General features: G+C 71.8%; 52 protein-coding genes and 4 pseudogenes (2 of these 56 cut by a window edge). 27 read left to right on the plus strand and 29 right to left on the minus strand.

The features are described 5' to 3' along the window. A protein-coding gene (locus BKD26_RS22115; RefSeq protein WP_084900896.1) for an NHL domain-containing thioredoxin family protein crosses the window boundary here: on the plus strand, positions 1-782 show its 3' portion. 1,069 nt of this gene lie to the left of the window's left edge; 782 of the gene's 1,851 nt are visible here — the last part of the coding sequence; its start codon lies beyond the left edge, outside the window; the stop codon is at positions 780-782. On the opposite strand, the gene BKD26_RS22120 is transcribed toward BKD26_RS22115, so the two are convergent. From BKD26_RS22120 to BKD26_RS22130, 3 genes are all read right to left on the minus strand, one after another. Beyond that, positions 779-1,150 carry a hypothetical protein gene (locus BKD26_RS22120; RefSeq protein ID WP_084900899.1) on the minus strand — a complete coding sequence of 124 codons (372 nt, stop codon included), beginning with the start codon at positions 1,148-1,150 and terminating at the stop codon, positions 779-781. The genes BKD26_RS22115 and BKD26_RS22120 overlap by 4 nt on opposite strands. Positions 1,151-1,210: 60 nt before the next feature. Further along, positions 1,211-1,435 carry a DUF6458 family protein gene (locus tag BKD26_RS22125; protein ID WP_073756639.1) on the minus strand — a complete coding sequence of 75 codons (225 nt, stop codon included), beginning with the start codon at positions 1,433-1,435 and terminating at the stop codon, positions 1,211-1,213. A gap of 67 nt (positions 1,436-1,502) precedes the next feature. After that, positions 1,503-2,795 carry a M18 family aminopeptidase gene (locus BKD26_RS22130; protein ID WP_084900902.1) on the minus strand — a complete coding sequence of 431 codons (1,293 nt, stop codon included), beginning with the start codon at positions 2,793-2,795 and terminating at the stop codon, positions 1,503-1,505. 142 nt (positions 2,796-2,937) lie between these two features. Between BKD26_RS22130 and BKD26_RS22135 the strand changes: the two genes are divergently transcribed. Further along, positions 2,938-3,375, plus strand: coding sequence for a DUF6083 domain-containing protein (locus tag BKD26_RS22135; RefSeq protein ID WP_241518785.1), 438 nt, complete (start codon positions 2,938-2,940; stop codon positions 3,373-3,375). Between the two features lie 161 nt (positions 3,376-3,536). Here the strand turns inward: BKD26_RS22135 and BKD26_RS22140 are convergent, their stop codons facing one another. The 3 genes from BKD26_RS22140 to BKD26_RS22150 form a co-directional block, all read right to left on the minus strand. Continuing rightward, positions 3,537-5,363, minus strand: a complete 1,827-nt coding sequence (locus tag BKD26_RS22140) for an acyl-CoA dehydrogenase (RefSeq protein ID WP_084900907.1) — start codon at positions 5,361-5,363, stop codon at positions 3,537-3,539. A gap of 228 nt (positions 5,364-5,591) precedes the next feature. Further along, positions 5,592-5,897 (minus strand): ATP-binding protein, encoded by a 306-nt coding sequence (locus BKD26_RS22145; RefSeq protein ID WP_347105223.1) that lies wholly within the window; start codon positions 5,895-5,897, stop codon positions 5,592-5,594. Beyond that, positions 5,894-6,097 carry a hypothetical protein gene (locus tag BKD26_RS22150; protein WP_084900909.1) on the minus strand — a complete coding sequence of 68 codons (204 nt, stop codon included), beginning with the start codon at positions 6,095-6,097 and terminating at the stop codon, positions 5,894-5,896. Before BKD26_RS22150 ends, BKD26_RS22145 begins: the two co-directional genes overlap by 4 nt. Positions 6,098-6,211: 114 nt before the next feature. On the opposite strand from BKD26_RS22150, the gene BKD26_RS22155 reads away from it, so the two are divergent. Together BKD26_RS22155 and BKD26_RS22160 are read left to right on the plus strand one after the other, a co-directional pair. Beyond that, complete coding sequence (locus tag BKD26_RS22155) at positions 6,212-7,063, plus strand: helix-turn-helix transcriptional regulator (protein ID WP_084900912.1); 852 nt, start codon at positions 6,212-6,214, stop codon at positions 7,061-7,063. Further along, positions 7,044-7,259, plus strand: coding sequence for a DUF397 domain-containing protein (locus BKD26_RS22160; RefSeq protein ID WP_084900915.1), 216 nt, complete (start codon positions 7,044-7,046; stop codon positions 7,257-7,259). The genes BKD26_RS22155 and BKD26_RS22160 overlap by 20 nt, the downstream gene beginning before the upstream one ends. A gap of 5 nt (positions 7,260-7,264) precedes the next feature. Here BKD26_RS22160 and BKD26_RS22165 read toward each other — a convergent pair whose 3' ends face one another. Next, positions 7,265-7,615 carry a helix-turn-helix domain-containing protein gene (locus BKD26_RS22165; RefSeq protein ID WP_084900918.1) on the minus strand — a complete coding sequence of 117 codons (351 nt, stop codon included), beginning with the start codon at positions 7,613-7,615 and terminating at the stop codon, positions 7,265-7,267. Positions 7,616-7,729: 114 nt separating this feature from the next. On the opposite strand from BKD26_RS22165, the gene BKD26_RS22170 reads away from it, so the two are divergent. The 5 genes from BKD26_RS22170 to BKD26_RS22190 all read left to right on the plus strand — a co-directional run bounded on the left by BKD26_RS22170 (position 7,730) and on the right by BKD26_RS22190 (position 12,569). Beyond that, positions 7,730-8,338, plus strand: a complete 609-nt coding sequence (locus BKD26_RS22170) for an NAD(P)-binding domain-containing protein (RefSeq protein ID WP_084900921.1) — start codon at positions 7,730-7,732, stop codon at positions 8,336-8,338. Between the two features lie 1,788 nt (positions 8,339-10,126). Beyond that, positions 10,127-10,570, plus strand: a complete 444-nt coding sequence (locus BKD26_RS22175) for an SseB family protein (protein ID WP_073756645.1) — start codon at positions 10,127-10,129, stop codon at positions 10,568-10,570. A 121-nt stretch (positions 10,571-10,691) separates the two neighbouring features. After that, complete coding sequence (locus BKD26_RS22180; RefSeq protein WP_084900924.1) at positions 10,692-11,282, plus strand: hypothetical protein; 591 nt, start codon at positions 10,692-10,694, stop codon at positions 11,280-11,282. Positions 11,283-11,391: 109 nt separating this feature from the next. After that, positions 11,392-11,796, plus strand: coding sequence for a hypothetical protein (locus BKD26_RS22185; protein WP_143662695.1), 405 nt, complete (start codon positions 11,392-11,394; stop codon positions 11,794-11,796). 50 nt (positions 11,797-11,846) lie between these two features. Next, positions 11,847-12,569 carry a response regulator transcription factor gene (locus BKD26_RS22190; RefSeq protein ID WP_084900929.1) on the plus strand — a complete coding sequence of 241 codons (723 nt, stop codon included), beginning with the start codon at positions 11,847-11,849 and terminating at the stop codon, positions 12,567-12,569. A 22-nt stretch (positions 12,570-12,591) separates the two neighbouring features. Here the strand turns inward: BKD26_RS22190 and BKD26_RS42275 are convergent. Further along, positions 12,592-13,509 (minus strand): annotated as a pseudogene (locus BKD26_RS42275) (histidine kinase); the annotation flags it as partial. A 408-nt stretch (positions 13,510-13,917) separates the two neighbouring features. Between BKD26_RS42275 and BKD26_RS22200 the strand changes: the two are divergent. From BKD26_RS22200 to BKD26_RS22210, 3 genes are all read left to right on the plus strand, one after another. Continuing rightward, positions 13,918-14,910, plus strand: coding sequence for a pirin family protein (locus BKD26_RS22200; RefSeq protein ID WP_084900934.1), 993 nt, complete (start codon positions 13,918-13,920; stop codon positions 14,908-14,910). 266 nt (positions 14,911-15,176) lie between these two features. Then, the gene (locus tag BKD26_RS22205) at positions 15,177-16,214 is read left to right on the plus strand and encodes an AI-2E family transporter (RefSeq protein WP_084900936.1); all 1,038 of its coding nucleotides are present in this window, start codon (positions 15,177-15,179) and stop codon (positions 16,212-16,214) included. 81 nt (positions 16,215-16,295) lie between these two features. Then, on the plus strand, positions 16,296-17,108 hold the full coding sequence (locus tag BKD26_RS22210) for a class I SAM-dependent methyltransferase (protein ID WP_084900939.1): 813 nt from the start codon (positions 16,296-16,298) through the stop codon (positions 17,106-17,108). Here the strand turns inward: BKD26_RS22210 and BKD26_RS22215 are convergent. Next, positions 17,105-19,185 (minus strand): annotated as a pseudogene (locus tag BKD26_RS22215) (SpoIIE family protein phosphatase). The gene BKD26_RS22210 and the pseudogene BKD26_RS22215 overlap by 4 nt on opposite strands. Positions 19,186-19,307: 122 nt before the next feature. Between BKD26_RS22215 and aspS the strand changes: the two are divergent. Further along, complete coding sequence (gene aspS, locus BKD26_RS22220) at positions 19,308-21,074, plus strand: aspartate--tRNA ligase (RefSeq protein WP_084900942.1); 1,767 nt, start codon at positions 19,308-19,310, stop codon at positions 21,072-21,074. A gap of 61 nt (positions 21,075-21,135) precedes the next feature. Here the strand turns inward: aspS and BKD26_RS41440 are convergent. Beyond that, positions 21,136-21,360 (minus strand): annotated as a pseudogene (locus tag BKD26_RS41440) (helix-turn-helix domain-containing protein); the annotation flags it as partial. A gap of 10 nt (positions 21,361-21,370) precedes the next feature. On the opposite strand from BKD26_RS41440, the gene BKD26_RS22230 reads away from it, so the two are divergent. Beyond that, a complete protein-coding gene (locus BKD26_RS22230) occupies positions 21,371-21,514 on the plus strand; it encodes an amino acid--tRNA ligase-related protein (RefSeq protein WP_084900944.1) in 144 nt (47 codons plus the stop codon). Positions 21,515-21,675: 161 nt separating this feature from the next. Here BKD26_RS22230 and BKD26_RS22235 read toward each other — a convergent pair whose 3' ends face one another. The 6 genes from BKD26_RS22235 to metG form a co-directional block, all read right to left on the minus strand. Continuing rightward, on the minus strand, positions 21,676-22,083 hold the full coding sequence (locus tag BKD26_RS22235) for an Imm50 family immunity protein (RefSeq protein WP_084900947.1): 408 nt from the start codon (positions 22,081-22,083) through the stop codon (positions 21,676-21,678). Further along, a complete protein-coding gene (locus tag BKD26_RS22240; RefSeq protein WP_084900950.1) occupies positions 22,070-22,573 on the minus strand; it encodes an Imm50 family immunity protein in 504 nt (167 codons plus the stop codon). The genes BKD26_RS22235 and BKD26_RS22240 overlap by 14 nt, the downstream gene beginning before the upstream one ends. Beyond that, on the minus strand, positions 22,563-27,134 hold the full coding sequence (locus BKD26_RS22245) for a putative T7SS-secreted protein (RefSeq protein ID WP_084900953.1): 4,572 nt from the start codon (positions 27,132-27,134) through the stop codon (positions 22,563-22,565). Before BKD26_RS22245 ends, BKD26_RS22240 begins: the two co-directional genes overlap by 11 nt. After that, entirely contained in the window at positions 27,135-27,779 is a 645-nt protein-coding gene (locus tag BKD26_RS22250; protein WP_084900956.1) for a hypothetical protein, read from the minus strand. It lies immediately after the preceding gene. Continuing rightward, the gene (locus tag BKD26_RS22255; RefSeq protein ID WP_241518786.1) at positions 27,776-28,264 is read right to left on the minus strand and encodes an SseB family protein; all 489 of its coding nucleotides are present in this window, start codon (positions 28,262-28,264) and stop codon (positions 27,776-27,778) included. Before BKD26_RS22255 ends, BKD26_RS22250 begins: the two co-directional genes overlap by 4 nt. Before the next feature lie 150 nt (positions 28,265-28,414). Beyond that, positions 28,415-30,022 carry a methionine--tRNA ligase gene (metG, locus tag BKD26_RS22260; protein ID WP_084900963.1) on the minus strand — a complete coding sequence of 536 codons (1,608 nt, stop codon included), beginning with the start codon at positions 30,020-30,022 and terminating at the stop codon, positions 28,415-28,417. Positions 30,023-30,125: 103 nt separating this feature from the next. Between metG and BKD26_RS22265 the strand changes: the two genes are divergently transcribed. Further along, entirely contained in the window at positions 30,126-30,782 is a 657-nt protein-coding gene (locus BKD26_RS22265; RefSeq protein WP_107417946.1) for a response regulator transcription factor, read from the plus strand. After that, a complete protein-coding gene (locus BKD26_RS22270; protein ID WP_084900968.1) occupies positions 30,779-31,858 on the plus strand; it encodes an ATP-binding protein in 1,080 nt (359 codons plus the stop codon). The genes BKD26_RS22265 and BKD26_RS22270 overlap by 4 nt, the downstream gene beginning before the upstream one ends. On the opposite strand, the gene BKD26_RS22275 is transcribed toward BKD26_RS22270, so the two are convergent. Then, positions 31,855-33,408: a VWA domain-containing protein gene (locus BKD26_RS22275; protein ID WP_179166643.1), complete on the minus strand. Its 1,554-nt coding sequence runs from the start codon at positions 33,406-33,408 to the stop codon at positions 31,855-31,857. The genes BKD26_RS22270 and BKD26_RS22275 overlap by 4 nt on opposite strands. A 260-nt stretch (positions 33,409-33,668) precedes the next feature. Between BKD26_RS22275 and BKD26_RS22280 the strand changes: the two genes are divergently transcribed. Then, a complete protein-coding gene (locus tag BKD26_RS22280) occupies positions 33,669-35,714 on the plus strand; it encodes a PhoX family phosphatase (protein WP_084900973.1) in 2,046 nt (681 codons plus the stop codon). Positions 35,715-35,720: 6 nt separating this feature from the next. On the opposite strand, the gene BKD26_RS22285 is transcribed toward BKD26_RS22280, so the two are convergent. The 5 genes from BKD26_RS22285 to BKD26_RS22305 all read right to left on the minus strand — a co-directional run bounded on the left by BKD26_RS22285 (position 35,721) and on the right by BKD26_RS22305 (position 41,705). Then, complete coding sequence (locus tag BKD26_RS22285) at positions 35,721-36,701, minus strand: hypothetical protein (RefSeq protein ID WP_084900976.1); 981 nt, start codon at positions 36,699-36,701, stop codon at positions 35,721-35,723. A 48-nt stretch (positions 36,702-36,749) separates the two neighbouring features. Beyond that, complete coding sequence (locus BKD26_RS22290) at positions 36,750-38,228, minus strand: APC family permease (protein ID WP_084900978.1); 1,479 nt, start codon at positions 38,226-38,228, stop codon at positions 36,750-36,752. Between the two features lie 223 nt (positions 38,229-38,451). Beyond that, positions 38,452-40,446, minus strand: coding sequence for an FUSC family protein (locus BKD26_RS22295; RefSeq protein ID WP_084900980.1), 1,995 nt, complete (start codon positions 40,444-40,446; stop codon positions 38,452-38,454). 38 nt (positions 40,447-40,484) lie between these two features. Further along, a complete protein-coding gene (locus BKD26_RS22300) occupies positions 40,485-40,721 on the minus strand; it encodes a DUF2630 family protein (RefSeq protein ID WP_084900982.1) in 237 nt (78 codons plus the stop codon). An 18-nt stretch (positions 40,722-40,739) separates the two neighbouring features. Beyond that, entirely contained in the window at positions 40,740-41,705 is a 966-nt protein-coding gene (locus tag BKD26_RS22305) for an endonuclease/exonuclease/phosphatase family protein (RefSeq protein WP_084900985.1), read from the minus strand. Between the two features lie 111 nt (positions 41,706-41,816). Here BKD26_RS22305 and BKD26_RS22310 point away from each other — a divergent pair, with 111 nt between their 5' ends. The 5 genes from BKD26_RS22310 to cobM all read left to right on the plus strand — a co-directional run bounded on the left by BKD26_RS22310 (position 41,817) and on the right by cobM (position 46,242). After that, the gene (locus tag BKD26_RS22310; RefSeq protein WP_084900988.1) at positions 41,817-42,227 is read left to right on the plus strand and encodes a hypothetical protein; all 411 of its coding nucleotides are present in this window, start codon (positions 41,817-41,819) and stop codon (positions 42,225-42,227) included. 110 nt (positions 42,228-42,337) lie between these two features. Further along, positions 42,338-43,324, plus strand: coding sequence for an ATP-binding cassette domain-containing protein (locus BKD26_RS22315; protein WP_084900990.1), 987 nt, complete (start codon positions 42,338-42,340; stop codon positions 43,322-43,324). Then, positions 43,321-44,163, plus strand: coding sequence for an ABC transporter permease (locus BKD26_RS22320; protein ID WP_084900993.1), 843 nt, complete (start codon positions 43,321-43,323; stop codon positions 44,161-44,163). The genes BKD26_RS22315 and BKD26_RS22320 overlap by 4 nt, the downstream gene beginning before the upstream one ends. A gap of 82 nt (positions 44,164-44,245) precedes the next feature. After that, positions 44,246-45,496, plus strand: coding sequence for a precorrin-6y C5,15-methyltransferase (decarboxylating) subunit CbiE (gene cbiE / locus BKD26_RS22325; protein ID WP_241518773.1), 1,251 nt, complete (start codon positions 44,246-44,248; stop codon positions 45,494-45,496). Continuing rightward, positions 45,493-46,242, plus strand: coding sequence for a precorrin-4 C(11)-methyltransferase (gene cobM, locus BKD26_RS22330; RefSeq protein ID WP_073756666.1), 750 nt, complete (start codon positions 45,493-45,495; stop codon positions 46,240-46,242). The genes cbiE and cobM overlap by 4 nt, the downstream gene beginning before the upstream one ends. On the opposite strand, the gene BKD26_RS22335 is transcribed toward cobM, so the two are convergent. Further along, on the minus strand, positions 46,230-47,357 hold the full coding sequence (locus BKD26_RS22335) for a cobalt-precorrin-5B (C(1))-methyltransferase (RefSeq protein WP_084900998.1): 1,128 nt from the start codon (positions 47,355-47,357) through the stop codon (positions 46,230-46,232). The genes cobM and BKD26_RS22335 overlap by 13 nt on opposite strands. 12 nt (positions 47,358-47,369) lie before the next feature. Here BKD26_RS22335 and BKD26_RS22340 point away from each other — a divergent pair, with 12 nt between their 5' ends. Further along, the gene (locus tag BKD26_RS22340) at positions 47,370-48,098 is read left to right on the plus strand and encodes a cobalt-precorrin-6A reductase (RefSeq protein WP_084901001.1); all 729 of its coding nucleotides are present in this window, start codon (positions 47,370-47,372) and stop codon (positions 48,096-48,098) included. Position 48,099: 1 nt separating this feature from the next. Here BKD26_RS22340 and BKD26_RS42070 read toward each other — a convergent pair whose 3' ends face one another. From BKD26_RS42070 to BKD26_RS40435, 3 genes and pseudogenes are all read right to left on the minus strand, one after another. After that, the gene (locus tag BKD26_RS42070) at positions 48,100-50,160 is read right to left on the minus strand and encodes a PA14 domain-containing protein (protein WP_084901004.1); all 2,061 of its coding nucleotides are present in this window, start codon (positions 50,158-50,160) and stop codon (positions 48,100-48,102) included. A 218-nt stretch (positions 50,161-50,378) separates the two neighbouring features. After that, positions 50,379-51,012 (minus strand): annotated as a pseudogene (locus tag BKD26_RS22350) (GNAT family N-acetyltransferase). Between the two features lie 88 nt (positions 51,013-51,100). Further along, positions 51,101-51,367, minus strand: coding sequence for a hypothetical protein (locus tag BKD26_RS40435; protein ID WP_179166635.1), 267 nt, complete (start codon positions 51,365-51,367; stop codon positions 51,101-51,103). Positions 51,368-51,420: 53 nt separating this feature from the next. Between BKD26_RS40435 and BKD26_RS22355 the strand changes: the two genes are divergently transcribed. Beyond that, positions 51,421-51,639, plus strand: a complete 219-nt coding sequence (locus BKD26_RS22355; RefSeq protein ID WP_084901008.1) for a hypothetical protein — start codon at positions 51,421-51,423, stop codon at positions 51,637-51,639. 90 nt (positions 51,640-51,729) lie between these two features. Further along, positions 51,730-52,077 (plus strand): VOC family protein, encoded by a 348-nt coding sequence (locus BKD26_RS22360; protein ID WP_084901011.1) that lies wholly within the window; start codon positions 51,730-51,732, stop codon positions 52,075-52,077. Positions 52,078-52,153: 76 nt separating this feature from the next. On the opposite strand, the gene BKD26_RS22365 is transcribed toward BKD26_RS22360, so the two are convergent. From BKD26_RS22365 to BKD26_RS22380, 3 genes are read right to left on the minus strand one after another with little or no spacing between them, the layout of a single operon-like run. Then, positions 52,154-52,459: a transcriptional regulator gene (locus BKD26_RS22365; protein ID WP_084901014.1), complete on the minus strand. Its 306-nt coding sequence runs from the start codon at positions 52,457-52,459 to the stop codon at positions 52,154-52,156. Beyond that, positions 52,456-52,749: a hypothetical protein gene (locus BKD26_RS22370; protein ID WP_179166644.1), complete on the minus strand. Its 294-nt coding sequence runs from the start codon at positions 52,747-52,749 to the stop codon at positions 52,456-52,458. The genes BKD26_RS22365 and BKD26_RS22370 overlap by 4 nt, the downstream gene beginning before the upstream one ends. Next, positions 52,746-53,621: a bifunctional DNA primase/polymerase gene (locus BKD26_RS22380; RefSeq protein ID WP_084901019.1), complete on the minus strand. Its 876-nt coding sequence runs from the start codon at positions 53,619-53,621 to the stop codon at positions 52,746-52,748. Before BKD26_RS22380 ends, BKD26_RS22370 begins: the two co-directional genes overlap by 4 nt. A gap of 332 nt (positions 53,622-53,953) precedes the next feature. Here BKD26_RS22380 and BKD26_RS22385 point away from each other — a divergent pair, with 332 nt between their 5' ends. Further along, positions 53,954-54,259, plus strand: coding sequence for a hypothetical protein (locus BKD26_RS22385; RefSeq protein ID WP_084901021.1), 306 nt, complete (start codon positions 53,954-53,956; stop codon positions 54,257-54,259). A gap of 133 nt (positions 54,260-54,392) precedes the next feature. After that, positions 54,393-55,197, plus strand: partial view of a bifunctional MaoC family dehydratase N-terminal/OB-fold nucleic acid binding domain-containing protein gene (locus BKD26_RS22390; RefSeq protein WP_084901024.1) — the 5' portion only. It continues 92 nt past the right edge of the window; only the first 805 of its 897 coding nucleotides appear in the window; its start codon is at positions 54,393-54,395; the stop codon falls past the right edge of the window.

The raw sequence follows: 55,197 nt of genomic DNA on the forward strand, positions 1-55,197 counted from the left end.
AGCCGTCCGGGCTCGCCGCCACCGACGAACGCCTCTGGGTCGCCGACTCCGAGACCAGCGCCCTGCGCTGGGTCGACCCCGAGGGCGCCGTCCACACCGCCGTCGGCACCGGCCTGTTCGACTTCGGCCACCGCGACGGCGAGGCCGGCCAGGCGCTGCTCCAGCACCCGCTGGGCGTCACCGCCCTGCCCGACGGGTCGGTCGCCGTCTCGGACACGTACAACCACGCCCTGCGCCGCTACGACCCGGTCACCAGTGAGGTCACCACCCTCGCCACCGACCTGCGCGAGCCGAGCGACGCGGTGCTCGTCGGCGACGACATCGTGGTCGTCGAGTCGGCCCGCCACCGGCTGACCCGGCTGCGGCTGCCCGAGGAGGCCGTCCAGGTGGACGCCGTGGCGCACCGTACCCAGCGCGAGGCGACCGAGATCGCGCCCGGCACGCTGAAGCTGGACGTCGTCTTCCGCGCACCGGCCGGCCAGAAGCTGGACGAGAGGTACGGGCCCTCAACCCGGCTCCTGGTGTCGTCCACGCCGCCCGAGCTCCTCGCGTCCGGCGAGGGCGCCGGGACCGACCTGTCCCGGGAGCTGGCCCTGAACCCGGCCGTCACGGAGGGCGTCCTGCACGTCTCCGCCATGGCCGCGTCCTGCGACGACGACCCGGCCAACGAGTACCCCGCCTGCCACGTCCACCAGCAGGACTGGGGCGTCCCGGTGAAGGTCACCGATGCGGGCGTGACCCGGCTCCCGCTGATCCTCGCGGGGCTGGACGAACCGGCCTAGTACGCCAGGCCCTGGTGCCGGGGTGGCCTTCCCGCCGCCCCGTCCAGGCAACCGGCCACCCACACCGCAGGGTTGTGGGTGGCCTTCCGGCCGCCCAGCCCCTCGGCCTCCATACGGGCGCAGCCGCCCTCCAGCAGGTCCCGCACCCGCTCGCCGGTCACGTCGTAGTGGCGGGTGCGGTTGCCCTGGAGGAAACCCGCCTCATAGGCGATGTCCGTACCCCACGGGGGCCGTTCGCCGTAAGCGCCGATCGTGTGGCCGCCGACGGTCACCACCAGTGCCACGGCGGCCCCGACGGCGCTCCAGAACACCCACCGCTTCGGCCCCCGATGACGTACGAGAGCCGTCTGTTGTCCCAGCAGAACCATGCCGACACGGTGTCAGGCACGGCCTTTCGCGGATGTTTCGATGTTTCGATCAAAAACGGCTCAGTAGCGCCGTTCGTCCGTCGGGTCGACCACCGTCGGTGCCACCGGCGGCACGACCGCCCTACGGCGCCTGGCGATACTCGTGAACGTCGCGACACCGATGATGCCGACCGCCATGAGGATCAGCCCCACCAGGTCCAGATTGACGCCCTGTGCTTCCCAGTCGGTCGCGAAGGTGAGGATCGCCCCGACCGCTATGAGAATGATGCAGCCACCCAGGCCCATGATTCCCGCCTCCTCGTCTGCGTAGGTGTTGCGGGTACCCCGCCCCGCAACACCTACGCGGGGCGGGCTACTTCAGGAACGCGACGAGGGCGTTGGCCAGCAGGTACGGGTCGTCGGCGCCGCACAGTTCACGGGCGCTGTGCATGGACAGGATCGCCACGCCGATGTCCACGGTCCGGATGCCGTGGCGGGCGGCGGTGATCGGGCCGATCGTCGTGCCGCACGGCATGTCGTTGTTCGACACGAACGTCTGCCACGGCACGCCCGCCTTCTCGCACGCCGCCGCGAAGACGGCCCGGCCGCTGCCGTCCGTCGCGTACCGCTGGTTGACGTTCACCTTCAGGATGGGTCCGCCGTTGGCGCGCGGGCGGTGCGTCGGGTCGTGGCGCTCGGCGTAGTTGGGGTGCACGGCGTGACCGGTGTCCGACGACAGGCACACCGTTCCCGCGAAGGCGCGCGCCCGGTCCTCGTAACCGCCGCCGCGCGCGAAGACGGACCGCTCCAGCACACCGCCGAGGAGCGGCCCCTGGGCGCCGGTGTCGGACTCGGAGCCGTTCTCCTCGTGGTCGAAGGCGGCCAGTACGGGGATGAACTCCAGGTCCCCGGCGGCCGATACGGCGGCGAGGGCGGCCACGCCGGCGTGCACCGACAGCAGGTTGTCCATGCGCGGACCGGCCAGCAGGTCCCGGTCCCGGCCCAGGTAGGCGGGCGCCTCGATGGCGTGGACCATCAGGTCCCAGCCCGCCACGTCCCCGGCGGCCACCTCCGCCTCCTCGGCCACGAACCGGACCAGGTCGCCCTCGTGGACGTCGTCGCCCAGGCCCCAGATCGGCTGCATGTGCCGCTGGCGGTCCAGCTTGAGGCCCTCGTTGACCTGCCGGTCCAGGTGGATCGCCAGCTGCGGTACGCGCAGCAGCGGCCGGTCGACGTTCACCAGCCGGTGGCTGCCGTCGCGCAACGTCAGCCGGCCGGACAGGCCCAGGTCGCGGTCCAGCCAGGTGTTGAGCAGGGTCCCGCCGTACGTCTCGACGGCGACCTGCCGCCAGCCGTGCGCGCCCATGTCGGGCTGAGGCTTGACCCGGAGGTTCGGCGAGTCGGTGTGGGCGCCGACGATCCGGAACGGGGTGTGCGGGGCGGCGCCCTCCGGCACGTACCAGGCGATGATCGCGCCGCCGCGGACGACGAACTTGCCGCCGCTCGTACCGTCCCACGCGGCGGTCTCGTCGAGCTGCCGGAAACCGGCCTTCTCCAGCCGTTCCCCGGCGTTCACCACGGCGTGGTACGGCGTCGGGGACTCCGCCAGGAAGGTCATGAGGTCGTCGGTGTGGCCGCGGTCGAAGCCGGGGGGTGAGCTGCTCATGCCCTCACTTTACGGGCGGGTCAGTTGAGCGGAACCGTTGTGAAAGACCCATTGTCAGTGGCGGCTGCGACTATCGGAGGACGTAGCGGGACAGCACTCCGCTGACTCGCCGGTCGCGACCGGAGGTGCACTGGTGACCACGATGACCACGCCCGTCTCGCCCGCCTCGCCCGTCTGTGCCGCATGCGAAACACCCGGGGCCGCGTGGAGCGCCCCCCTCGGGATGCCGCTCTGCGCGGCGTGCACCACTGCCGCGACGGGCACCCCGGACCGGGACCCCGTGCGCCTCGGGGACATCCTGCCCGTGACCACCGCGACGCTGCGCGCCTCGATACCCGCGCCGCGCCCGCCGCGAACCGGCTCGCTCATGACCTGCCGCCTGTGCGGCGCCGAGGCCCGGTGGCACCGCACGGTGCACGGCCGCTGGGTCGCCATCGAACCGGGCGAGCGCCCCACCGCGGGCGTCCCGCGCGGCGAACGGTGGTACGTGGCGGGCGACGGCACGGCGGTCCACCTGCGCGGGGCGGCGCCGTCGGACACCTGCCGGGTGAGCCACTTCTCGGTGTGCGCGGGGCGCTGAGCGACGGCGGGGCGGCGGGGCGGCCGGCACCGGCGGCGGCCGGTGACCACCCCGGTGACCGCGGCGACGGCCGGGTGAACGGCGACGGCCGGGTGAACGGCGACGGCCCGCCTCCCGGGAACCTCGGAGGCGGGCCGCCATGGACCGGTCGCGAACTGGGACTAGAACGCGGCCTCGTCCAGCTCCATGAGGGAGTTGTCCACGCCCTCGGCGATGGCGCGCTCGGTGGAGACGCCCGGCAGGACGTTCGCGGCGAAGAACTTCGCGGCCGCGATCTTGCCCTGGTAGAACGCCCGGTCCTTCGCCGAGGCCGTCTCCAGCTTCTCGGCCGCGACAGCGGCACCGCGCAGCAGCAGGTAGCCGACGACCACGTCACCGGAGGCCATGAGGAGGCGGGTGGTGTTCAGACCGACCTTGTAGATGTTCTTGACGTCCTCGCCGGTCGCCGTGAGGTCCGTCAGCATCGTGCCGACGATGCCCTCCAGGTCCACGGCCGCCTTGGCGAGCGCGTCGCGCGCCGGGGCCAGTTCCTCGCCGCCGGTGCCGACCGCCAGGAACTTCTTGATCTCCTCGGAGAGGGCGTTCAGCGCGGCGCCCTGGTCGCGGACGATCTTCCGGAAGAAGAAGTCCTGGCCCTGGATCGCGGTCGTGCCCTCGTACAGGGTGTCGATCTTGGCGTCACGGATGTACTGCTCGATCGGGTACTCCTGCAGGTACCCGGAACCACCGAAGGTCTGGAGCGACTGTGCGAGCTGCTCGTAGGACCGCTCGGAGCCGTAGCCCTTGACGATCGGGAGGAGCAGGTCGTTCAGGCCGATCAGCGCCTTGGCGTCCTCGCCGGCCGCTTCCTTGACCTGGATCTCGTCCTGGATCGCGGCGGTGTACATGACCAGGGCGCGCATGCCTTCGGCGTACGCCTTCTGCGTCATCAGCGAGCGGCGCACGTCCGGGTGGTGCGTGATGGTGACCTTCGGCGCGGTCTTGTCCATGAAGTTCGCCAGGTCGGGGCCCTGCACGCGCTCCTTGGCGTACTCCAGCGCGTTCAGGTAGCCCGTGGAGAGGGTGGCGATGGCCTTCGTACCGACCATCATGCGAGCGAACTCGATGATGCGGAACATCTGGCGGATGCCGTCGTGCTTGTCGCCGATCAGCCAGCCCTTGGCGGGGTGCTTGTCGCCGAAGGTCATCTCGCACGTGTTGGAGGCCTTCAGGCCCATCTTGTGCTCGACGTTCGTCGCGTACACGCCGTTGCGCTCGCCCAGCTCGCCGGTCTCCCAGTCGAAGTGGAACTTCGGCACGAGGAAGAGCGACAGGCCCTTGGTGCCAGGGCCGTGGCCCTCGGGGCGGGCCAGCACGTAGTGGAGGATGTTCTCCGACATGTCGTGCTCACCGGACGTGATGAAACGCTTCACGCCCTCGATGTGCCACGAGCCGTCCTCCTGCTGCACGGCCTTGGTGCGTCCGGCACCGACGTCCGAGCCCGCGTCGGGCTCGGTCAGCACCATCGTCGAGCCCCACTGCTTCTCGACGGCGATCTCGGCGATCTTCTTCTGCGCCTCGTTGCCCTCCTCGAAGAGGATGCCGGCGAAGGCCGGGCCGGAGGAGTACATCCAGACCGCCGGGTTCGAGCCCAGGATCAGCTCCGCGTACGCCCAGATCAGCGAGCGCGGCGAGGTGGTGCCGCCGATCTCCTCGGGCAGGCCGAGGCGCCAGTACTCGGAGTCCATGAAGGCCTGGTAGGACTTCTTGAACGTCTCCGGTATCGGCGCGGTGTTCGTCTCCGGGTCGAAGACCGGCGGGTTGCGGTCGGCGTCCGCGAACGACTCGGCGAAGTCGTTCTCGGCGAGACGGCACAGCTCGTCGAGGACGCTCTTCGCGGTCTCGACGTCCATCTCCTCGAACGGACCGGTGCCGTAGACCTTGTCGCGTCCGAGGACCTCGAAGAGGTTGAACTCGATGTCGCGGAGATTCGACTTGTAGTGCCCCATGGCGACGGCTCCGTAAGGCTCGGGGAGGCGGAATCCTCGTACACGTACCAGCAAGTAGCTACGATGATGCTACCCGCCGGTAATAAGAGCAACCCTTTCGGCCGATCTGTGACGCGTTACGCCTCCGGCAACTCGCACCACACCGTCTTGCCGCCGCCGGCTGCCCGCGCGACACCCCACCGCAGCGCCACGGCCTCCAGCAGCGCCGGCCCCCGCCCCGACTCGTCCTCACCGCCCGCCCGCCCGCCTCGGTACGGGACGGCCACCATGATCCGGATCGGTCACCTCCACCCGCGTCCGCCCCTGGACCGTTCCGCCCACCCGGACGGTGACGGGCGTCCCCTCGCCGACATGGGCGATCACATTCCCGACCAGCTCGCTCACGCAGAGCTGCAGGTCGGCGCACGGCGCCCCCACGTGCTCCCGGAGGACGCGGCGGAGGACGGACACCTCCCTCGGCAGGGCGAGCAGCGTGACGGTGAGCGGCGCTTGTTTCGGGGGCCGCGTGGGCTGCGGGGGCTGCGGGGGCTTCACCGGTCGGCCGCCTCGCGGAGGGCGGCGGTGAGGGCGCGGGCGGTGGCGATGTTGCAGTTACCGAGGATGACCAGGGGTGGGGTGCCGAAGTCGCGGCCGAGGGAGGGGAGCGTGATCCCGTGCGCGGCGAGGGCGGTGCGGAGGTCCTGGAGGGTGGCCTGGGCTTCGAGGTCGTGGGGGTCGGGGTTGAGGTTGGGCATGGTCGCTCCTGTGTGTGCGGGCGGTGACGAACTGGTCACACAGTGGCGTTACTCCGCGTACCGTGGAAGGGGTTTGGGTTGCGCACAGTGACTGGCAAATGGCGGTGGTGAGTTGTGCCCCCTCGCAAGGATCCCGACGCGTCGGCGAACGTCCCCTCCTTCTACGGCGCCGAGCTGCGCTACAAACGCGAGGCGGCCGGCCTCACCCTCGAACAGCTCGCCGAGGGCAGCTTCCGTGGCGTGCCGTTCCTGAGCCAGATCGAGCGGGGCGAACGCCGCATGCCACTGGACCTGGCCCGGCACGTGGACGAACGGCTCCAGACGGATGGCTTTTTCGAACGCCGCTGTGAAGATGCGCGGAAGGCACGGCAGTCCGGGCACGCGGAGTATTTCGCGGACGTGGCGGAGACGGAGCAGTACGCGGAGTCGATCGAGGAGTGGGCACCGATGCTGGTGCCTGGGCTGTTGCAGACCCCGGACTATGCGCGTGCGATCGTCCGCGCAGCGATGCCCCGGGCCAAGGACGACGCGGTCGAGAAGAAGGTCTCCGCGAGGGTGGGGCGGGCGGCACTCTTCGAGGCGGATAACCCTCCGGCGTTCTGGGCGATCCTGGACGAGTCCGTGATCCGCCGCCCAGTCCTGCCGCCCGCCGGGATGGCCGAGCTGCTGGAGCACATCACGCGGGTCGTCACGGCGACCCGCTCCATTTTGCAGATCGTTCCGCAAACCACGGCCGCGCACCCACTCATGATGGGCATGGCCAGGGTCATGACCTTCGACGATGCGCCGCCCGTGGTCTACACGGAGAGCCTCCACAGCGGCCAACTCATCGACTTCCCGGCGCTCGTGAAGCAGTACCGAGAGTCGTACGATCTGCTCAGGGCCGCCGCACTGCCGCCTGAGGCGTCCCTGGCCCTGATCGCGGCTGCGGCAGAGGACTACCGAAATGGCAAGCAGCGACCTTGATCTGAGCTCGGCGTACTGGCGCAAGAGCAGCTACAGCAACGGCACCGGCGGCGAGTGTGTCGAAGTCGCCGACAACCTCCCCGGCGTCGTCCCCGTCCGCGACTCCAAGGTCCCGCAGGGGCCCGCCCTCGTCGTGCGCGCTCGCGCGTGGGCGCCGTTCGTGGAGGCCGTGAAGGCGGGGCGGCTCGCGGGCTGAACGTTTCAGTCCGGGTCGGCCCAGCCCTGCGCGGCGGCGTAGGCGTCGCCGTGCTCGGCGGACCAGCGGCCGAGTGCCGTGATGGGTTCCAGCAGGGTGACGCCCAGGTCGGTGAGGGCGTACTCGACGCGCGGGGGCGACTCGGCGTGCACGTGCCGGGTGACCAGGGCGTGGCCCTCCAGGCGGCGGAGCGTCTCGGTGAGCACCTTCGCGCTGATGCCACCGATCACGGCGCGCAGCTCGCGCGGGCGGCGCGGGCCGTCGGCGAGGGCGTAGATGACGACGGCGTTCCAGGTGTTGGCCAGCAGGTCGAAGCCGAGACGGGCCCGGCAGTCCGCGAGGAGTCGGTCTTCCATGAAACGCCCTCCCTATCAGGGCCGTTGGGCACCATTCGGTACGCAACCAGCCGCTTAGCGTCGTCGACGAAGACATCCACGTCGTCGTCAGCGTCAGCGTACGAAGGAGCGGCCATGCGCATCGGAATCCTCGGGAACGGCAACATGGCGGAGGCCCTCGGCACCCACTGGGTGCGCGCGGGGCACCGCGTACGGATCGGTGGCCGCACGCCCGGGAAGGCGACGGAGCTGGCCGGCCGGATCGGCGCCGAAGGCGGGGGTACGGTCGCGGACGTCGCGGGTTTCGGCGACGCCACGCTGCTCGCCGTGCCGTACGACAGCGCGCTCGCCGTGCTGGACGGGACGGGGGGCGCCGTCGTGGGGCGCGTGCTCATCGACTGTACGAACCCCATCGGGCCGGGCTTCACGCTCACGACCGGGGGCGGCCCCTCCGCCGCCGAGCGGATCGCCGAGGCGTCCGGCGCTCGCGTGGTGAAGGCGTTCAACCACTGCGCGGACGCGGTATGGCGTACCGCCCCGCCCACGGTGCCGCTGTGCGGCGACGACGAGGCGGCCCTGGAGACGGTACGCACGCTGGTACGGGACGTCGGCGGCGAACCGCTCGTCGTGGGCGACCTCGGGCGCGCCCGGCTGCTGGAGGCGACGACCGCGTTCCTCATCGGCCTGTGGCTGACCGGCCACGACCCGCGCACGCTGCTTCCGCCGCTGGACGCGATGCGCTGATCACCGTCTTGGGGTGAGCCTTCTGTCCATGGTTGCCGTTCCGGGCCGCCCTCCCTTCCGAGAGTCGCGGGCTCCGGCACCCTGTCAAGGGCGCTTCGCGTCGGCTTCGCCGATGGGCTTCGCCCACCCTTGACAGGCCGCCTCCGCCCGCGCGTTTTCTCTCGGAGGGCGGCCCCGGGGAGCGGGCATCCGGGGGGCGCACTGCTTTGCCGGCGTTCGTGGCCGAGGCGGCCCGGCCGGGGCAGGCGCGGCAGTGGAATGGGGCGGTGGCTGGTGGGCTTGGCGGCTGTCGGCTGTCTCTGGGTTGCGGTACAGGACCTCGCTTCGGTGGGTGGTGGGTGGTGGGTGCGCGGGAGTGCGATGGGGCTTCCGGGCTCGGTCCGGCGACTGCGGGTGGGTGAGGGGTGGGGGTTCAGGCAGGTGGCTGGGGTGGGTGGGGTGTTGGGCCGGGGCGGAGCCCCACCCGGTCAGGGCACGGCAGGCACCCGGCCGCCGGGACGGCAAGGCCGGGGCGCGGCCTCCCGGACAGTCGGGCGCGGCCGGGTCGGTCCGGCCGCCGGGGCACCCCCGCAGCTCCCCTGCGCGGGGGAAGTCCGGGAAGGGGCGGCCCCTCCAGTCACGCCCGTATCGGACCACCGGAGTTGTGTGCGGTGTCGGACACCCAGAGCCGGACATCCACGGCGGCAAGGTGTCCTACTCCGCCCACAACTCTCCGGCCCTGGTGCCGGTGTGACGATAGGGGCCCGTGAGGCGTCCTGGTGAGGCAGGCGGGGCCAGGGGGACTTGGAGTCCCGCACGCCGCGCCTGCATGACGCCAGACGCCGGCCGTCGTGCCCCGTCACAGGACCAGGTCGGCCCGGTGCCCGGGGCAAGGCCGAGCCCCTCGCCTTGAGGAGTCCGGCGGGGGACACCGGTGCGCCGCAGGGTGCTGCTTCCTGTCCGGCACAGGCACGGGGTGCGGCCTCCCCGGGCAGTCCCCGGGGGTGCCGGGCACGTCATCGGACCCACAGGGCGGGCCCCTCCGGCCCCTCCAGTCCCAGCCGTATCGCCCTGCCAGAGTTGTGGGCGGGATGGGACACCCACAGCCCGCACACCACGACGGGAAGGTGTCCCACACCGCACACAACACCCCCGAACCCGGTGCTGGCGTGACCAAGGCGACGGGTGAGACCTCCCTGCGTGACAGGCGGGGCCCAACCGGGCCCGTGAGACAGCAGGCACGGGCATCCTGCGGCCAGCCACTGCCGCACCCACGCCTTCGCCCCGCCCACCGGTGGCCGGGCTCTGCCAGGGCGACACCCAGGCCCAGCCACCACCCCACCTTAGCCACCCGCCTGAACCCCACCCCGCACCCACCCGCAGCCGCCGGACCGAGCCCGGAAGCCCCACACCACTGCCGCGCACCCACCACCGGCAGGAGCGAGGTCCTGTACCGCAACCAAAGGACGGCGGCCCGCCGCTTAGCCAAGCCGCACCGCCCCATTCCACTGCCGCGTCCCCTCCGGCGCCCGCCTCCCGGCCACGAACGGCACCGGCCACGTGCGCCCCCCGAGGACCCATCCCCCCGGGCCGCCCTCCGAGTGGGAAAAGGCGGGCGGAGGCGGCCGGTCAAGGGTGGGCGAAGCCCGTCGGCGAAGCCGACGCGAAGCACCCTTGACGGGGCGCCGCAGCCCGCCACTCTCGGAGAGAGGGCGGCCCACACGGTCACCATGAACGAGCGCCCCGTACCGGGAGCCCGTCCGGCTGCGGGGACCCGGGGTGGGGGTGGGGCTCGGTAGGCTTACGGGCATGTACGGGTACGAGCAGAATCAGGGCGCCTACGCCCCGCCCCAGCAGGGGTACGCGCAGCAGCCGCCGCTGTACCCCGAGCCGTCGCCGCCCTCGCTCGCGGATGCCGTGCGGGCGTTCACCACCGGGTCGCTGTCGGCCGAGGACTTCCAGCAGATCTTCGCGACCTCGAAGGTCTACTGCCCGCGCGGTGACAACCCCGGCTTCCTCGCGCTGCACAACACCCAGCAGCCGGTCATCCCGATGTTCACGTCGCTCAAGGAGCTGCGCCGGTACGCGGGCAAGGAGTCCAAGTACTTCGTGATCACCGGCGCCGAGGTGATCGACCTGCTGCCCACCGGGTACGGCTTCGTCCTGGACATGGAGGGCGACCACCGGATGGTGTTCGACGCCAAGGCCGTGGAGCAGATGGTCGACTTCGCCATGCGGCGGATGTACGGCTGAGCCGAGCCGAGCTGAGCCGCGCCGAGCCGGGCCGGGCCGCTCGAACCCTGCCGAGTGTCGGGGTGGTGATCCGACTTCAGGCGTACGAACGGGCGTGCCGCCGCTGCCTACTGTTCCTCGTATGCAGCAGCTGAGCGAGTTCCTGATGACGCAGAAGATCACCGCGCTCGTGAACCGGTACGTGATCACCGAGCCGGGCGGTGGTGGCGTCGTCGCCTTCGCCGAGCAGAAGCGGTTCAAGCTCAAGGAGGAGATCACGCTCTGGACCGGCGAGGACCGTTCCGAGGTGCTCGGCGGCTTCAAGGCGCGGCAGGTCGTCGACCTGGGGGCCACGTACGACGTGACGGGGCCGGACGGCGCCTCCATAGGGACGTTCCGCAAGGACGCCAAGGCCTCCCTGCTCCGGTCCACCTGGCATCTGACCCAGGGCTCCGAGGGCGAGGAGCCGGCGGTGAAGGGCACCGAGCGGAGCCTGGGGATCGCGCTGGCCCGCCGGGGCTGGGAGGTCGTCGACGCGGTGCTGCCGTTCCCGCTCCCGGTGCCGTTCGTCTACCACTTCGACTTCGTACGGGACGGGGGGCAGCCCGTCATGTCGGTGGAGCGGAAGATCGGCTTCCGCGACCAGTACGCGATACGGATCCAGCACCCGGCCCTCGACCGCCGGCTCGCCCTCTGCATGGCCGTCGCCCTGGACGCCCTCCAGTCCCGGTGACGGCCCGCTGACGGCCCCCTGACCGGCCGGGCCGACGCCCGAGTGGGGGGATGGGGAACGGAAGGTCGGCGGGTACCGCCGTCTCCGGGCGTCGGTGATCCTTGTGTGCATGGTGCTCTTGCTCGAATTCGCCCTGCACTCGCTGATGGACCTGGCTCTGCGGCTGTTCGGCAGGACCTTCGACGCGTCGGTCTCCGCCCGCCGGATCGCGTCCTTCCGGCGCGGCAAGGGAGCGGTGCTGCGCTGCCGTTACCGGGTGCGCGCCGAGGGCCCGGCCGCCGCCATGCGCCGGGGGAAGCTCACGCTGACGCGGGCGGGTGCCGTGCTGGACCGTACCGGGGGCGCGAAGAGGCTCCGGCTGACCTCCCCGGGACGGGTCGCGACCGGCGGTGGCAGGGGCGGCACCGTCATCGTCTGCGAGGCGGCGGGCGCGGGGGCGGTCGAGCTGCTCGTACAGACGTGGGACCCGGCGCTGGTGAAGCTGGTCACCGACACCATGGCGGCACGCGTCTGAATCAACTCCTCCGGTTCGATTGATATGTTGATCGCTCGCAAGGGGGCGTGATGATCCGCGTATTGGTGGTCGACGACGAGGTTCTGCTGCGCTCGTGCATGCAGCGCATCCTGGAGAGCGAGCCCGACATCGAGGTTCCCGCCACCTGTGACGGGCGGGGCGCCGTCGAGGCCGTGGAGAGGCACCGGCCCGACGTGGTGCTGCTGGACCTTCGCATGCCGGACGTCGACGGGCTGTCCGTACTGGCCGCGCTCCAAGCCCGTTCCGTGCGTCCCGCGGTCGCCGTCCTGACGACCTTCTCGGCCGACGAGGACATCGCGGCCGCGCTGGGCGCCGGGGCGTCGGGCTTCCTGCTCAAGGACGCCACTCCGCGGGAACTGGCCGACGCGGTACGGGTTTTGGCGTCCGGCGGCACCGTGCTGTCGTCGGCGGCGGCCCGGGTCGTGGTCGACGGATACCTCAGCGGTGGTCGTACGCGGCCGGTGCCGAGGGACCCGCGCCTGGACAGTCTCACCGAGCGGGAGCGCCAGGTGCTGGAGCTGCTGGCCGAGGGGCTCACCAACGCGGACATCGGGCGCAGGCTGCTGATGAGCGCGTCCACGACCAAGGAACACGTCAGCGCGATCCTGTCCAAGCTGGGCCTGGCCAATCGAGTTCAGGCGGCGGTGCTGGCGCACAGCATCGCGGGCGGGGAGCCCGCATCTTCGCGTACCGCATCTTCCCGTACCAGCTCGTCCCGCCCGCCGCTCGCGCCGGCGGTGGCGGCTCACTGAGAGAGGGCGGCGAGAGCGGCAGCACCGCGCGTACCAGGAAGCCGCCGTCGTCCGTGGGCCCGGCGTCCAGCCGGCCTCCGGCGAGGGCGGTGCGCTCCTTCAGGCCCCGCAGCCCGAACCCGCCGGCGGGGACGTCGGCCGGCGGGGCGGTGGCGGGACCGTTGCGTATCTCGACGACGAGGGTGTCGCGCCGGTCGGGTGACGGCCCCACCGATACGGTGACCGGGGCGCCGGGGGCGTGCTTGCGTACGTTGGTGAGGGCTTCCTGCACGGTGCGGTAGGCGGCCCGCTCGACGGCGGCCGCGCAGACGTGGCCCTCGTCTTCCGGCAGGGTCAGGTGGAGCGTGGCGTCGAGCCGGCTCTCCTCGACCAGGGCGGGCAGGTTGTCCAGGCGGGCGTGGCCCGCGTCGTCCTCGTCGGGGCCGCGCAGCACGCCGACGACGTCGCGCAGTTCCCGCATCGCGTCGGCGCCGTGCCGGCGGATCGTCTCGGCGTCCTCCCGGACGGTGTCGTCGGGGGCGGTGGCCCACAGGGCTCCGGCCTGGGCGGCGATGATGCCCAGGTGATACGAGACGGTGTCGTGCATCTCCCGTGCCATGCGCGCGCGCTCCCGCGCCACGGCCTGCTCGGCCTCCAGCCGGCGCCCGCGTGCCTGGCTCTCGGTGAGCTCGGCCAGGCGGGAGCGCAGCTCGGAGCGGGTGCGGGCGAGCAGGCCCAGGCCGGTGGGCCCGATGCTGAACATCAGGGCGATCTGGACGGTGATCAGGTGGTCGGACCAGGTCGGGCCGGGCTCCGCGACCAGTCCCCACCGCATGGACGACGCGAACACCGCCGCCGCGCAGCCGATGACGGCGGGGCGGCGGGCCGGGCGGCGGGGCAGCTCGGCCGCCACGGTGAACATGGCGATCATGGGCGCCAGCCACAGGTGGCCGGTGGCCATGGACGGCAGGGTGGCGAGCAGGACCGGCACGGGGAACCGGCGGCGCAGGACGAGCCCGAGCAGGGCCGGCGGGCAGACGGCGGCGGACTCCAGGTCGAGGGCGCCGACCAGCGTGAACAGTTCCAGGGAGGCGGCCGCCGTGATCGCCCAGTCGGTTCCCCGGACGGCGGGGCGCGGGCGGCGCGGTCGTTCGGACACGGGCTTCCTCACTGGCACTCACTGGCACTCACTGATCGCTACGGATCGCTGCGACGTCGCTTGCAGTATCACCGAGCCCGTCGGGGGTACCGCGTGCGGGTGCCGGGCGGGAATGCGTGGCGGGTTGGCCGTGTTCCTGTGGCAGGAAGTTCAGTGTTCAACTAATCTGGGGGTACGCCGCCCGAAGGGGCGGCCCCGAGGAGGACCGCCATGCCTGCCGTAACCGTCGAGAACCCGCTCACCCTGCCGCGCGTCGGCACGCCCGCGGGTACCGTGCAGCGCCCGGTGCTGGCCGTGACCACCGCACCGAGCGGCTTCGAGGGGGAGGGCTTCCCGGTGCGCCGCGCGTTCGCCGGGATCAACTACCGCTACCTCGACCCGTTCATCATGATGGACCAGATGGGCGAGGTGGAGTACGGCGTCGGGGAGGCGAAGGGAACGCCGTGGCACCCGCACCGCGGCTTCGAGACCGTCACGTACCTCATCGACGGCACCTTCGTGCACCAGGACAGCAACGGGGGCGGCGGCACCATCCGCAACGGCGACACCCAGTGGATGACCGCCGGGTCCGGACTGCTGCACATCGAGGCCCCGCCGGAGAACCTCGTCATGTCCGGCGGCCTCTTCCACGGGCTCCAGCTGTGGGTCAACCTGCCCGCCAAGGACAAGTGGATGGACCCCCGCTACCAGGACATCCGCGGCGGCCAGGTCCAGCTCCTCACCTCCCCCGACGGCGGCGCCCTGCTGCGCGTCATCGCCGGCGAGCTCGACGGGCACGAGGGCCCCGGCATCACGCACACCCCGATCACCATGATCCACGCGACCCTGCGCCCCGGCGCGGAGGTCACCCTCCCGTGGCGGCAGGACTTCAACGGCCTCGCGTACGTCCTCGCCGGGCGCGGCTCCGTCGGCGGCGAGCGGCGGCCCGTCCACATGGGCCAGACGGCCGTCTTCGGCGACGGCGGCTCGCTGACCGTCCGCGCCGACGAAAAGCAGGACGGCCACACCCCGGACCTGGAGATCATCCTCCTGGGCGGGCAGCCCATCCGGGAGCCGATGGCGCACTACGGCCCGTTCGTCATGAACACCCAGGCCGAGCTGCGGCAGGCCTTCGAGGACTTCCAGGCCGGCCGCCTCGGCCGCATCCCCGCCGTCCACGGCATGCAGGACGGCACGGGCCCGGAAATCACCCCGGGCGCCTGAACGGGCCGGTGGCCGCGACGGGCCGGTCGCCCCGACTGGCCGGGTGCCTGAACGGGGCCGGTGGCCCCGGCCCGGTGCCGCTGCCCGCCGGGGACCTGAACGGGTCCGATAGCCCCTGCCCGGCCCGTACCCCTGCCCGGCCCGTACTCCTGCCCGGCCGGTGGCCGTAACGCGGCCCCCGCCCCCGCCCCGGAGGCCTGACTGGGTGTCACCCGACCGGGCCCGGTGCGCGGGCGGGGGCCGGGCGGGCGTGGTGGCGTGGAGGGGTGCACACGCTGCCCGAGCCCGTCCGCCGCATCGCCGCCTGGTGCGTGGTCATCCTGCTCGTCACCGGCGTGGCGGCCGTCGGCGTATGGCTGTGCGTGACGTTCCAGACCGCCGTCACGCCCGTGCTGCTCGCCCTGCTCGGGACCGCGCTGCTCGGACCGCTGTACCGGCGGCTCGTCGCCATGAAGGTCCAGCGGTCCCTGGCCGCCGGGCTGACCTGCGCGGCCGTGGTCGCCGTCGTCGGCGGCGCCACGTACATCGTGGTCGCCGCGCTCATCGACACCGGCGACCAGATCCTCACCTCGCTGCGCCGCGCCGCCACCGACCTCGCCGAGCACTTCGGCGCCGCCGGCACCTCCCTCGACGACCTCGCCGCCAACGCCAGGAACCTCCTCGGGAGGTTCGGCAGCACGGCGGCGACCGGGGTGATCAGCGGGCTCAGCGTCGTCGGCGAGGTGATCGCCATGGCCGTCCTCGCCCTGCTCCTGGTCTTCTTCTTCCTCCGTGACTCGGGCCGCGCCATGCGCGCCCTGCGCGGCCTCGTCCCCCGTGGCAGCGCCGACCACGTCGAGGCCATGGCCCGCCGCGCCTTCGGGGCCGTGGAGGGTTTCATGCGGGGTACGACGTTCATCGCCCTCATCGACGCGCTCCTCATCACGGCCGGGCTGCTCATCCTGCGTGTCCCGGGCGCGGTCGGACTCGGCGCGCTCGTCTTCGTCGGCGCGTACATCCCGTACCTCGGCGCGTTCATCTCCGGGGCCGTGGCGATCCTCGTGGCACTCGCGGACCGGGGCGTCGTCATCGCGCTGTGGGCGGTCGGCGTCGTCCTCGCCGTACAGCTCATCGAAGGGCACGTCCTCCAGCCGGTGATCCAGAGCCGTACGGTCCAGATGCACCCGGCCGTCGTCATGCTCGCCATCACCGCGGGCGCGTCCGTCGCCGGGATCCTCGGCATGCTGCTCGCCGTGCCGCTGACGGCCGCCGCGTTCGGGGTGATCGGCGAGCTGCGCAGGCTCTACGCGGCGGGGGGTACGTAGGCCGTGTCCCGGACGGCCGCCGGCCCGGCGCCCGGTTAGCATCCGCGACAGGGGGCAGCCCGGGCACGTACGGAGGCCGTCATGCAGGAGCAGAAGCACCAGACACCACGCGACCCACGCCTGCTGAGGAACCGGTCCCGGATCGGCCACAAGATGCGGTACGCGGTGACGCACCCGCAGCGGGTGGTGCCCCACCTGCGCCGGGCGGCCCGCAACGCCCGGCTCCGGCTGAAGCACGGCGGCGACCACATCGCGTACTACCGGGCCGTCATGGCGTCCGACACCGCCCGCAGCCCGGAGGCCGCGGTGGGCGGCCGGCCGTCGCACGCGCGCTGGCTGGCCATCGGGCAGATGCAGTACGACTACCTCGTCGAGCACGGGCTGCGGCCCGAGGACCGGATGCTGGAGATCGGCTGCGGCAACCTCCGCGCCGGGTGGCGGTTCATCGAGCACCTGGAGCCCGGCCACTACTACGGGATCGACATCTCGCCCGACATCCTCATCGAGGCCAAGAAGACCCTCGTACGGTACGGACTCCAGCGGAAGATGCCGTACTTGACGCCCGTCGACAACCTGAAGCTCGACTTCCTGCCCGACTCCTGGTTCACGGTGGTCCACGCGCACAGCGTGTTCTCGCACTCGCCTCTGGAGGTCATCGACGAGTGCCTGGCGCACGTCGGCCGGGTCCTCGCCCCCGGCGGCTTCTTCGACTTCACGTACGACCGCACCGAGGGCCGTGAGCACCAGGTGCTGGGCGAGGACTTCTACTACCGTACGGAGACGTTGGTGCGGCTGGCCGAGAAGCACGGTCTGGCCGCCCACTTCATGGACGACTGGGAGCGGCTGCCGCACGGCCAGTCCAAGCTCCGCCTCACGCACCCGGCCGCTGTTTAAAGGACCTCCCCGTCCCGGTCCTCGTGCAGCTCGAACCAGATCGACTTGCCCTCGCCCCGCGGGTCCACGCCCCACTCGTGCGCCAGCATCTCCATCAGGATCAGCCCGCGCCCCGACGACGCCATCTCGCCCGGCCGCCGCCGGTGCGGCAGCTCGTCGCTGGCGTCCGCGACCTCGACGCGCAGCCGCCGCTTGCCGTGGTCGCCCCTCGCCTCCGCCACCAGCAGCGCGTCGCCGTCGGTGTGGACGAGCACGTTCGTGACCATCTCGGAGACCATCAGGACCGCCGAGTCGACCTGCTCCGCGTCCGCCCAGTCGTGCAGCAGCTCCCGCAGGTGCGCCCGGGCGGCCGCGATCCGCTCCGGCTCGGCCTGCGCGACCGTCATGGCGGTACGCCGGGCCGCGGCCGTCCGCAGCGGCGCGCCCGTCCGGGACAGCAGCAGGACCGCGATGTCGTCCTCGCGGCGGTCGGCGAGCGGACCGGTGGTGTGGTGGGAGCCGGGCCCGTGCACGGCCTGGACCAGGCTGTCGGCCAGCACCTCCAGCGACTCGCCCTCGGTGTCGTGCCGCTCCAGCAGCGTGCGGATGCGGGACCAGCCGGTCTCCAGGTCGTGGCCGCCCGTCTCCAGGAGGCCGTCCGTGCAGATCATCAGCGTCTCGCCCGGCTCCAGGGTGAGCCGGGTCGTCGGGTAGTCCGTGTCGGGGACGATGCCCAGCGGCAGGCCGCCCGCCGTCGGCCGCAGCATCACCGTCCCGTCGGCCATCCGGATCGCCGGGTCCGGGTGGCCGGCCCGCGCGATGTCGAGCGTCCCGGCCGCCGGGTCGACCTCCAGGTACAGGCAGGTCGCGAACCGGGCCGCCCCGTGGTCGCCCTCCGCCCCGTCCGTGATCCCGTACAGGAAGCGGGACGCCCGGGACAGGACGGCGTCCGGGCGGTGGCCCTCCGAGGCGTACGCGCGCAGGGCGATCCGCAGCTGGCCCATCAGCCCGGCCGCCCGCACGTCATGCCCCTGGACGTCGCCGATGACGAGGGCGATACGGCCGCCGGGCAGCTGGATCATGTCGTACCAGTCGCCGCCCACCTGGAGCCCGCCGCCGGTCGGGACGTACCGCGCGGCCACCTCCATGCCGGGGATCGCCGGCCCCAGGACATCGTGCGCTGGAGGCCCAGCGACAGCTCCCGCTCCGACTCGGCGACCCCGGCGCGGGCCAGCGCCTGCGCCAGCATCCGGGCCACCGTCGTCAGGACGGACCGCTCGTCGGGCGTGAACGACACCGGATACTTGAAGGCCGCCATCCAGGCGCCCATCGTGCGCCCCGCGACGATCAGCGGCAGGAACGCCCACGACTCCCTGCCGAAACGTTGCGCCAGGGGCCAGGTCGCCGGGAAGCGGGCCCGGTACTCCTCCGGCGACGGCAGATAGATCGCCCGCCCGGTCCGTACCACCTCCGCCGCCGGATAGTCGGTGTCCAGCGGCATGTCCGAGAACGGGCCGTCGTCGCCGGCGTTGTGCCCGTGGTGGCCGATGATCGTCAGCCGGTCGCCCAAGACGCCGAAGACCGCGAGCCCGTCCGGCGAGAACCCGGGCATCGACAGCGACGCCGCCACCCGCAGCACCTCCGCCGTCGACCGCGCCTCCGCCAGCGCCCGCCCCGCGTCCAGCAGGAACGCCTCACGCGAGCGGCGCCAGTCACCGGTGACCGGCGTTCGGGCCGCGGTGCCGGGCTGCGGCTCGGCGACCTCCTGCAACGTCCCGACCAGCTGGTAGTCGGTGCCCTCGACCAACGGCTTCGACCGGCTGCGTACGGTACGGATCACCCGCCCGCTCTCGTCCATGATCCGCAGCCGCGCCTCGGCGAGGGTGCCCTCCGCCACGGCGAGGTTCACGATCCCGTCGATCTCGTTCCAGTCGACCGGGTGGAAGCGGGAGCGCACGGCGGCCTCGGTCAGCTCGGCCGGCTCGGCGGGCAGCCCGAGCAGCCGGGCGGCCTCCGCGTCGAGCGTGACGATCCCGGATGCGTTGTCCCAGCGCCACAGGCCCGTCGCGATGGCGGCCAGGACGTCCTCGGTGCGCATTGCCCCACTCTAAGAAGATGAACGGATCAACCGCCACCGAGCTGCGCCCCGGCGATCCCGGCAGGCCCGGTAACCTTGACGGGTCGAGCCAAACCCTCTCCCCCAAGACTGGATGAACGACGATGCATCGGTACAGGTCCCACACCTGCGGCGAGCTCCGCGCCTCTGACGTCGGCACCGACGTCCGGCTGAGCGGCTGGCTGCACAATCGGCGCGACCTGGGCGGCATCCTCTTCATCGATCTGCGCGACCACTACGGCATCACGCAGCTCGTCGCCCGTCCCGGCACCGCCGCGTACGAGGCGCTCGACAAGCAGACCAAGGAGTCGGTCGTCCGCGTCGACGGCAAGGTTGTCTCGCGCGGCGCCGACAACATCAACAGCGACCTCCCGACCGGCGAGATCGAGGTCGAGGTCTCCGACGTCGAGGTCCTGGGCGCGTCCGCCCCGCTGCCGTTCACGATCAACACGGACGACGGCGTCAACGAGGAGCGGCGCCTGGAGTACCGCTTCCTCGACCTGCGCCGCGAGCGCATGCACCGCAACATCATGCTGCGTACGGCGGTCATCTCCGCCATCCGCCACAAGATGACGGCCCTCGGCTTCAACGAGATGGCGACCCCGATCCTCACCGCGACCTCCCCCGAGGGCGCCCGTGACTTCGTCGTCCCGTCCCGCCTGAACCCCGGCAAGTTCTACGCGCTGCCGCAGGCGCCGCAGCAGTTCAAGCAGCTGCTGATGATCTCCGGCTTCGACCGGTACTTCCAGATCGCGCCCTGCTTCCGCGACGAGGACGCCCGCGCCGACCGCTCGCCGGGCGAGTTCTACCAGCTCGACGTCGAGATGAGCTTCGTCGAGCAGGAGGACGTCTTCCAGCCGATCGAGAAGCTGATGACCGAGCTGTTCGAGGAGTTCGGCGGCGGCCGCCACGTCACGTCCCCGTTCCCGCGGATCCCGTTCCGCGAGGCGATGCTGAAGTACGGCTCCGACAAGCCGGACCTGCGCGCCCAGCTGGAGCTCGTCGACATCACGGACGTGTTCGCCGACTCCGAGTTCAAGGCGTTCGCGGGCAAGCACGTCCGCGCCCTGCCGGTGCCGAACACGGGCGACCAGCCGCGCAAGTTCTTCGACGGCCTCGGCGACTTCGCGGTCGAGCAGGGCGCGAAGGGCCTGGCCTGGGTGCGCGTCGGCGAGAACAACGCCCTCACCGGCCCGATCGCCAAGTTCCTCACCGAGGAGAACGTCAAGGTCCTCACCGAGCGCCTCGGCCTGGAGCCGGGCCACGCGATCTTCTTCGGTGCGGGCGACTTCGACGAGGTCTCCAAGATCATGGGCGCGGTCCGCGTCGAGGCCGCCAAGCGGGCCGGCCACTTCGAGGAGGGCGTCTTCCGCTTCTGCTGGATCGTCGACTTCCCGATGTACGAGAAGGACGAGGAGACCGGCAAGATCGACTTCTCGCACAACCCGTTCTCCATGCCGCAGGGCGGCCTCGAGGCCCTGGAGACCCAGGACCCGCTGGACATCCTGGGCTGGCAGTACGACATCGTCTGCAACGGCGTCGAACTGTCCTCGGGCGCCATCCGGAACCACGAGCCGGACATCATGTTCAAGGCGTTCGAGATCGCCGGCTACTCGCGGGAGACCGTCGAGACCGAGTTCGCGGGCATGCTCCGCGCCTTCCAGTACGGCGCCCCGCCGCACGGCGGCATCGCCCCGGGCGTGGACCGCATCGTCATGCTCCTCGCCGACGAGCCGAACATCCGCGAGACGATCGCCTTCCCGCTCAACGGTAACGCCCAGGACCTGATGATGGGCGCGCCGACGGAGCTGGACGAGGCCCGCCTCAAGGAGCTGAACATCGCGCTGCGCAAGCCGGTGTCGGACAAGTAGTCCGCCGCTGCTCGACGAAGGGCCCGGGATCCTCGCATCCCGGGCCTTTTCGTTCCCGGGGTTACCGCCCTGAAGCGCATGCCCCGCAGGTCCCCGGGTCCGGACCGCGGAACGCGCGGTCGCAGGCGCCGCAGTTCTGGAGCGGATGCCTGACGACCGAGGGTGCGCCCGGGGCACGGAAGGCCGGCAGGGGCGGGAGCCGGGCGGCGAGGCGGTGCGCCAGCAGGGCTGCCGGGCGGTGCAGCGGCTCCGGTGGCAGGCCGGTGGTCAGAGCCGTCGAGACCGAGTTTGCCGGCATGCTCCGCGCCTTCCAGTACGGCGCGCCGCCGCACGGCGGTATCGCCCCGGGCGTGGACCGCATCGTCATGCTCCTCGCCGACGAGCCCAACATCCGCGGGGCGATCTGCTTCCGCTCAACGGCAACGCCCAGGACCTCATGATGGACGCCTGACACGCTGACGAGGAGCCCGGGACCGCACGCACGGTTCCGGGTCCCTCGCATGGCACCGTCCACCCGCCGTTCCGGGCAGGCCGCGCTTTACGGAGCATCGGCGGACCCGGAGCGCCTCGCTCAGTGGATGATGACCTTGCCTCCCCAGTATCACTCCTGCGCAGAGAGGTAGGAGCGCATCCGGGGCATGAGGGCTTGAGCCGCCATGAAATCAAAGTGCGAGCCCACTGTTGCGAGGGAAACCCGAATGCCTTCGTCTCCGCAACGGCTCAAGGTGACTTCGGCGTCGCGGACAGTAAAGTCCCAGCCAGCGACTCGAAGTTTCTTCACGCCGGTGAATTTTAGGTAGAACTCAACGGTGTTGTATTCCCTTCCCTTCCAGTCGGCAGGAGGGTTCGAGGGGAGAGCGGACGTCTCGAACGCCAACGTTACCGACGCCTCTCTCTCGTCGATCTGAGTGTAATCAAGTCTGCATTCACTCAGATTGGGAGGTGATGTGTACGAGTCCGTCATAACCCCTGCTGAGCTGAGGATGGTCGTCCAGTCAGATTCGCCCATAAAAGGTCTTCTCCTCAGTTCCCGGAATGGATTCGTAGCGCATCCTGTCAAGTTTTTTCAAGAAGATGTGCCGGTCCCCGTCCGTGCCATCGGATGAAATTTTGAAGGCGCTCACATGTCCCACCTGAACGGACGCATTGCTGGTGAATCCGAGCGCTATCCCGGCTCCTGCCACTCGCACCTGGATCCTTCGGTTCTCTTTCAAGGGCTGTACCCGGAAGGAAGCAGAGGGGACCGGCGGCTCCCACTCCGCCAGGGAGAGATCCTCCACGGCGAGGAACTGCAGGTGGCATTGAACGGTGTCGACTTCTGCCCCCTCCCACTCCTGGGGGACCACTGATGGGAAGCTCGACAGGTCAACACGAAGGGTGACCGTCGGCCCCCGCCAATCCAGATTGACGGAGCGCAATCGCAACGTCCCAAGGGTTGGGACCTTTCCGTATAGGTTTACAAGGTCATCCGCGTTGACCAGTTTGAGATCATCGGTCATAGTAGTAATGCTCCTCGGTGCCGGGTATTTGACCATTGCGGGTGTCCTCAAAAGGTCTCACATGTACGTGCGACGGTTGGTACCCGGGCTCTCCAGGCTTCTGATGGCCGAACCAGTGATCCTGGAAGACAACTAGATCCTGCCCATTGGGATGTTCGTACACTTCCTCCCGGTAGTAGATCGGCTGGTGGTTCTCGTCCAGCAACTGCTTTGAACCTTGCCACTCCGGTGCCGTTGCGGGAACGTAGTCGTTCACGTCGATGGGTGTGGCACCCTCCGGAATTCCCGCCTCCCTCAATGCCTTGGCCTTAACTTCTCCCAGGGTGCGGCCGGCCTTAGTGGGAGGGCATTCGTCGGGGGCGAGTCCCAGGGGATCGATCCACGTACGCGGATCATGGACATATGTTGCCGGGTTGGGAGCCGGGGCCAGACCCAGCGGATCCTGGCTCAGGTACCGAGCCGATTCCGGGTCGTAGTAGCGGAAGTAGTTGTAGTGGAGACCCGATTCCGGGTCGAAGTACTGGCCCGGGAAGCGGAGCGGGGTGTACGCCGTGGCGTCGCGGTTCCAGGTCGTCGTGCCCCAGAGGGTGGTGCGGGTGCGCCAGGCCAGGTCGCCCGACTCGTCGACGAGTTCCGTCGGAGTGCCGATCAGGTCGGTGACGATGGCGAAGAAGCGTTCGTCGTCCGTGTCCGTGCGGCGTTCCGTCTGGGTCAGGGGGCGCAGCCCCGCGTGGTCCCAGGTCAGGACGACGTTCGCGGTCGTCTGCTCGCAGAGGGTCGGGCCGTCCCAGGTGAAGTGGACCGTTTCCAGAACGGATTGCTTGGATATTCGGCGGCCCAGCGGGTCGTAGGCGTAGCGCCAGACCGTGCCGTCCGGTGTCGTCACCGACGTGAGCCGGTCCTCTGCGTTCCACTCGTACCGCCAGGTGTCCGGCTTCCGGGAGAGACGCGTCTTTTGGCGCAGGACGATACGGCCCTGGTCGTCGTGCTCGTAGCGGACGGCGCCTGCTCGGGCGATGCGGGTGCCCTCGTAGGCACGCGGGCCCGTCGCGGCGGGGGCCGGGTGCGTGGACGGCCAGTCCGCCTCCGTCTGGTTGCCCGCCTCGTCGTACGCGTACCGCTCCGTCCACCGGTCCGCCCGCACCGCCGTGACCCGGCCCGCCCCGTCGAGGTCGAAGCGGCGCGTGCCCGAGAGGCCGTCCGTGACGGAGACCAGCCCGCCGTCGGTGCGGTAGCCGTACGCCCGGTGCTGGAGACGGCCGCCCCGGGACGTGACCTCCTGGGCAGTCAACCGGCTCACCGCGTCGTACGACGACGTCAGCGACACGAAGTCCGAGACCGTGCGCCCCACCTCACGCCCCAGCGCGTCGAAGGTGAAGGCGAGTTCGCGGCCGGACGCGGTGAGACCCGTCCTGCGGCCCGCCGCGTCGTACAACCACGCGCTGACCGAACCGCCCGGCGTCGTCCTCCCCACCCGGCGGCCCAGCTCGTCGTACGCGTACGACAGCGTCCGGCCGTTGACCGTCTCCGACCTCAGACGGCCGTGGCGGTCCCGGATGCGCTCCAGCCTCGCGTCCGGGCTCGTCGCCAGCGCCAGTTCGTCGAACACGTCGTACTCGTAGGTGGTGACCGTCCCTTCGGCATCCTTGCGGACGATCCGGCCGAGGGCGTCGCGCTCGAACCGGATCTCCTGCCCGAGGCCGTTCGTGCGGGAGACCAGTCGGCCCGCCGCGTCGTACGCGTAACCCAGCGTCCGGCCGTCGAAGTCCGTCTCGGACCGTGGGCGGCCCACCGGGTCGTAGGCGTAGTCCCAGGTCAGACCCTGCGGGTTCGTCACCCGCGTCAGCCGCAGGTTCGTGTCGTGGGAAAACTCGTAGCGCGCTCCGTCCGGGTCCGTGCGGGAGGTGAGCAGGTCGAAGTCGGTGTACGTGAAGCGGGTCATGCCGCCCATCGCGTCCGTGTGGGACAGGCAGTTGCCCTCGCCGTCGTACGTCCACGACTGTTCGGTGCCGTCCGGTTCGGTGCGCCGGGCCAGTTTGCCCTCGACGGTCCATTCGAGGCGCGTCACCGACCGGAGGGGGTCGGTGATGGTGACCGGACGGCCGAAGGCGTCGCGCTCGTAGTGGACGGTCGCCCCGAGCGGGTCGGTGATGGTGACCGGCAGGCCGGCCCGGTCGCACCGCATGACGGTCGAGTGGCCGAGCACGTCGGTGATCGTCGTGAGGTGGCCCTCCGCGTCGTACGAAAAGCGGGTCGTCGCCCCGGCGGAGTCGGTGACCGAGGTGCGGTTGCCCTTCTCGTCGTACGTCTGGCGTACCACCGTGCCGTCCGTGCCGCGCACCCGGACCGGCAGGCCCAGCGTGTTGTACTCGGCGGACATCTGGCGGCCGTCCGGTCTCACCACTGCGGTCGGCCGGCCCGCCTCGTCGTAGGTGAAGCGGGTGACGTGGCCGAGCGGGTCGGTGCGGGAGAGGAGTCGGTTGTAGCGGTCGTACTCGAAGCGGGTGACCGCGCCCAGCGGATCGATCTCGACGACGATCTGTACGCGGTCGTTGACGAGGAAACGGGTGGCGTGGCCGAGGCCGTCGGTGAGCGAGGTCAGGCGCAGGCCGCTGTCGGGGTCCGTGTCGTCCCAGGTGAAGCGGGATTCGAGGTGGCCGTTCGATCCAGACTGGTACACGCATCGGTGCCGGTCGTCGTAGACGTAGTCGAAGTGGCTGCCGTTGGTGTCGGTCCAGGACGTGATGCGTCCGTGGTCGTCGTATCCGAAGCGCAGCGGACGGCCCGAGGAGTTGGTGACCTCGGTCAGGTGGCCGTCCGTATAGCCGTAGCGGAGGATCTCCTGATCGGTGCCTTCGGGGCCGGCGCCGGCGAGGTGGAGCGCGATGACGCGGCCTCGGTCGGTGGTGAGCTTCAGGTGGTAGCCGCCGTGGTGGACGATCGCGGTGGGGGCACCGGTCACGTCGTACTCGAAGGTGATCCAGCGGCCGTTGCGGTCGTCGATCTGTGTGAGCAGGGCCATGTCGGCGCCCTGCTCGGTGAAGTGCCAGACGCGGCCGGTGCCGGGATCGGTGACGGTGTAGGTGTCCCGGTCACGGTCCAGGGGCCAGCGGCGGCCGTGGGTGGGCATGACCGGCACGCCGGGTGCGGGGTGCGGGTAGGCCAGGAGGCCGCCGTCCTCGCAGACGAACACGACACCTTCGGAGTCGATCTCCAGGCGCTGGTCGATGGTGCTGGCCCATGCCGGGCCGAACCAGCGTCCCGCGCGGTAGGACGACTCGAAGGTACGGGTGAAGGCCAGTGGCAAAGAGCCCGGCAGCGCGATGTCCGTCTGCGGCAGGACCATCCGGCCGGTCGCCATGTCGACGGGGTCCCGCTTGCACGTCTTGTCACAGTGCTGGCGTCCGCTGCCGTGTGGGTCTTCGTTGCGTTTGGCGCGGCCCTTGCCGCCACCGCTCGGCGCGTCGTTCAGGCCCATGCGGACGAGGGACTTCAGCCCGCCGGCGCCTTTGGAGCCGGCTGCTTCGGGGAGTAGGCGGCCCCCGAACTCGCTCGGGTCCTCCTGGAACGCGTCCCACGCGTCCTTCAGCGCCCGGTCGGGATGGGCCGCGGTGGAGACCAGGCCGGCCAGGGTCATGTTGACGTTCTCGTAGTACTCGGCCGGGTGGGTACGGTTGTACGGGTCGAGCGGGTTGACGGAGCGGATGAAGTTGGTGAGGCCGACCGTGCCTTTGGCGACGCCACCGACGAAGTGCAGCGTTTCGGTGCCGGTGCCCAGCGCGTAGTCCATCAGGCCGAGCCTGGCGCGCTCCATGGGGGACTTCTCGGCGGGTGCGTGGGCAAGGGCCGCGTTGATCGCCCTGTTGGCCGTCTCGGCGGCCTCATTGCGCTGGCGGCGGGCGTCTTCGAGCATTTCCCGCGCCAGGTCGCGTGCGGCCTGGCCCGGATCGGTGAAGGGAGCCGGTTCGGGCAGCGGGGCGTCGCTCATGCGCGCCTCGTTGTACGCCTTGACCTTCTTGTTGTGCGCGTCGATGGCCTTCTGGGAGGTCTCGTTGCCCTGCTTGAACAGAGCGATCGCTTCCCTGGCCGTGCCCTGCGCCGAGGTCACCGTCGCGGCGTACGCCGTCAGCGCCGCGGCCGCGACCTCGAAGGCGTCCGCCGCGTGCAGCCAGTCCGTGGGCAGGGGCTGGAACTTCTCACGGAAGGCATGGGCGGCTTCACCCTTCCAGTGGGCGGAGTCCAGGCCCTTCATGCCGGTGCCGACCAGATTGAAGGCCGTGCTGAAGTCACGCAGGTTGTCCGCAGTGGCAGTGATCTTGGAAGCCTGACCGTGAATCAGCTCAGTGGGCTCCTCGGTCTGGCCGAGTTGCCTCTCGCCGACCTCCGCACCCAGCGAGGAGGCCGCGCCGTCACCCCAGTCGGTGACCGACTCCGCCCAGCCCTCCGCACCGACGTAGTCGAGAGCACCGCCCAGGGCATCGGTGCCCTTGTCGATGCCCATGCCGACGACCTTCTTGCCGCCCTCCCAGATGTTCTCGGCCTTGCCCAGCCAGTCCGTCATCTACTCGCTCCCCCACGTCGGCTCCTTGGCACGCTCGACCCCACCCGGGGAGGGATCGAAGATCTCGCGCATGCGCTCGTCCAGGGCCTCGCGCGTGCGCGGGTCCAGGGCGCCGTTGTTCTCCAGCGAGTCCAGAGCAGCGTCCTCCACGTCGTAGGCGGTGTCCTTCCACGTCTGCTTGACGTTCTCGTGCGCGGCCGCCATCGACTCCATGCTGTAGTCCGGGTTGTCCTCCGGCAGTTGGGACTTGATCGCGTCCCAGTCCTTCGCCTTGACCTCGTCCTCGGTGAGGTGCGGATTGCCGTTCACCCCGTTCACGGCAATCTTGAAGGTGTCCTTGATGTACTGCTCCTGCTCGTGGAACGCCCCGGCGGACAGTCCGATACCCGAGGCGAAGCCGTTGCCGCGCTGCATCAGCGCCCTGACGCCCCACTCCCAGCGCTCGCAGAACGTCCTGAACCCGGAAGCGAGCCCCGTATGTCCCAATTCCAGCCCGGACAGGGCCAGCTCGGAAAAGCCGCGGCCGGCGGTCGCCTCGCCGATCAGACCGAGGTCCTTCAACTCCTCGTGAGCCTTGTCGATGCCCAGCGCGATCAGCCGCAGCGCGGCGCCGGACGCTGCGAGATCAGGCTCCGTACCACTCACTGCGTCCTCCCGAGTCCGACCACCACCGAGTCCGGCACGATGCCCATGACCGGCGGGAACAGCACCCCGTCGTCACTGCCCGCGTCAAGGGCCACGCCCGCCGGAACACCCAGCTTCGGCACCAGCACATCCAGCAGCCGCGCCCCGAGGACCGTCCGGTACTCCCACTCACGCCCGGCCTCGCCGCGTGCGTATGCGAACCGCGCCAACGTTTCCTCATTCGAGAAGGCGCATATCCACCGGACCCCACCTTGCTCGGCTGTCCACGGGCTCCCGTGCGGATCGACCGGCACCAACACCGCCGTACGCCGGAACTCGCCCAGCAGGACAGCGAACTCGCGTCGTGACGCCGCAAGTTCCGCATCGGCGGGCACGGGCGGCGTCACTTTCGGTACGGCGGGATCTCTCGGCGCGCCGGCCAGATCGGCCAGCCTCAAGGGCCGACCAGGCTGCGGGTCACTCGTTCCATGTCTCTCCCCGTTCATGGTCACGGGGAGATCATCACATGTGCGGATTTTCGGCTGCAACGACATACCAGGGAACGGCTGAATGCCGCTCACCTCTCCGAAGGGATGGATACGACAGGCCCGCCGCCCTCCGGGGAGTGCGGCGGTCCGAGTCGGTGAGGGGAGGGGTCAGTCCTTCTTCGGCTCCTCCAGGCGCGGGAAGAGGACCGCGCCCTTTGTCACCGTTGCGCCCGTGGGGAGTTGGCCCCAGGCGGCGGCGGACTGGACGCGCTGGTCGGCGAGAGGGCCGAGGACGGGCTCCGCGCCGAGGGAGTCCCAGAGCTTCTGGGAGGTCTCCGGCATGACCGGGTTCAGGAGGACGGCGACCGCGCGGAGCGACTCGGCGGCGGTGTAGAGGATCTTCGCCAGGCGGGCGCGGCCCTCGTCGGAGGTGTCCTTGGCGACCTTCCAGGGCTCCTGCTCCGTGATGTAGCCGTTGACCTGCTTCACGAAGTCGAAGATCGCCAGGATGCCGCCCTGGAAATCCAGCTCGTCGCCGATCTTCCGGTCCGCCTCCGCGACCGCCTTGGCCAGGCCGTCGTGGACGGCCTGCTCGGCGTCACCGGCGGCTGAGGCCTCCGGCAGGGCGCCGTCGAAGTACTTGCCGACCATCGCCGCGACGCGCGAGGCGAGGTTGCCGTAGTCGTTGGCCAGCTCGGAGGTGTAGCGGGCGGTGAAGTCCTCCCACGAGAAGGAGCCGTCGCTGCCGAACGCGATCGCCCGCAGAAAGTACCAGCGGTAGGCGTCCACGCCGAAGTGCGAGGTCAGGTCCTGCGGCTTGATGCCCGTCAGGTTCGACTTGGACATCTTCTCGCCGCCGACCATCAGCCAGCCGTTCGCCACGACCTTCCCCGGCACTGGCAGACCCTGGGCCATCAGCATCGCCGGCCAGATCACGGCGTGGAAGCGCAGGATGTCCTTGCCGACCAGCTGGACATTTGCCGGGAAGGTCTCGTCGAACTTCGCTTGGTTGGAGCCGTAGCCGACGGCCGTCGCGTAGTTCAGGAGCGCGTCGATCCACACGTAGATGACGTGCTTGTCGTCCCACGGGACCGGGACGCCCCAGTCGAAGGTGGAGCGTGAGATGGAGAGGTCCTGGAGGCCCTGCTTCACGAAGTTCAGGACCTCGTTGCGGGCGGACTCCGGCTGGATGAAGTCCGGGTTCGCCTCGTAGTGCTCCAGGAGCTTCGGGCCGTACTCGCTCAGCTTGAAGAAGTAGTTCTCTTCCTTGAGGATCTCCACCGGCCTCTTGTGGACGGGGCACAGCTCGGTGCCGTTCTCCGCCTCGATGAGGTCGCCGGGGAGCTTGTACTCCTCGCAGCCCACGCAGTACGGGCCTTCGTACCCGCCCTTGTAGATCTCACCCTTGTCGTACAGGTCCTGCACGAACTCCCGGACGCGGTCCGTGTGCCGCGTCTCAGTGGTACGGATGAAGTCGTCGTTCGCGATGTTCAGGTGCTCCCAGAGGGGCTTCCAGGCCTCCTCGACGAGCTTGTCGCACCACTCCTGCGGCGAGACGCCGTTCGCGTCGGCCGTGCGCATGATCTTCTGACCGTGCTCGTCCGTGCCGGTGAGGAACCACACCTTCTCGCCGCGCTGACGGTGCCAGCGGGTGAGCACGTCGCCTGCGACGGTCGTGTAGGCGTGGCCCAGGTGAGGAGCGTCGTTGACGTAGTAAATGGGGGTCGAGACGTAGTACGCCTTCGCCTCCTGCTTCTCGGGTCCACTGGCCGCCATGGTCGAAATCCTATCCGGCCGCGGAAACGGTCCTCCCTTCCGTTCACAGGGGGAGACGGAGGTGGAGACGTTCGCGAAACGTGGGGGGATGGAGAGTGGGGGCATGCGTGTACTGGTTGCCGAGGACGAGACCGTCCTCGCCGAGCTCGTCGCCGCCGGGCTGCGGCGTGCCGGATTCGCCGTCGACACCGTCTACAGCGGGGACGCGGCCCTCGCGTACCTGGGGCTGTACGACTACGACGTCGTCGTCCTCGACCGGGACCTGCCCCGGGTGCACGGCGACGAGGTGGCGCGGCGCATGGTCGTCGAGGGGGCACGGACGCGGATCCTGATGCTGACCGCCGCGTCCGGGATGGAGGACCGGGTGGCGGGCCTGGACCTGGGCGCGGACGACTATCTGGGCAAGCCGTTCGAGTTCCCGGAGCTCGTGTCGCGCGTACGGGCCCTTCGGCGGCGCAGCGCCCGGCCGCCCGTGCCGCCGCTGCTGGAGCGGCACGGGGTGCGGCTGGACACGGTACGGCGGACCGCCGAGCGGGACGGGCGGGACCTGGAGCTGTCGCCGAAGGAGTTCGCGGTGCTCCAGATCCTGCTGGAGGCGGAGGGCGCGATCGTGTCGGCGGAGGAACTGCTGGAGCGGGCCTGGGACGCGCACGCCGACCCGTTCACGGGCGCGGTGCGGGTGTGCATGAGCAAGCTGCGCGGGAAGCTGGGGGAGCCGGCGCTCATCCGTACGGTGCAGGGCGTGGGGTACGCGCTGTGATCGGGCCGGGGTCGACGATACGGACGCGGATCGCCCTGGTGTACGGGGGCGTCTTCCTGGTGCTGGGCGGCTGCCTGCTCGGCGTGGTGAACCTGCTCTCCGGGGCCGGGACACGTGGCGAGGCGGAGGCCATCGCGGCGCGGGTGCAGGGCCCGGACATCGTCCGGGTGGAACAGGTCACGGGGGACATCAGCCGGGCGGCCTCCGAGCAGCTGCTGATCTGGTCGGGCGGGGCGCTGCTGGTCACGGCGCTCGGTGCCGTGGTGGTGGGGTGGTGGACGGCGGGGCGCGTCCTCCGCCCCGTACACGAGATGACCGCCCGGGCGCGGCGGCTCTCGGAGCGGAACCTGCACGACCGGCTGGGGGTGAGCGGGCCGGACGACGAGCTGAAGGAGCTGGGCGACACCATCGACGCGCTGCTGGGGCGGCTGGAGGCGGCGTTCGACAGCCAGCGGCGGTTCATCGCGAACGCGTCGCACGAGCTGCGTACGCCGCTGGCCACGCAGCGGGCCGCGATCCAGGTGGGGCTGGACGACTCGGTCGAGGTCAAGCAGGTGCTGCTGGACAGCAACCGGCGCAGTGAGCGGCTGATCGAGGGCCTGCTGGTGCTGGCGCGCAGCGAGCGGGGCCTGGAGGAGCGGGAGGCCGTCCCGCTGGGGGAGGTGGTGGCGGAGGAGTGCGCGCGGTTCGGCGTGGGGGTTTCCGGGACCGGTGGGGTGGTGCTGGGCAACCGGGTGCTGCTCGCGCAGCTGACGCGGAACCTCGTCGCGAACGCGGTCACGTACAACGTGCCGGACGGTGGGTGGGTGCGCGTGACCCTGGAGGGTGGGGTGCTGACGGTCGCGAATACCGGGCCGGTGGTCGCAGAGGCGGACATACCGGGGCTTTTCGAGCCGTTCCGGCGGGGTGAGGGGCGGGACCGGATGGGGCCCGGCGCGGGGCTCGGGCTCTCCATCGTGCGGTCGATCGCGGCCGCGCACCGGGGGACGGTGACGGCTGTCCCCGGCGGGGCGGGCGGGGGCCTGGTCGTGACGGTACGGCTGCCCGTCGGCGACCAGGCCCCCATGCGGCCCTAGACCGACCAGGTCGCGAGGACCTCGCGGTAGAAGGTGGCGTGCGGGACGTCGCGGGGGGCGGGGCCCGCGTGGAAGAAGCCGGCGTTGGGCGCCTCCAGCTTGCGGAGGTAGTCGAACGCCTTGGAGTCCTCCTCGCCGAACGCCACGAACTGCCAGTACACGTTCTCGGCACTGGTCGCCGCGTCGGTGAGGGCCTGGGTGGCGGCCGTCTTCGACTCGGGGGCGCCGTCCGTCTGGAACAGCACGAGGGCGGGCCGGCCGGCCGCGCCGGACTTCTCGTGGTGGCTCAGCACCTCGGCGATCGCCCGGTCGTAGTTGGTCCGGCCCATGCGGCCGAGGCTGTTGTGCAGGGCCTCGATCCTGCCGTCGATGTCGTCGAGGGTGACCTCGCCGGTGCCGTCGATCTCGGTCGAGAAGAACACGACGGGCACGGTGGCGGCCTCGTCGAGGTGCGCGGCCAGCGCGAGGGCCTGTTCGGCGAGGTGCTGGGCGCTGCCGTCCTTGTAGTACGGCCGCATCGACCCCGACCTGTCGAGGACCAGGTACACGGTCGCCCGCGCCCCCACGAGGCCCCGCTTGCGGAGGGCCGCGCCCGCCGCCTTGTACGCGTCGCTGAGCTGGGGTGCTCGCGCCTTGACGCGCGCGGCGGTGAGGGCGGGCTTGGAAGTGGGGGCGTCCGCCTGCGGGGCGGTCGGCTCGTCGGCCGGCTCGTCGCTGCCGGCGCTGGGGGCCTCCTGTGCGGGGGCGCCCTGGGCCGGGGTGTCCACCTCGGCGGCGGGGGCGGGGGCGGGGGTGGCCGGTTCGTCGGCCTGCGGGGCGTCGGCGTCCGGGGCGTCGGCGTCCGGGGCGTCGGCCTGCGGCTCGGGGGCGGGGGCCTCCTGGGCGGCGGTTTCGGCCTGCGGCTCGGTGGGCTGCTCGGGCTCGGGCTCAGGCTCGGGCTCGGTGTCGTTCGCGGTCGCGGCGGTGGCCGGTTCCGGTGCGGCGGGGGTGTCGGCCGGGGTCTCGTCCGCCTGCGGGGCCTCCTCCGTGGCGGTGGCCGGCTCCGGCTGGGCGGAGGGCTCGGCGGAGACCTCGGCGGCGGGCTCGTCCACCTCGGGGCCCTCGGCTTCCGGCGCGGGGGCCTCGTCCGTGGCAGTGGCCGGTTCCGCTGCGGTGGGGGCCCCGTTCGCAGCGGGCTTCTCGGCGGCCGGTTCCGGCTCGGCCGGCTCGGCGGGCTCGGCGGGCTTGGGGGCCGGTTCCGCTTCCGCCTGGGGCGGGATGCCGGCCTTCGTGGGCGTGGGGGGTTCCTGGGCCGCCTCCCGGGCCGCCGGGACCGGGGCGCGGCGCGCCTTGTCGAACGACGCGGCCACCAGGTCCGCCGCCGCCAGCTCGGCGGCGCGTTCCGCGGCGCGTTCCGCCGGGGAGGCGGACGCCGGGGAGGGAACCGTCGCCGTGGGCTCCTCCTGGGGCACCGCGCGTTCCGTCTGGGGCGGGACGGAGGCGGCTGCCGTCTCGTTGCGCTCCGCACGGTCGCGTCCAAACACCTTGCGCAGCAAGCTCCGAATGCCCATGGGCGAGGCCTTTCGCATGTTGGGGTGCCGTGTATGTCCGTACTGCTAGGAATCATCCCTGGCCAGGGCGGACACGTAAGGTTAGCCGCCCCGAGTGGCGCGTAAAGGCAAGGGGTATTCGCGTCAACCCCACCCCCGACGCGCCGGATTCACCTCTCGTTCACCCCACCGCCGCCGACCTGCACATCTACGCTTCTAACGTCACCGCCGGACCTATTCCCGACACCATGTCGGCGCAGGCTGCGCCGGAGGAGGATGTAGTGCGCAAGCTGCTGCCGCTGCTGAGCACCAACCCGCACGGGGGCGGTCGGTCCGCCCTCACCTGCCGTTACCGGTGCGGTGACGCCTGTTTCCACGAGGTGCCCAACACCAGTGACAACGAGTACGTCGGCGATGTCATAGCCGGTGCCCTGTCGCGCCGTTCCATGATGCGCGCCGCCGCCGTCGTCACCGTCGCCGCCACCGCGGGCGGTGCCGTCGTCGCGCAGGGTGCCGGGCAGGAGGCGGTCGCCGCGACGCCCCGTACGGCGGGGAAGAGCGCGGGCGCCCGGGGGCTGCGTTTCACGCCCGTCGCGCCCAACAGGGACGACAAGGTCACCGTCCCCGACGGCTACGCCCAGAGCGTGGTCATCCGGTGGGGCGAGCCGATCCTCCGTGGCGCGCCCGCCTTCGACCCGGACAAGCAGACCGCCACGGCACAGGCCGGGCAGTTCGGGTACAACAACGACTTCCTGTCGCTGCTGCCGCTCAAGGGCGAGCACGGCCGCCAGGTCCTCGTGGCGAACCACGAGTACACGGACGAAGTCCTGATGTTCAAGGGGTACGACCCGGAGAACCCGACCCGCGAGCAGGTCGAGATCGCCTGGGCCGCCCACGGCCTGTCCGTGGTCGTCGTCCAGGAACAGCACCGTGACGGCCGGCTGACCCCCGTCACCCGCCACCCGCTCAACCGCCGCCTCACCGCCACCAGCGAGTTCGAGCTCACCGGCCCGGCGGCGGGCGGCGCCCTCCTCAAGACCAGTGCCGACCCGACCGGTCGCAAGGTCCTCGGCACGCTCAACAACTGCGCCGGTGGCACCACCCCGTGGGGCACCACCCTCCACGGCGAGGAGAACTTCAACCAGTACTTCGCCAACGGATCGAGCCCGACCGACAAGCGGTACGGCATCGGGACCGGCGCCACCGAGCGCAAGTGGGAGCGGTTCGACAAGCGCTTCGACGCCAAGCAGGAGCCCAACGAGTCGCACCGCCACGGGTGGGTCGTCGAGCTCGACCCGTACGACCCCGACTCCACCCCCCGCAAGCGCACCGCGCTCGGCCGCTTCAAGCACGAGGCCGCCCAGCCGCGCCTTACCGCCGATGGCCGTCCGGTCGTCTACATGGGCGACGACGAGCGTTTCGACTACTTCTACAAGTTCGTCTCGTCCAAGCGGATGATGAAGGGCGACTCCCGCAAGGCCCGGGAGCACAACCTCACCCTCCTCGACGAGGGCACGCTGTACGTCGCCAAGCTCACCGGCGACAGCCCGCAGGACATCGACGGCACCGGCAAGCTCCCGAACGACGGCGAGTTCGACGGCAGCGGCCACTGGATCCCGCTGGCGACGGGCGACAAGAGCCACGTCCCCGGCATGACCGCCGAGGAGGTGTACGTCTTCACCCGCCTCGCCGGTGACAAGGTCGGCGCCACCAAGATGGACCGCCCCGAGGACGTCGAGCCGTCCCCGCGCACCGGCCGCGTGTACGTCGCGCTCACCAACAACAAGGACCGTGGCGCGGCGGGCAAGGCCGGCGCGGACGAGGCCAACCCGCGCAACAACAACAAGCACGGCCACGTCCTGGAGCTCGCCGAGCACTGGGACGACCCCGCCTCCGACGGCTTCGCCTGGCGGCTGTTCCTCGTCGCGGGCGACCCGAACGACCCGGCCACGTACTTCGCGGGCTACCCCAAGGAGAAGGTCAGCCCCATCTCCTGCCCCGACAACGTGGCCTTCGACCCGTACGGCAACCTGTGGCTGTCCACGGACGGCAACCAGCTCGGCTCGCACGACGGCCTGTTCGGTGTGGCCGTGCAGGGCGAGCGGCGCGGTGAGATCAAGCAGTTCCTGACCGTGCCGGCCGGCGCCGAGACGTGCGGCCCGATCATCCAGGAGCGCCGCGTCCTCGTCGCCGTACAGCACCCGGGCGAGGTCGACGGGGCGTCGGTCGAGAAGCCGGCGTCGGCCTGGCCGGACGGGCCGGGCAAGATCGTCCGACCGTCGGTCGTCGTGGTCTACCGCAAGGACGGCCGCAACATCGGCGTCTAAGACCGTTTACGAGGTGGCGCGGGCCGTCCCCCCGCGCCACCTCGTGAACTGCTCCGCCGGATCCCCCGTGTACGACCACGGCACCCACGACGCCCGCGTCTCCAGCAGCCCGAACAGCCCCGCGTACACCTCGCGCAGCCCCGCGTAACAGGCCGCGTGCGTCAGGTAGTTCAGCGGCTCGACCTCCTCCGGCCGGACCGGTCCCGGCGGCCGCCCGCCGAGCCACCGCTCCCACGTCCGCCGTACCTCCGTCGCCGCCAGCTCGTGCTTCCAGTGCTGGTCGAAGCCCCGCACCGGCCCCTGGCCGCGCGCCGCTTCCGCGATGTACCGGTACTCCTCCACCCGCGCGATCTGCACCAGCACCGGCAGCGGCGACCCGGGCGGCGCCGCCCCCGCCGCGTCCCGGGCGAAGTCGTACATCGAGCCGTGCGTGCCGTGCCACCGCGCCGACCAGTAGCGCAGCAGCTGCACATGGCCCTCCAGGTTGTGCGGGTCGCGCCGCCGCAGCTCGTCCCACCAGCGCCGCAGCTCCGCCCGCCCCACCCCGCCCTCGTACAGCCGTGCCACCGTCAGCAGCGACACCCACGGCATCGGGTCGGCCGGCCGGGCGTCGGCGGCGCCCAGACAGGCCATGACCGTGACGTCGAGCCGCGCCCGGTCCACCGCCCCGCCGCGCCCCACCGCGATGGCCTGGTTGAAGACCCGTACGACCTCCGTCGCCGCCCGCAGCACCGCCGCGTCCGGGTCGTCCGGCTCCGCCGCCCGCCACGCCTCGACGGCCGTGCTGCCGGCCGCCGCGTGCGACAGCAGCCGCAGCCGGTGCGTACGGAGGTCCCAGTCGTCACCGGTGTCGCGCAGCAGGTCACGTACGCCCTGCCAGCGGCCGATAACGATGTCGTGCCGGGCGCGGCCCAGCGCCCGGTCGCCGGAGTCCGGGTCGAATTCCGGCTCGAAACGTATGGAGCGGCGGCTGCGGCGTACGGCCAATTCCCTGTCCCCCCGTCAAAAGCGCGAAAACGAAACCCCGTCGGGGTGTTAGAAGTCGGTCGCCAGCGTTTCGTTCCCATCGGCGCGGTGGTGCTGTCGCGGTACGTCGTCGTACGGCCCAGCCGCCGCCATCGCGCGCACCGCGTCCAGGCGTGCCGGACGGTAGTACGAGCTTCCCCGCCGCCAGTACCAGACCATCGGCACGATGCCCGCCCCCAGCCCGCCCAGGCCGATCGCGACCGCCGTGCCGGTCAGGCCGCCCAGCGACTCGAAGAAGATCCAGAACATGAAGGCCGCGCCGATCAGCGGCCACGCGCCGCCCAGGACGAAGTCGCGTACGGACCTCAGCAGCATCCCACGGTAGGCCACCACGGCGGCGATGCCCGCCAGCCCGTAGTAGAAGGCGATCTGGAGGCCCATCGCGTGGACCGCGCTGCTGAGGATGTCGCCGACCGAGCCGAGCGCCGTCGCCGCCACGAACATCGCCAGCGCCACCGCCCCGACCACCGTGATCGCCACCCACGGGGTGTTCCAGCGGCGGTGTACGGCTCCGAGGGCGGCCGGCATCGTCCGGTCCCGGCCCATCGCGAACAGGGAGCGGGTGACCTGGATCAGCGTGGTCTCCAGGGTGGCGACGCTCGACAGCATCACCGCCACGATCAGCAACTTGCCGCCGATGCCCGGCCAGACGGCGTCGCCGAGCAGCACCAGCACGTTCGCGCCGCCCGCGCCGACCTCCTGCGCCGACAGGACGACGTTGACGGCGATGGTGAACGCCTCGAAGAGGAGGAAGGCGACCCCGATGCCGATGAGGGCGGCGAGCCCGGCCGTGCGGCGGCTGTCGCGGGTCTCCTCGCTGAGGTTGCTGGTGACGTCCCAGCCCCAGTAGTAGAAGGCGGCGGTCAGCGCCCCGGAGGCGAAGCCGGACACCCCGTCGAAGTGCCCGAAGCCCAGCCAGGACCAGTCGAAGGCGGTGGCCGCGCCCCGGTGCATGACCACACCGACGATGAACATCAGCATGATGAGCAACTCCACGCCCGTCATGAGCAGTTGCGCCCGTACGGTGAGCCGGGCGCCGCCCAGTACCACCAGCAGCATCATCAGGAACCAGCCGGCGCCGACGACGGTGGCGAGCGCGGTGTCGGCGGCCAGGTCGGGGGCGAGGAGCGCCAGGGTGAGCTGTCCGGCGGGCAGCGAACCGGCCACCATGAAGATCGTCGCGGCGACGATCAGCGCCCAGCCGGACAGAAAGCCCAGCGCGGGGTGGAGGGTTCGGCCGACCCAGGAGTAGCTGGCGCCCGCGTTGACGTCGATCCGGCCGAGCCGGCTGAACGCCAGCACGATGCCGAGCATCGGGATCGCGCAGTACAGCAGCGCGGCGGGCGCGGCGAAGCCGACGGCACCGACGAGTACGGCGCTGGTGGCGGCGAGCGAGTAGGCGGGCGCGCTGCCCGCGACGGCCATCACGATCGTGTCGACCGTACCGAGGACATTGGGCTGGAGACCCCTGGGAGTGACGCTGCGCATGGCGAATGTCCTTGTATGGCACGGCATATGGCGGAAGAACAGGAGCAGCCCCCGCATGCTGCGGCATGTGGCGGCACGCGCGAGTCGTGCGCATCGTAGTCGGGCGGAAGCGGTGCGGTGACGCCGCCCGGAAGGATGACGTCCGGAACGCACGGGCGCGCCTGGCCGGCGCCTTGGGCGGTGCCTGGCTGGTGCCCCTGGCCGGCGCCTGGCCGGTGCCTGGTCAGGGGCGGTTGGGCTGTGGGGAGGCGATGGCGCGGGCCGCGCGGACCTCCTGGCGCAGGGGTGCCAGCACGCCCTCCTCGTCGCCCTCCAGCTCCGCCCGGACCTCGACCAGGACGTGGCTGGTCCGCAGCCCCGCCGCGAGTTCGCGCAGCTGCCGCTCGACGTCGGCGACCTCCACGTGCGTGGGAGGCGGCGCGCCGTGGCTGACGCGCACCCGGGCGGCCGTCGTGGCGTCCACGATCCGTTCCACGGCCACGCACAAGGGCCACCAGGCTGTGGCGCGCGTCCCGGTGGGCGGCGGCTCGGTCAGGGCGCGCTGGAATTCGCTGCGTACGGCCGACAGGTCCCGGTACAGCCGCCGCCTGGCCCGCCCGCGCGCCGCCGGGTCCGCGTCCGCCTCCGGCCCGAACGCGCAGGCCACATAGCGGGCGGCGTCCGCGACCGTGTCCGCGAGCCGGTCACCGATCCGGGTGTGCCAGCTCTCCGGCCACAGCAGGTACCCGGCGACCAGCACGATCGCGCAGCCGAGGAGCGAGTCGTACAGGCGCGGCAGGACGAGGTCGAAGCCCTGCCGGTTCAGCCAGTCGGACAGCAGCAGGATGACGGGGGTGATCGCGGCGGTCTGGAAGGCGTACCCCTTGGCGGTGGACGCCGGGATCAGCGCGGCCAGCACCAGCATGACCGGCACGTCCCACCACCCGCGTTCCACCTCGGCCAGGACGAGCGCGGCGACTACCAGCCCGGCCGCCGTGCCGAGGGCGCGCAGCACGGCGCGCGAGAAGACGGACCCGAAGTCGGGCTTGAGGACGAACGTGACGGTGAGGGCCACCCAGTACGAGCGCGGCACGGCGATCAGCGAGACCAGCGCCTGGGCGAGCCCGATGCACAGCGCCAGGCGCAGCCCGTAGCGCCAGGAGCCGTGCGACAGCAGCGCGTCGCGGATGGCGCGGCGGGTGCGGATGCGGAGGGAGGCGGGGCGGCCGAGGAGGTCGTCGATGTTGTGGGGGTCGGGTTCGGCGTGGCGGATGACGGTGGCGGCGTGCCGCAGGGCGTGGTCGACGGCCCGCTCGGAGGGCGTGGCGGGCGGGGGCAGGGGCAGCGTGAGCGGGCCGGTGGGGGTGGTGGGGCTGCCCGGGGTGCCGGGCGGGCCGGGGTGGGTGCCCAGGGGGCTGCCGCCGGTGGGCTCGCGGCGGCGCGGACCGTCGGCGGTTTCGACAGCCGCCGCGAGCGCCCGGACCGCCGCCGGGACCTCGGCGGGGAGCGGGCGGCCGCTCAGGTGGGCGGCGGGGGCGGCTTCGACGACCGGGATCAGGGCGTTGAGCTGCGCGAGTTGGCGTACGAGGCCGGCGGTGCGGCCCCGGTCGCGGGCGCGGCGGGCGAGGACGAGGTCGTAGGCGGTGTTGAGCGCCTGGGTGACGGCCTGCCGTTTCTCGTCGTACGCGGGTGTGCCCGCCACCGCCAGCACATCGGCGACCGCCCGGTAGGCGGCGGCGACGGCGGACCGTTCGGGGACGCCGCCGCGCAGCGGCCAGCCCAGCAGGGTGAGGACGAGCACGACGGCGCCGCCGAGCGTGAGCAGCAGCGGCGCCTTCCACCAGGGGCTGGGCATCGGCAGGCCGGCGCCGACGACGGCGTTGAGCAGGAGCAGCAGCCCGGACGCGGAGGCGACGGCGCCGATCGACGAGATCATCCCGGACACGAGCGCGACGAGCGTCAGCACGCCGACGGCCGCCCAGCCCTCCCCGTACACCAGCGAGCCGAGGGTGACGCCGAGCGCGCCGAAGAGCTGCGGTACGGCGATGTTGAGGATCCGCATCCGGTACGCGTCGGCGGTGTCGCCGATGACGCCGGACAGGGCGCCCATGGAGACCAGCGCGCCGTACAGCGGCCGGCCGGCCGCGAGGCCGACGGCGAGCGGCGCGGCGAGGGCGACGGCGGCGCGCGCGACGGCGGCCCAGGGGACCGGCGCGGGCTGTGGGCGCAGTCCGCGCATGAGCCACTCGGGCGGCGCGAGCCGTACGGTCGTGGGGCTCAGCTGAGGTAGCCCTCCACCTCGCCGGGCGGCCGGGTGGCCGCGTTGTCCGGGTTGTCGCCGTACTCGGACTTGGCGCGCCGCTGCCGCAGCAGGTCCCAGCACTGGTCGAGCTGGACCTCCAGGGTCCGCAGCCGTACGCGTTCGTCGTCGGTGAGGCCGCCTTCCCGGTCACGCAGGGCGTGTTCCTCGCGGACGAGCGCGCCGATGTGGTCGAGGATCTGCTCGTTGTCCATGGTGTCCACCTTCCCGCTTCACGGCCGGGCGTGCAGGTCGAGGTCGACGAGCAGCGCGCGGTGGTCGCTGCCGGGCAGGTCGAGGAAGCGGGCGCCGCGCACCGAGAAGTCGGCGCTGACCAGGACGTGGTCGATCTGCGCGTACGGCGGCAGCGTCCCGCCCTGCGGCCAGGAGCCGGTCCGGGCGGCACCGCCGAGGCGGGCGGCGTCGTGGAGGGCGCCGGAGTCGAGGACGGAGCGGAAGGCGGCGTGGTCCTGGGTGGCGTTGAAGTCGCCGGCGAGGATGACGGGGCGGCCCTTGTGGGCGGCGGCGAAGTCGCCGACGAGGCCCAGTTCGTGCTTCCACAGGCCGATCCGGCCGGGCAGCGGCGGCATGGGGTGCGCGAGCCGGAGGGTCACGTCCTTCCCTCCGACGCGTGCGGTGGCGCCGGGCATGCCCATGGTGGTGCCGGGCAGGGCGGGCTCGGCGGTCAGCGGCCGGGTGCCGAGGATGACGGAGCCGGCGGATCCGGCGGCGGCGACGTGGGCGCCGTAGGGGTGGTGGGCGCCGAGGGTGCGGGCGCAGGCGGGGTCGCACTCGGAGACGAAGACCAGGTCGGGGCGCTCGCGGCGGATGGTGGCGAGCAGCTCGGTGGTCGCGTTGCCGAACTCGACGTTCGCGGTCAGCACCCGCAGCCGCGCGGTGACGGGCCCGTGCGCGGGGGTGCCGGCGGGCCCGTACGGCTGGACGAACCACAGGGTGACGGCGAGCGCTCCGCCCGCCCAGGCGGTCAGCAGCGGCCGGCGGGCGGGGAGGGAGAGCAGCAGGGCGAGCCCGGCGGGGACGGCGAGGCAGGGGAGGAGGGCGAGGAGCTGCGGTACGGGGGTGACGGCGTCGGTGCCGAAGAGGCGGCAGCCGGTGACGACGGTGGGCACGACGAGCAGCAGCCCGGCGGCCCACGCGGCGGCCCGGCGCAGCAGGTGCGAGGTGTACGAATCGGCCAAGCCGTCACCCTCTCACGGCTCTCCGGCGCCCGTCCCCGGGTCGGTCTGATCCACTTGCCGGGGGCCGGTCGCGGGTGTGCCCTGGAGGGAGGTCCGCGGAAGGAGCACGTCATGGCCGCACATGTCACGCTGCCCGGCCGGCACCGCCGCACCGGGGAACGGGCGACCCGTCATCCCGTACGCCGGTCCACCTTGATGGTCCTCGCGGTGTGCGCCGTCCTCTACGGCCTCTACGCCGAGGTCATCGTCCGCCACGGCGACGGTCCCTTCACGGGCGGGCAGGCCGTACTCGCCGTGGTGAGCATGGTGGGCTTCGGTGCCCTTTGGTACGGCTACCTCCGGGTCCGCCGCGCACTGCCGCGCGAGTCCCGGGCGGTCGCGTTCGGGCTCCTCTTCGGCCTCAGCGTCGGCTTCCTGTACGGCCTGTCCGGCAACAGCGTCCTCATGGTGGCGGTGGTCTCGCTGGTCCTGGCGGTGTCGTCGGGGCTGATGGCGTTCTACGTGTTCTACACGCACGAGTAGCGTCGCCGCACCGCCGTGGAAACCGGTGGCGGGGTACGGGCGGGGGCCGGACACTGGGAGGGTTCGCGCCGCCCCGCCCGTACGCCCGCCTTCCCCCGAGGACAGTGACGATGACGAGCACGGACCTGGCCATCGAGACGAACGGCCTGGTGAAGGTCTTCGGCGACAACCGAGCCGTGGACGGCATCGACCTCCGGGTGCCCGCCGGCACCGTCTACGGCCTCCTCGGGCCGAACGGCGCCGGCAAGACCACCGCCGTGAAGGTGCTGGCGACGCTGCTGCGGCCGGACGGCGGGGAGGCGCGGGTCTTCGGCAAGGACGTGGTGCGGGACGCGGACGCCGTGCGCGGGCGGGTCAGCCTCACCGGGCAGTACGCGTCGGTCGACGAGGACCTGACCGGCACCGAGAACCTGGTGCTGCTGGGCCGTCTCCTCGGGCACGGGAAGCGGTCCGCGCGGGAGCGGTGCGGGCAGCTGCTGGAGGCGTTCGGGCTGGCGGAGGCGGCCGACCGGCAGGTGAAGAACTACTCGGGCGGCATGCGGCGCCGTATCGACATCGCCGCGTCCATCCTCAACACCCCCGACCTGCTCTTCCTCGACGAGCCGACGACCGGCCTCGACCCGCGCAGCCGCAACCAGGTGTGGGACATCGTCCGCGCGGTCGTCGCCCAGGGCACCACCGTGCTGCTGACCACGCAGTACCTGGACGAGGCCGACCAGTTGGCCTCCCGGATCGCGGTGATCGACCACGGCAGGGTCATCGCGGAGGGTACGAAGGGCGAGCTGAAGGCGTCGGTGGGCTCCGGGTCCGTGCACGTACGGCTGCGCGAGGCGGGGCAGCGGCCGGAGGCGGAGCGGGTGCTGACGGCCGCGCTGAACGCGACCGTGCAGCTCGACCCCGACCCGGTGGCCCTGACCGCGACGGTCGACGGGCACGGCACGGAGCTGGGCGCGGCCGAACAGGCGGCGCGGGCGCTGGCGGAGCTGGCGCGGGCGGGCGTCATGGTGGACAACTTCGCGCTGGGCCAGCCGAGCCTGGACGAGGTGTTCCTGGCGCTCACGGACCGTACGGACAAGGCCGGGGAGGCCACGGCATGAGCACCGCCACCGACGACGCCACCTTCACCGGCCCCCGCACCGAGGACCTGGCGGCCCTGCTCGTCGCGGGCGACCGGCCCCCGCGCCCCAGTGCGCTGTCCGCCTCCCTGACCTTCGGCTGGCGCGCCATGCTGAAGATCAAGCATGTGCCGGAGCAGCTCTTCGACGTGACGGCGTTCCCGATCATGATGGTGCTGATGTACACGTACCTCTTCGGGGGTGCGCTGGCCGGATCGGTCTCGGCGTACATCCAGTTCCTGCTGCCGGGCATCCTCACCCTGAGCGTCGTGATGATCACGATGTATACGGGCGTCTCGGTCAACACCGACATCACCAAGGGTGTCTTCGACCGCTTCCGTACGCTGCCGATCTGGCGCCCCGCCCCAATGGTCGGCTACCTCCTCGGCGACGTCCTGCGCTATCTGATCGCGTCGGCCGTGATGCTGACGGTCGGCCTGGTCATCGGCTACCGCCCGCACGGCGGGGTGGTCGGCGTGGCGGCGGGGGTGGCGCTGCTGCTGGTGTTCTCGTTCGCGTTCTCGTGGATCTGGACGATGTTCGGCCTGATGCTGCGCAGCGAGAAGTCCGTGATGGGCGTCAGCATGATGGTGATCTTCCCGCTGACCTTCCTGAGCAACATCTTCGTCGACCCGAGGACCATGCCGGGCTGGCTCCAGGCGTTCGTCAACAACAGCCCGGTGACACACCTGGCGAGCGCGGTACGGGAGTTGATGGCGGGCGAGTGGCCGGCGGCCGACATCGGCTGGTCCCTGGGGTGGTCGGCGCTGTTCGTGACGGTCTTCGGCGCGGTGACGATGCGGCTGTACAACCGCAAGTAGGGCCCGCCTCGCCAACGGCGCGGGCGGGCCGGTCATGCCCCCGGCCCCAGGGCCCGGCGACCGGCGGGTAGGGTTCCAGCCCGTGAGCAGCCCCGGCCCCGTAACCAGCACCTCTCCGCCCGTGACCGTCGTCGGCATCGGCGCGGACGGCTGGGCCGGGCTCCCCGGGGCGTCCCGCGCGGCCCTGCGCGCCGCCGACGTCGTCATCGGAGGCGAACGGCAACTCGCCCTCGTGCCCGAGGAGTGCGCCGCCGAGCGGGTCGCCTGGCCGTCGCCGCTGAGGCCCGCCGTACCCGCGCTGCTGGACGCCCACACCGGCCGCCGTATCGCCGTGCTCGCCAGCGGCGACCCCATGTTCTACGGGATCGGCCGCGCCCTCGCCGAGACGGCCGGCCCCGAGCGGCTGCGCGTCCTGCCGCACCCGTCCTCCGTCTCGTACGCGTGCGCCCGCCTCGGCTGGCCGCTGGAGGACACCGAGACCGTCACGCTCGTCGGGCGCCCCCCCGCGTCCCTGGCCGCCGCGCTGCACGACGGGCGCCGGCTGCTGGTGCTGAGCGCGGGCGCGGCGACCCCGGGCGAGGTCGCGGGCCTGCTGCGCGACCGGGGCTTCGGGCCCAGCCGGCTCACCGTCCTGGAACAGCTCGGCTCCGACCGGGAACGGGCCGTGACCGGCACCGCCGACGACTGGCCCCACCCGCCCGGCGACCCGCTGAACGTCATCGCCGTCGAGTGCGTCCGCTCGGGTGACGCGCTGCGCCTCGGGGCCGTGCCGGGGCTGCCGGACGCGGCGTACGAGAACGACGGCCAGCTCACCAAGCGGCACGTGCGCGCCGCGACGCTCGCCGCGCTGGCGCCCGCGCCCGGCGAGCTGCTGTGGGACATCGGCGGCGGGTCCGGCTCGATCGGCATCGAGTGGATGCGTACGCACCGCACCTGCCGCGCGATCACCGTCGAACGCGACCCCGAGCGGGCGGCCCGTATCGCCCGCAACGCCGCCGCCCTCGGCGTACCCGCACTGAAGGTCGTCACCGCCGCCGCCCCCGCCGGGCTGGCGGAACTGGAGGCGCCGGACGCGGTGTTCGTCGGCGGCGGGCTGACCGCGCCCGGCCTGCTGGACGCCTGCTGGGCGGCCCTGCGGCCGGGCGGGCGGCTGGTCGCCAACACCGTGACCCTCGAATCGGAGGCGCTGCTCGCCGACCGGTACCGGCGCCACGGCGGCGAACTGGTACGGCTCGCCGTCGCGCACGCCGTCCCGGTGGGCGGTTTCACCGGCTGGCGCCAGGCCATGCCGGTCACGCAATGGTCCGTAACCAAGCAGGAGACAGAAGGATGACCGTCTACTTCATCGGCGCGGGCCCCGGCGCCGCCGACCTGATCACCGTGCGCGGCGCCCGCACCCTCGCCTCCTGCCGGGTGTGCCTGTACGCCGGGTCCCTCGTCCCGCGCGAGCTGCTCGCCGAGTGCCCGCCGGACGCCCGCCTCGTCGACACGGCCCGCCTCGACCTGGACGCCATCACCGCCGAGCTGGTCCGCGCCCACGAGGAGGGCCACGACGTGGCCCGCCTCCACTCCGGCGACCCGTCCGTCTTCAGCGCCGTCGCGGAGCAGATGCGGCGGCTGGACGCGGCGGGGATCCCGTACGAGGTCGTGCCGGGCGTCCCGGCGTTCGCGGCCGCCGCCGCCGCGCTGAAGCGGGAGCTGACCGTCCCGACCGTGGGCCAGACGGTCATCCTGACCCGGATCGCCGAGCAGGCCACGGCCATGCCGGAGGGCGAGGACCTGGCGACCCTGGGCCGCAGCGGCGCCCTGCTGGTGCTGCACCTGGCGGCCCGGTACGTCGACCGGGTCGTCGCGGAGCTGACCCCGCACTACGGCGCCGACTGCCCGGCGGCCGTCGTCGCGATGGCCAGCCGCCCCGACGAGGTGATCCTGCGCGGCACGCTCGCGGACATCGCGGCCGCCACCAAGGACGCCGGCATCACGCGCACGGCGGTCATCCTGGTGGGCCGCACCCTGGCGGCGACCCAGTTCCGGGACAGCCACCTGTACTCACCGGAACGCGACCGTCACGTCTGCTGAGGGCCCCGGGGGTCGCTGCGCCCCACCACCGTGCCCGCGCGGTCGACGCACACCACGTCGACCGTGACGGGCGCGCCGCGCAGCACGTCGAGGGCCTGGTCGCGGGCGGTCCCGGCGACCAGGTCGCCCAGCGGGACACCGGCCGCCGCACACAACTGGAGCGCGGCCAGCCCCGTGTTGGCGGCCGCGACCTCCGCCGCCAGTTCCTCGTCGGCGCCGCCCCGGCGGGCCAGCTCCGCCAGGAAGCCCTTGTCGACCTGGGAGCGCGCCGAGTGCAGGTCCAGGTGCCCCGCCGCCAGCTTGGACAGCTTGGCGAAGCCGCCGCAGATGGTGAGCCGGTCGACCGGGTGCCTGCGTACGTACTTCAGGACCGCGCCCGCGAAGTCGCCCATGTCGAGCAGGGCGTCCTCGGGCAGCCCGTACAGGGAGGTGACCGTCCTCTCCGACGTGGAGCCCGTGCACCCGGCGACGTGCGTGCGCCCCGCCGCCCGCGCCACGTCCACACCGCGCCGGATGGAGTCGATCCAGGCGGAGCAGGAGTACGGCACGACGATCCCGGTCGTCCCGAGGATGGACAGCCCGCCCAGGATGCCCAGGCGCGGGTTCCACGTGGAGCGGGCGATCTCCTCGCCGTGGTCGACGGACACGGTGATCTCGACGTCCCCGGTGCCGCCGTGCGCGGCCGCGACCCGCGCGACGTGCTCGCGCATCAGCCGCCGGGGCACGGGGTTGATCGCGGGCTCGCCCACCTCCAGCGGCAGCCCTGGCCGGGTGACCGTGCCGACGCCCGCCCCGGCGCGGAACACCACGCCCGAACCGGCCGGGAGCGGCCGTACCGTCGCGCGGACCAGCGCACCGTGCGTGACGTCCGGGTCGTCGCCGGCGTCCTTGACGATCCCGGCCATCGCGTACGCGCCGGTCAGCTCCTCCGCCGCCAGCGCGAACGCGGGCGTCTGGCCCTTGGGCAGGGCGATCGTCACCGGGTCGGGGAAGTCCCCGGTCAGCAGGGCGGTGTACGCGGCGGTCGTCGCCGCCGTCGCGCAGGCCCCGGTCGTCCACCCCGGCCGCAGACCGGTGTGCTTGAGTTGGGCCTCGCGACCGCCGCCTGCGCTCATGAAGGGACTCCCGTGCACGTTCTCATTCTCGGCGGAACCGCCGAGGCGCGCGTCCTCGCCGGCCTGCTCCGCCCGCACGCCCGGGTGACCAGCTCGCTGGCCGGGCGGGTGGCCGCGCCGCGGCTCCCCGAGGGCGAGGTGCGGATCGGCGGGTTCGGCGGGGCGGACGGGCTCGCGCGGTGGATCGGCGAGCATGGCGTGGACCGGGTCATCGACGCCACCCATCCCTTCGCCGAGCGGATCAGCTTCCACGCGGCCCGGGCGGCCGCCACCGCCCATGTTCCCCTGCTCGCCCTGCGCCGCCCCGGCTGGGTCCCCGTCGACGGGGACGACTGGCGCGACGTGGGCTCCCTGGAGGAGGCCGCGGCCGCGCTGGACGGGCTGGGTGAGAGGGTGTTCCTGACCACCGGCCGGATGGGCCTCGCCGTCTTCGCCGCCTGCCCGCAGTGGTTCCTCGTCCGGTCCGTGGACGCCCCGGAGCCCCCGATGCCGGCCCGCACCGAAGTCCTCCTGGACCGTGGCCCGTTCACCCTCGAAGGGGAGCGGGAGCTGCTGGCCCGGCACCGGATCGACGTCCTCGTCACCAAGGACAGCGGGGCCGCCGCCACCGCCCCCAAGCTCGCGGCGGCCCGCGAGGCCGGCATCCCGGTGGTCGTCGTTTGCCGCCCGCCGGTCCCGCAGGACGTGGAAACGGCCGCCTCCGTGGAGGAGGCGGCCGCTTGGGTCATGCGCCGGAGGTGACTCAGACGCGGTCCTGGACGACGGTGTACCAGTCGTAGACGCCCGCCACGCTGCCGTCGGCCCGCAGGGCCTCCAGCGTGTAGAAGTACGTGTCACCCCTGGTCGCGGTGGCGTCGGTGTAGGTGCGCGTCCCCGGGGCGAGCAGCCCGTCGTGCAGGGGCTCGTACGCCTCGGTCGCCGGGTTCCACCGGCTGACCCGGTAGCCCGTGACCGGGGCGCACAGCGTGCTGTTCTCGCAGCGCCAGTTGGCCGTGGGCCCGTAGCCGCCGCCCGTCACCGTGTCGTGCGACACGTTGCCGAACGGCCAGTCGCGGTAGACCGGCACGGACGGCCGGAGGTCGAGCTCGGTGGCCTCGACGAGGGTGACCTTCGGGTCGCTCGGCCACAGCGCGTTGCCCCAGCGGTCCTTGGCGACGACCGCGTACACGTACCACTCGCCGTCCGGCAGGTCACCGCAGAGGGCCGCGAGCGGGTTGGACGTGCCCTGCCGGCAGTCGGCGGCGCCCCACTTGACCGTGCCGTCGTCCTGCCGGAAGCCGGCCCAGACCCTGTAGCTCTCGATGTCGTCCTCGGGCGAGGCGGCCCAGCTCACCAGCACGCCGTCCTTGCGCGGGGTGGCTTTCACGCCGGTGACCGGGCCGGGCGCGACCCTGTCGGCGGTGCGGACGGTGACCGGGCCGGACAGCTCGGACTCGTTCCCGGCCGCGTCGACCGCGGTGACCGCGTACGTGTAGTACGCGCCCTGGCTCACGCCGGTGTCCGTGCACATGCCTTCCATGGGGTCGGAGCCCTGGACGTTGTAGGAGGAGCAGGTCACTCGGGTGAGCTGGGTCCGGTCGAGCGTGGCGCCCGGCGAGCGGTGGACACGGAAGTGCCCGCCGTTGTCGTGGTCCTGGAAGAACTCGCCCGGCATGTTCCAGTAGATGTGCGCGCCGTCCCCACGGGCGCTGGCGGTGATGTGGGTGGGGGCCTCCGGCGGGGTCCGGTCGACGCCGTCGCCGGCCGCCGTCGCGGAGAACGCGCCCGGGTTGCCCGCCGCGTCGAACGCGCGGACCTGGTAGTACCGGTACCGGTTCACCGGCGCGGTCCGGTCCTCGTACATCGCCCCGCTGGTGCTGCCGAGCAGCGTGAACGGGCCGGTGTCCGTGTCGGCCGCGTGGACCTCGTAACGATCGGCGTCGGCGACGTCCTGCCAGCGCAGGGTGTTGATGTACGAGTCGCTCTGGACCGTGATCCCCGTCGGCGCCGCCGGACCTGTGCGGTCGACGGTGGTGGCCGTCACGTCGGCGCTTCCGGTGGATTCGTGGCCGGCTTTGTCGACGGCGCGGATTTCGTAGAGGTAGGTCTGGCCGGTGGCGGGTGGTGCGTCGGTGTAGGAGGGGGTGGTGCGCAGTGTGGTGCCGCTGATCTTCGCCCAGTTGGTGGTGGTGCTCAGGCGGCGGTAGACGCGGTAGCCGGCGAGGTCCATCTCTTTGTTGGCGGCCCAGCGCAGGGTGGTTTTGGCGGTTGTGCGGTCGTAGGTGGCGGTGAGTCCGGTGGGGGCGAGGGGTTTGACGGTGTCGACGGTGGCGGAGGTGCGGGGTGTGTAGGTGAAGTTGACGTTGGCGTTGCCGGTCCAGGCGACGTAGTCGACGCGGAGGGTGTGTTTGCCGGCCGGGATGGTGAGGTCGAGGGTTTTGCGCGCGGTGGTGGAGACGTTGCGCCACAGGTCGATCTTCCGCACGCCGTCGATGTAGACGCGGATGCCGTCCTGTGAGGCGGCGTTGAAGGTGAAGGGGCCGCCGGAGCCGAAGTCGCGGGTGAGGGACCAGCGGATGGAGAAGTTGTCCCTCGGCAGCGTCACGCCGGCCGGGTCGCCCAGGCCGTAGTTCTCGGCGATTGCCGTGTCGCAGGCGGTCAGCTTGGGCGTGCCGCTGAACGAGGTGTTGGCGTAGTACCGCGCCGTCCACACCGGGGAAGCACAGGTGACAGCGGCGGAGGCAGGAGTGGCGGCGGTCAGCACACCGCCGATCGTGGCGAGAGCGGCCGTCAAGGCCAGCGATCCCACGCGGGTACGAGTCATCACAGAAGGTGGGGCCCTTTCCGGACCGAGTGAAGCAGGTGCAACACGAGACTCCTGTGTGACCCGTGAAGCGGGAGCAGGGTTGCCCCCGCCCCGGGCACTTTCTCGGCGGGACGTTCGGACGCCCGGGCAGCCGGGCACCAGGGCGCCCGGTCCCTGGTAAGGCCCGGCATTCAGGGCGCGTGCCGTGCCCAGGGCGGCAGGCCACGATCCGGCGGCTACGCCTGTGTGGTGTGGGTGAAGCCGAGACAGGTCAGTCCTTCGGACCGGCACAGCCAGTCGGAGGGGCCGCCGACTTCGGTCTGGTGGAGCTGGTAGGCGGCGCCGTGGGACTGGCCCCAGTGCATCGCGGTCCGCCACAGGACGCGTCCCAGGCCCTGCCCTGGGGCCTCGGGCAGGACGGCGAAGTACTGCGGCATGAGTTGGGGGCGTCCGATCGCGTCGGGGCGTACTTCCATGGGGCCGATCGCGCCCACGATGCGGTCCTCAAGGGCGGCGGCGAGGACCGGGCCGCACCGGTCGGCCTGCATCCGGGTGTGGAGAAAGGCCAGGCCGTCGGCGGCCATGGCGGCGGCGAACGGGGAGAAGGTCTCCTGCACGGCGTCCGGCCAGTCGGTGACCCGGGCGTTGACCACGTCGTGCTCGGCTGCGAGCTTCGCGGCCAGTTCGGCTGCTTCGTCCACGACACTGCCACGGAGACCGTAGGCGAAGACCTTGACGGTGCGCGTCCGCGCCGGGTCAGGGTGGGGATGAGAGTGTGCTCGGGCTGGTGCACCACGTCCTCGGGGAGGACTCTCTCGGCACGATCGGCGCGGTCAGTACGGGCCGGAACCAGTCCCAGCGGAAGAACACGAGCGGCACCCTAACGATGAGCCGGGCCGGAATCAGGCCCCGACGCGAGCACGCCGGGGCCTGAACGGAGTTGAACGGATCGCGTCGGTCAGCGGGGGATGTCGTCCCCGGCGTCGCAGGAGCACTCCGCGCTCTCCACGATCACATCGAGGTCCTGGACGGCGGTGATCGACACGGTCGCGACGGGCGGGGCAGGGCGGCGCGGGGCGGCGCGGCGGGTCGAGGCCGGCGTGCCGCGGAGGTCACCGGTACGGGCGGGGTCGTGATCCGCGGGTTTCGCGGCTTCACAGCAGGGGGGAGATCGCGCCCTGCTGTGCGCAGGGGGAACCTCTTCGCTCGCCCGGCCGTCCTTCATGGCGAGGCTGGTTGTCCATGGTGCGCGTGCCGTATCCACGAGAGGGAGTTGCCATGCAGGCGAACGACCCGGCGAAGCTTGAGACCACCCTGAGCGATGGGCGACGTGTGACGCTGTCGCTGCCGCCGACGGACGCGCTGTGGGCAGCCGACGGGGTCAAGGCGCTGCGTGCCGTCCCGGCCACGCACACGGGTCGTGGCCAGGAGCCGCCCGCTCTTCCGGCACGGCCGGCCCTCCCCCTTGAGGTGGCCCTTCTCGGCATAGGGATCTAGGGCGCCTTCCGAAAGTGTGTGCGGCGACGGACGTGCCGTAGTACTCCTGGGGAGGAATAGAAACACGTTCGATCTCACTGGGAGTCGTCGATGGCCGTTCGTCGTGTCGTGCCCAACATCCAGTCGGGAGCCGCGGAGGAAAGCCGGGAGTTCTATGGCCTGCTGGGGTTCGAGGAGGTCATGAACCACGGCTGGATCATGACGCTCGCCTCCCCGTCCAGCCCGGCAGCGCAGATCAGTGTGATGACCAGCGACAGGACCGCGCCGGTCACCCCCGACATGAGCGTCGAGGTGGACGACGTGGATGCGGCTTATGCGGTCATGCGGGAGAGTGGTGCGGAGATCGTTCACCCCTTGCAGGACGAGGAGTGGGGCGTGCGGCGGTTCTTCGTCCGCGACCCCAGCGGGCGGGTGGTCAACGTGCTGGGCCACCGCTGACGGCCTCTCCCGCACCCTGGTGAAGGCGTGGCCCCGGCGGACGGCCGCCGCGGGCGCCGGGGTCTGTACGCCCGCGCTAGGTTCCGACGATGGCGCGGAGGGCGGCGAGGTGGGCGTGGTAGGCGTCGCGGCCGGGGCGGGTCAGGCGGAGCCAGACGCGTTGGCGGGTGTCGCGTACGGCCTTGCGCTGCTCGACGTAGCCGGTGTCCACGAGCACGGTGACGTGTTTGCTCAGTACGGAGGCGGAGACGCCGAGCTGACGCTGGACCGTGGCGAATTCGGCCTCGCCGGCGGTGTCCAACAGGGCGCAGATGCGCAGCCGGTTGGGGGCGTGGATGGTGGTGTCGAAGCCGTCCATGGGATCGGCGGCGGGGTCGCTCATGAGGCTTTCCGGTGCAGGCGGACGAAGACCAGGTGGAAGGCGATCGATACCGCCACGCCGATGGCGGAGGCGGCGAACAGCCACAACGGCTCGCCGGTGGCGCGGAAGACGAAGGCCGAGCCGAGCAGCAGGGCGGGCAGTCCAGTCGCGAGGGGCACGGTGACGCGCCTGGGCAGGAGGTCGAAGCGGAGTGTCACGCCTGTCTTCTTGCGCGGCGCGCTGCTCGGCAGGGTGCTGACCGGCAGCCGCGGGCGGCTCGTCACCGCCCTGGCCTCCAGTGCCCTGATCATCGCGCTCGCCGCCCACCTGCTGCTCTCGGCGCCGTGAGGCGGGCGGCCGAGGCGATGGTGGCGCGGGCCTCGTGGGCGGTGAGGCCGGTGCGTACGGCGGCGTCGGTCAGGGCGTCCGCGAGGGCGTCGCCGATGCCGTTCTCGTACGCCCGGCAGGCCGCCCAGAACAGGCGCGCGTTGCGCTGGCCCTGCCGGGCGGCCAGGACGAAGTGGACCAGGGCCCGGCCGCCGCGTGAGGGGCTGGTGTGCCTGGGGGTACGAGACGGAGCCGGGGGCGTCAGGAGCCGGAGCAGGGCCGGCGGGCACGGGGCCGGTGTCAGGGCCGCGGTGCCGGGGGCCGGGCGGTAGGCGCCCCGGGCGGTGACCGAGCCGGGGCCGACCAGGTAGCCGCCGGCGCCGCGGATGTCGATGCCGGGGGCGAGGCGGCCGGCGGAGTTGGGGACGACGACGTCGGGCGGGCCGGTCAGCCAGAGGTGGCGACCGCCGCTGGGCGTGAGGACGGTGAACGTGTCCGGGATCGTGAACCCCCGTCGGGCAGCGAGCCGTTGCAGGACCGTCGGGGAGGTGTCGAGGTCGACGCCGATCAGGTGGTGCGGCGGGCGTCCGCAGGTGACGCCGTAGCCGGTCGCCCAGGGGGCGAGGGCGAACAGGGCGCGTACGGCGGCGGGGTCGGCGGTCGCGTCATGGACGCCGTGCCCGGGCAGGCCGCACTCGCCGCGGCAGCGGACCGGGGGCCCGGGGGCGTTCCGGTGCGGGGAGGGGAGGGCGGGGAGCTTGGTCGGTGACAGGGGGATGACGGGCAGCCCGCGCTCGGCGGCGGACAGTGCGTGAGCCAGGGCCAGGGTCGCGGTTCGCCGGTCTGTAGCGGCCATGGATCCATGTTCGTACGGAGGTTCGAATAAAGGAAGAGGAGGAGATTGGCCGAAAATGTGCCGGAACGATTTTCCTCTTGAGCGGGACGGCCCCCGGCCCCGCCCCGATGGCTGGTTAGCCCCTGAGCTGCGGCTTTGACGGCGCGAAGGGGGTTTATCGACTTGTCCTCACGCTTGCGGGGGAAATGGGCACTCCGGGCTGGTTCGCCGGGGATTCGGTGGGCAACCCTTGAACCACGACGTCGAGAACTCGCCCGGGGCGGTCGGCCAACTGCCTGGGAACAAGCCGTACTTCCGTACGCACTTCCATGCGTGGTTTCTGGAGGACTTACATGGCAAGCATCCGTACCGCCCGCGTCATCGCCGCTGTCGCCGCACTGCCCCTGGCCGCAGGCCTCTTCACGGGGGTGGCGCACGCCGACAACGGTGGGTTCGCGGACAACGGATCGATCGCGTCCGTGGCCTCGATCGCCGGCGGCGGTGTCGGCGACGACGACGCGGGCAACTCGACCACCGGCCAGCAGGTCGCCAACGGCGGCGGCGCCTCCAACCAGAACAACACCGCGAGCGTGAACGGGACCGGATTCACGGCCATCGACCAGAGCACCCCCTCGGTGACCTTCTTCCCCCTCTGGTAGGGCCGGCCCGCAGGGGGTCATGGGGACGAGGTGAACGGCGGCCTGTGCGCCGGTACTCCGGTACCGGCGCACAGGCCGTTCGTCGTCCCCCGGCCTTGACAGCCGCTCCCGATCTGACGGACAGTCAGAAACTGTGACGGACGAGCTGTACGAGCGGCTGAAGGCGTACGAAGGCCGGGCGGCCACCACCGGCGGCGTCGGCAAGGACCCGGTCAACGCGCCCATGATCAGGCACTGGTGCGAGGCGATGGGCGACACCAACCCCGCGTACGCCGACGGACCCGACGCCATCGCCCCGCCCACCATGCTCCAGGTGTGGACCATGGCCGGCCTGTCCGGGCACCGGCACACCGGCCGGTCGGACGCGTACGACGAACTACTGGCGCTCCTCGACGGCGCCGGCTGCACCTCCGTGGTCGCGACCGACTGCGAGCAGGAGTACGTACGGGACCTGCGCCCCGGGGACACGGTCACCTTCGACGCGGTGATCGAATCCGTGTCCGGGCGCAAGACCACCAAGCTGGGGACGGGGTACTTCGTCACCACGCGGACGGACGTCCGGACGGGCGGAGACCTGGTGGGTACGCACCGCTTCCGGATCCTGAGGTACGCGCCGGCCAAGAAGCCGGGCGGCAGACGCCCCCGGCCCGTCATCAACCGTGACAACGCCGGCTTCTGGGACGGCGTCGCCGCGCACCGGCTCCTCATCCAGCGCTGCGGCGGCTGCGGCACCCTCCGCTTCCCCTGGCTGCCCGGCTGCAACGCGTGCGGCTCGGCCGAGTGGGACACGGTCGCGGCGAGCGGCGAGGGCACCGTCTACTCGTACGTCGTGATGCACCACCCGCCCTTCCCGGCCTTCGACCCCCCGTACGCGGTCGGGCTCATCGAGCTGGCGGAGGGTGTCCGCGTGATCAGCAACGTCATCGGCGTCCCGTACG

Source organism: Streptomyces sp. CB03238 (genome assembly GCF_002099185.1).
Classification (GTDB): Bacteria; Actinomycetota; Actinomycetes; order Streptomycetales; family Streptomycetaceae; genus Streptomyces.

Coding starts and splice junctions, on each gene's coding strand:
- BKD26_RS22120 (WP_084900899.1), bottom strand. CDS start 1,150: ATGGTTCTGCTGGGACAACAGACGGCTCTCGTACGTCATCGGGGGCCG.
- BKD26_RS22125 (WP_073756639.1), bottom strand. CDS start 1,435: ATGGGCCTGGGTGGCTGCATCATTCTCATAGCGGTCGGGGCGATCCTC.
- BKD26_RS22130 (WP_084900902.1), bottom strand. CDS start 2,795: ATGAGCAGCTCACCCCCCGGCTTCGACCGCGGCCACACCGACGACCTC.
- BKD26_RS22135 (WP_241518785.1), top strand. CDS start 2,938: ATGACCACGCCCGTCTCGCCCGCCTCGCCCGTCTGTGCCGCATGCGAA.
- BKD26_RS22140 (WP_084900907.1), bottom strand. CDS start 5,363: ATGGGGCACTACAAGTCGAATCTCCGCGACATCGAGTTCAACCTCTTC.
- BKD26_RS22150 (WP_084900909.1), bottom strand. CDS start 6,097: ATGCCCAACCTCAACCCCGACCCCCACGACCTCGAAGCCCAGGCCACC.
- BKD26_RS22160 (WP_084900915.1), top strand. CDS start 7,044: ATGGCAAGCAGCGACCTTGATCTGAGCTCGGCGTACTGGCGCAAGAGC.
- BKD26_RS22165 (WP_084900918.1), bottom strand. CDS start 7,615: ATGGAAGACCGACTCCTCGCGGACTGCCGGGCCCGTCTCGGCTTCGAC.
- BKD26_RS22170 (WP_084900921.1), top strand. CDS start 7,730: ATGCGCATCGGAATCCTCGGGAACGGCAACATGGCGGAGGCCCTCGGC.
- BKD26_RS22175 (WP_073756645.1), top strand. CDS start 10,127: ATGTACGGGTACGAGCAGAATCAGGGCGCCTACGCCCCGCCCCAGCAG.
- BKD26_RS22180 (WP_084900924.1), top strand. CDS start 10,692: ATGCAGCAGCTGAGCGAGTTCCTGATGACGCAGAAGATCACCGCGCTC.
- BKD26_RS22185 (WP_143662695.1), top strand. CDS start 11,392: ATGGTGCTCTTGCTCGAATTCGCCCTGCACTCGCTGATGGACCTGGCT.
- BKD26_RS22190 (WP_084900929.1), top strand. CDS start 11,847: ATGATCCGCGTATTGGTGGTCGACGACGAGGTTCTGCTGCGCTCGTGC.
- BKD26_RS22200 (WP_084900934.1), top strand. CDS start 13,918: ATGCCTGCCGTAACCGTCGAGAACCCGCTCACCCTGCCGCGCGTCGGC.
- BKD26_RS22210 (WP_084900939.1), top strand. CDS start 16,296: ATGCAGGAGCAGAAGCACCAGACACCACGCGACCCACGCCTGCTGAGG.
- aspS (WP_084900942.1), top strand. CDS start 19,308: ATGCATCGGTACAGGTCCCACACCTGCGGCGAGCTCCGCGCCTCTGAC.
- BKD26_RS22230 (WP_084900944.1), top strand. CDS start 21,371: ATGCTCCGCGCCTTCCAGTACGGCGCGCCGCCGCACGGCGGTATCGCC.
- BKD26_RS22235 (WP_084900947.1), bottom strand. CDS start 22,083: ATGGGCGAATCTGACTGGACGACCATCCTCAGCTCAGCAGGGGTTATG.
- BKD26_RS22240 (WP_084900950.1), bottom strand. CDS start 22,573: ATGACCGATGATCTCAAACTGGTCAACGCGGATGACCTTGTAAACCTA.
- BKD26_RS22245 (WP_084900953.1), bottom strand. CDS start 27,134: ATGACGGACTGGCTGGGCAAGGCCGAGAACATCTGGGAGGGCGGCAAG.
- BKD26_RS22255 (WP_241518786.1), bottom strand. CDS start 28,264: ATGAACGGGGAGAGACATGGAACGAGTGACCCGCAGCCTGGTCGGCCC.
- metG (WP_084900963.1), bottom strand. CDS start 30,022: ATGGCGGCCAGTGGACCCGAGAAGCAGGAGGCGAAGGCGTACTACGTC.
- BKD26_RS22265 (WP_107417946.1), top strand. CDS start 30,126: ATGCGTGTACTGGTTGCCGAGGACGAGACCGTCCTCGCCGAGCTCGTC.
- BKD26_RS22275 (WP_179166643.1), bottom strand. CDS start 33,408: ATGGGCATTCGGAGCTTGCTGCGCAAGGTGTTTGGACGCGACCGTGCG.
- BKD26_RS22290 (WP_084900978.1), bottom strand. CDS start 38,228: ATGCGCAGCGTCACTCCCAGGGGTCTCCAGCCCAATGTCCTCGGTACG.
- BKD26_RS22295 (WP_084900980.1), bottom strand. CDS start 40,446: ATGCGCGGACTGCGCCCACAGCCCGCGCCGGTCCCCTGGGCCGCCGTC.
- BKD26_RS22300 (WP_084900982.1), bottom strand. CDS start 40,721: ATGGACAACGAGCAGATCCTCGACCACATCGGCGCGCTCGTCCGCGAG.
- BKD26_RS22310 (WP_084900988.1), top strand. CDS start 41,817: ATGGCCGCACATGTCACGCTGCCCGGCCGGCACCGCCGCACCGGGGAA.
- BKD26_RS22315 (WP_084900990.1), top strand. CDS start 42,338: ATGACGAGCACGGACCTGGCCATCGAGACGAACGGCCTGGTGAAGGTC.
- BKD26_RS22320 (WP_084900993.1), top strand. CDS start 43,321: ATGAGCACCGCCACCGACGACGCCACCTTCACCGGCCCCCGCACCGAG.
- cobM (WP_073756666.1), top strand. CDS start 45,493: ATGACCGTCTACTTCATCGGCGCGGGCCCCGGCGCCGCCGACCTGATC.
- BKD26_RS22335 (WP_084900998.1), bottom strand. CDS start 47,357: ATGAGCGCAGGCGGCGGTCGCGAGGCCCAACTCAAGCACACCGGTCTG.
- BKD26_RS42070 (WP_084901004.1), bottom strand. CDS start 50,160: ATGACTCGTACCCGCGTGGGATCGCTGGCCTTGACGGCCGCTCTCGCC.
- BKD26_RS40435 (WP_179166635.1), bottom strand. CDS start 51,367: ATGAAGGACGGCCGGGCGAGCGAAGAGGTTCCCCCTGCGCACAGCAGG.
- BKD26_RS22355 (WP_084901008.1), top strand. CDS start 51,421: ATGCAGGCGAACGACCCGGCGAAGCTTGAGACCACCCTGAGCGATGGG.
- BKD26_RS22360 (WP_084901011.1), top strand. CDS start 51,730: ATGGCCGTTCGTCGTGTCGTGCCCAACATCCAGTCGGGAGCCGCGGAG.
- BKD26_RS22365 (WP_084901014.1), bottom strand. CDS start 52,459: ATGAGCGACCCCGCCGCCGATCCCATGGACGGCTTCGACACCACCATC.
- BKD26_RS22370 (WP_179166644.1), bottom strand. CDS start 52,749: ATGATCAGGGCACTGGAGGCCAGGGCGGTGACGAGCCGCCCGCGGCTG.
- BKD26_RS22380 (WP_084901019.1), bottom strand. CDS start 53,621: ATGGCCGCTACAGACCGGCGAACCGCGACCCTGGCCCTGGCTCACGCA.
- BKD26_RS22385 (WP_084901021.1), top strand. CDS start 53,954: ATGGCAAGCATCCGTACCGCCCGCGTCATCGCCGCTGTCGCCGCACTG.